Origin of the sequence: Mangrovibacter sp. MFB070 (assembly GCF_000705335.1) — a bacterium.
Classification (GTDB): domain Bacteria; phylum Pseudomonadota; class Gammaproteobacteria; order Enterobacterales; family Enterobacteriaceae; genus Mangrovibacter; species Mangrovibacter plantisponsor.
Map to the genome: position 1 here is coordinate 115,344 of NZ_JJMI01000019.1, position 57,671 is coordinate 173,014.

The 57,671-nt window shown below is 51.3% G+C and carries 47 protein-coding genes, 1 pseudogene and 1 riboswitch (2 of these 49 cut by a window edge); of the genes and pseudogenes, 21 read left to right on the forward strand and 27 right to left on the reverse strand.

What is annotated here, in order from left to right; all coding sequences use genetic code 11:
* The 11 genes from mraY to leuO form a co-directional block, all read right to left on the reverse strand.
* Nucleotides 1–359, reverse strand: the start of a protein-coding gene (gene mraY / locus DT73_RS07135) for a phospho-N-acetylmuramoyl-pentapeptide-transferase (RefSeq protein WP_036106193.1). 724 nt of this gene lie to the left of the window's left edge; only the first 359 of its 1,083 coding nucleotides appear in the window; the start codon lies at nucleotides 357–359; its stop codon lies off the left edge, out of view.
* Nucleotides 353–1,711: a UDP-N-acetylmuramoyl-tripeptide--D-alanyl-D-alanine ligase gene (gene murF, locus DT73_RS07140; RefSeq protein ID WP_036106196.1), complete on the reverse strand. Its 1,359-nt coding sequence runs from the start codon at nucleotides 1,709–1,711 to the stop codon at nucleotides 353–355. The genes mraY and murF overlap by 7 nt, the downstream gene beginning before the upstream one ends.
* Nucleotides 1,708–3,195 (reverse strand): UDP-N-acetylmuramoyl-L-alanyl-D-glutamate--2,6-diaminopimelate ligase, encoded by a 1,488-nt coding sequence (gene murE, locus DT73_RS07145; protein WP_036106198.1) that lies wholly within the window; start codon nucleotides 3,193–3,195, stop codon nucleotides 1,708–1,710. Before murE ends, murF begins: the two co-directional genes overlap by 4 nt.
* The gene (locus DT73_RS07150; protein ID WP_036106201.1) at nucleotides 3,182–4,948 is read right to left on the reverse strand and encodes a peptidoglycan glycosyltransferase FtsI; all 1,767 of its coding nucleotides are present in this window, start codon (nucleotides 4,946–4,948) and stop codon (nucleotides 3,182–3,184) included. The genes murE and DT73_RS07150 overlap by 14 nt, the downstream gene beginning before the upstream one ends.
* 13 nt (nucleotides 4,949–4,961) lie before the next feature.
* Nucleotides 4,962–5,324 carry a cell division protein FtsL gene (gene ftsL, locus DT73_RS07155; RefSeq protein WP_036106204.1) on the reverse strand — a complete coding sequence of 121 codons (363 nt, stop codon included), beginning with the start codon at nucleotides 5,322–5,324 and terminating at the stop codon, nucleotides 4,962–4,964.
* Nucleotides 5,317–6,261, reverse strand: coding sequence for a 16S rRNA (cytosine(1402)-N(4))-methyltransferase RsmH (gene rsmH, locus DT73_RS07160; protein ID WP_036106207.1), 945 nt, complete (start codon nucleotides 6,259–6,261; stop codon nucleotides 5,317–5,319). Before rsmH ends, ftsL begins: the two co-directional genes overlap by 8 nt.
* Nucleotides 6,262–6,720, reverse strand: a complete 459-nt coding sequence (gene mraZ / locus DT73_RS07165; RefSeq protein ID WP_036106212.1) for a division/cell wall cluster transcriptional repressor MraZ — start codon at nucleotides 6,718–6,720, stop codon at nucleotides 6,262–6,264.
* A 544-nt stretch (nucleotides 6,721–7,264) separates the two neighbouring features.
* Nucleotides 7,265–8,269, reverse strand: a complete 1,005-nt coding sequence (gene cra / locus DT73_RS07170; RefSeq protein ID WP_036106213.1) for a catabolite repressor/activator — start codon at nucleotides 8,267–8,269, stop codon at nucleotides 7,265–7,267.
* A 288-nt stretch (nucleotides 8,270–8,557) separates the two neighbouring features.
* Nucleotides 8,558–9,049 (reverse strand): acetolactate synthase small subunit, encoded by a 492-nt coding sequence (gene ilvN / locus DT73_RS07175; RefSeq protein ID WP_036106216.1) that lies wholly within the window; start codon nucleotides 9,047–9,049, stop codon nucleotides 8,558–8,560.
* Between the two features lie 2 nt (nucleotides 9,050–9,051).
* Nucleotides 9,052–10,776 (reverse strand): acetolactate synthase 3 large subunit, encoded by a 1,725-nt coding sequence (ilvI, locus tag DT73_RS07180; protein ID WP_036106219.1) that lies wholly within the window; start codon nucleotides 10,774–10,776, stop codon nucleotides 9,052–9,054.
* 327 nt (nucleotides 10,777–11,103) lie between these two features.
* A complete protein-coding gene (leuO, locus tag DT73_RS07185) occupies nucleotides 11,104–12,045 on the reverse strand; it encodes a transcriptional regulator LeuO (protein ID WP_036106222.1) in 942 nt (313 codons plus the stop codon).
* A 562-nt stretch (nucleotides 12,046–12,607) separates the two neighbouring features.
* Here leuO and leuA point away from each other — a divergent pair.
* From leuA to leuD, 4 genes are read left to right on the forward strand one after another with little or no spacing between them, the layout of a single operon-like run.
* Nucleotides 12,608–14,179, forward strand: a complete 1,572-nt coding sequence (gene leuA, locus DT73_RS07190; protein WP_036106225.1) for a 2-isopropylmalate synthase — start codon at nucleotides 12,608–12,610, stop codon at nucleotides 14,177–14,179.
* A gap of 1 nt (nucleotide 14,180) precedes the next feature.
* Nucleotides 14,181–15,272 (forward strand): 3-isopropylmalate dehydrogenase, encoded by a 1,092-nt coding sequence (gene leuB / locus DT73_RS07195; RefSeq protein ID WP_036106228.1) that lies wholly within the window; start codon nucleotides 14,181–14,183, stop codon nucleotides 15,270–15,272.
* A gap of 2 nt (nucleotides 15,273–15,274) precedes the next feature.
* Complete coding sequence (gene leuC / locus DT73_RS07200; RefSeq protein ID WP_036106232.1) at nucleotides 15,275–16,675, forward strand: 3-isopropylmalate dehydratase large subunit; 1,401 nt, start codon at nucleotides 15,275–15,277, stop codon at nucleotides 16,673–16,675.
* A 10-nt stretch (nucleotides 16,676–16,685) separates the two neighbouring features.
* Complete coding sequence (leuD, locus tag DT73_RS07205) at nucleotides 16,686–17,291, forward strand: 3-isopropylmalate dehydratase small subunit (RefSeq protein ID WP_036106236.1); 606 nt, start codon at nucleotides 16,686–16,688, stop codon at nucleotides 17,289–17,291.
* Nucleotides 17,292–17,376: 85 nt separating this feature from the next.
* On the opposite strand, the gene DT73_RS07210 is transcribed toward leuD, so the two are convergent.
* Together DT73_RS07210 and sgrT are read right to left on the reverse strand one after the other, a co-directional pair.
* Nucleotides 17,377–18,555, reverse strand: coding sequence for an MFS transporter (locus DT73_RS07210; protein WP_036106239.1), 1,179 nt, complete (start codon nucleotides 18,553–18,555; stop codon nucleotides 17,377–17,379).
* 114 nt (nucleotides 18,556–18,669) lie between these two features.
* The gene (gene sgrT / locus DT73_RS25420) at nucleotides 18,670–18,852 is read right to left on the reverse strand and encodes a glucose uptake inhibitor SgrT (protein ID WP_072006912.1); all 183 of its coding nucleotides are present in this window, start codon (nucleotides 18,850–18,852) and stop codon (nucleotides 18,670–18,672) included.
* A gap of 87 nt (nucleotides 18,853–18,939) precedes the next feature.
* Between sgrT and sgrR the strand changes: the two genes are divergently transcribed.
* From sgrR to thiQ, 4 genes are all read left to right on the forward strand, one after another.
* The gene (sgrR, locus tag DT73_RS07215; protein ID WP_036106243.1) at nucleotides 18,940–20,598 is read left to right on the forward strand and encodes an HTH-type transcriptional regulator SgrR; all 1,659 of its coding nucleotides are present in this window, start codon (nucleotides 18,940–18,942) and stop codon (nucleotides 20,596–20,598) included.
* 44 nt (nucleotides 20,599–20,642) lie between these two features.
* A riboswitch (TPP riboswitch) is annotated at nucleotides 20,643–20,741 on the forward strand.
* A gap of 31 nt (nucleotides 20,742–20,772) precedes the next feature.
* The gene (thiB, locus tag DT73_RS07220) at nucleotides 20,773–21,756 is read left to right on the forward strand and encodes a thiamine ABC transporter substrate binding subunit (protein ID WP_036106247.1); all 984 of its coding nucleotides are present in this window, start codon (nucleotides 20,773–20,775) and stop codon (nucleotides 21,754–21,756) included.
* Complete coding sequence (gene thiP / locus DT73_RS07225; protein ID WP_036106250.1) at nucleotides 21,732–23,342, forward strand: thiamine/thiamine pyrophosphate ABC transporter permease ThiP; 1,611 nt, start codon at nucleotides 21,732–21,734, stop codon at nucleotides 23,340–23,342. The genes thiB and thiP overlap by 25 nt, the downstream gene beginning before the upstream one ends.
* Entirely contained in the window at nucleotides 23,326–24,027 is a 702-nt protein-coding gene (thiQ, locus tag DT73_RS07230; RefSeq protein WP_036106253.1) for a thiamine ABC transporter ATP-binding protein ThiQ, read from the forward strand. Before thiP ends, thiQ begins: the two co-directional genes overlap by 17 nt.
* Here the strand turns inward: thiQ and DT73_RS07235 are convergent.
* Both DT73_RS07235 and araC read right to left on the reverse strand, forming a co-directional pair.
* Nucleotides 24,024–24,794: a DedA family protein gene (locus DT73_RS07235; protein ID WP_036106256.1), complete on the reverse strand. Its 771-nt coding sequence runs from the start codon at nucleotides 24,792–24,794 to the stop codon at nucleotides 24,024–24,026. The two genes, thiQ and DT73_RS07235, sit on opposite strands and share 4 nt — an antisense overlap.
* A 113-nt stretch (nucleotides 24,795–24,907) precedes the next feature.
* Nucleotides 24,908–25,756, reverse strand: coding sequence for an arabinose operon transcriptional regulator AraC (gene araC / locus DT73_RS07240; protein ID WP_036106883.1), 849 nt, complete (start codon nucleotides 25,754–25,756; stop codon nucleotides 24,908–24,910).
* A gap of 343 nt (nucleotides 25,757–26,099) precedes the next feature.
* Between araC and araB the strand changes: the two genes are divergently transcribed.
* The 6 genes from araB to rluA all read left to right on the forward strand — a co-directional run bounded on the left by araB (nucleotide 26,100) and on the right by rluA (nucleotide 36,265).
* Nucleotides 26,100–27,812 (forward strand): ribulokinase, encoded by a 1,713-nt coding sequence (araB, locus tag DT73_RS07245; RefSeq protein WP_036106259.1) that lies wholly within the window; start codon nucleotides 26,100–26,102, stop codon nucleotides 27,810–27,812.
* A gap of 10 nt (nucleotides 27,813–27,822) precedes the next feature.
* On the forward strand, nucleotides 27,823–29,325 hold the full coding sequence (araA, locus tag DT73_RS07250) for an L-arabinose isomerase (protein WP_036106264.1): 1,503 nt from the start codon (nucleotides 27,823–27,825) through the stop codon (nucleotides 29,323–29,325).
* A gap of 59 nt (nucleotides 29,326–29,384) precedes the next feature.
* A complete protein-coding gene (araD, locus tag DT73_RS07255; RefSeq protein WP_036106268.1) occupies nucleotides 29,385–30,080 on the forward strand; it encodes an L-ribulose-5-phosphate 4-epimerase in 696 nt (231 codons plus the stop codon).
* A 92-nt stretch (nucleotides 30,081–30,172) separates the two neighbouring features.
* On the forward strand, nucleotides 30,173–32,533 hold the full coding sequence (gene polB, locus DT73_RS07260; RefSeq protein WP_036106272.1) for a DNA polymerase II: 2,361 nt from the start codon (nucleotides 30,173–30,175) through the stop codon (nucleotides 32,531–32,533).
* A 155-nt stretch (nucleotides 32,534–32,688) separates the two neighbouring features.
* A complete protein-coding gene (rapA, locus tag DT73_RS07265; protein ID WP_036106275.1) occupies nucleotides 32,689–35,595 on the forward strand; it encodes an RNA polymerase-associated protein RapA in 2,907 nt (968 codons plus the stop codon).
* 13 nt (nucleotides 35,596–35,608) lie between these two features.
* Nucleotides 35,609–36,265, forward strand: coding sequence for a bifunctional tRNA pseudouridine(32) synthase/23S rRNA pseudouridine(746) synthase RluA (rluA, locus tag DT73_RS07270; protein ID WP_036106278.1), 657 nt, complete (start codon nucleotides 35,609–35,611; stop codon nucleotides 36,263–36,265).
* Between the two features lie 222 nt (nucleotides 36,266–36,487).
* Here the strand turns inward: rluA and djlA are convergent, their stop codons facing one another.
* Nucleotides 36,488–37,306, reverse strand: coding sequence for a co-chaperone DjlA (djlA, locus tag DT73_RS07275; RefSeq protein ID WP_036106280.1), 819 nt, complete (start codon nucleotides 37,304–37,306; stop codon nucleotides 36,488–36,490).
* Between the two features lie 183 nt (nucleotides 37,307–37,489).
* Between djlA and lptD the strand changes: the two genes are divergently transcribed.
* The 6 genes from lptD to apaH are packed head-to-tail and all read left to right on the forward strand — an operon-like array spanning nucleotide 37,490 to nucleotide 44,237.
* Entirely contained in the window at nucleotides 37,490–39,850 is a 2,361-nt protein-coding gene (gene lptD / locus DT73_RS07280) for an LPS assembly protein LptD (protein ID WP_036106282.1), read from the forward strand.
* A gap of 55 nt (nucleotides 39,851–39,905) precedes the next feature.
* Complete coding sequence (gene surA, locus DT73_RS07285) at nucleotides 39,906–41,198, forward strand: peptidylprolyl isomerase SurA (RefSeq protein WP_036106284.1); 1,293 nt, start codon at nucleotides 39,906–39,908, stop codon at nucleotides 41,196–41,198.
* A gap of 13 nt (nucleotides 41,199–41,211) precedes the next feature.
* The gene (pdxA, locus tag DT73_RS07290; RefSeq protein WP_036106292.1) at nucleotides 41,212–42,198 is read left to right on the forward strand and encodes a 4-hydroxythreonine-4-phosphate dehydrogenase PdxA; all 987 of its coding nucleotides are present in this window, start codon (nucleotides 41,212–41,214) and stop codon (nucleotides 42,196–42,198) included.
* Complete coding sequence (rsmA, locus tag DT73_RS07295) at nucleotides 42,195–43,016, forward strand: 16S rRNA (adenine(1518)-N(6)/adenine(1519)-N(6))-dimethyltransferase RsmA (protein WP_036106295.1); 822 nt, start codon at nucleotides 42,195–42,197, stop codon at nucleotides 43,014–43,016. Before pdxA ends, rsmA begins: the two co-directional genes overlap by 4 nt.
* 3 nt (nucleotides 43,017–43,019) lie before the next feature.
* Nucleotides 43,020–43,397: a Co2+/Mg2+ efflux protein ApaG gene (gene apaG / locus DT73_RS07300; RefSeq protein WP_036106296.1), complete on the forward strand. Its 378-nt coding sequence runs from the start codon at nucleotides 43,020–43,022 to the stop codon at nucleotides 43,395–43,397.
* A gap of 6 nt (nucleotides 43,398–43,403) precedes the next feature.
* Nucleotides 43,404–44,237, forward strand: a complete 834-nt coding sequence (gene apaH, locus DT73_RS07305) for a bis(5'-nucleosyl)-tetraphosphatase (symmetrical) ApaH (RefSeq protein WP_036106298.1) — start codon at nucleotides 43,404–43,406, stop codon at nucleotides 44,235–44,237.
* Between the two features lie 70 nt (nucleotides 44,238–44,307).
* Here apaH and folA read toward each other — a convergent pair whose 3' ends face one another.
* On the reverse strand, nucleotides 44,308–44,787 hold the full coding sequence (gene folA, locus DT73_RS07310) for a type 3 dihydrofolate reductase (protein ID WP_036106301.1): 480 nt from the start codon (nucleotides 44,785–44,787) through the stop codon (nucleotides 44,308–44,310).
* A gap of 228 nt (nucleotides 44,788–45,015) precedes the next feature.
* On the opposite strand from folA, the gene DT73_RS07315 reads away from it, so the two are divergent.
* On the forward strand, nucleotides 45,016–45,630 hold the full coding sequence (locus DT73_RS07315) for a LysE family translocator (RefSeq protein WP_036106302.1): 615 nt from the start codon (nucleotides 45,016–45,018) through the stop codon (nucleotides 45,628–45,630).
* Between the two features lie 44 nt (nucleotides 45,631–45,674).
* Here the strand turns inward: DT73_RS07315 and kefC are convergent, their stop codons facing one another.
* The 10 genes and pseudogenes from kefC to ileS form a co-directional block, all read right to left on the reverse strand.
* Nucleotides 45,675–47,534, reverse strand: coding sequence for a glutathione-regulated potassium-efflux system protein KefC (gene kefC, locus DT73_RS07320; protein ID WP_036106305.1), 1,860 nt, complete (start codon nucleotides 47,532–47,534; stop codon nucleotides 45,675–45,677).
* The gene (kefF, locus tag DT73_RS07325; RefSeq protein ID WP_036106307.1) at nucleotides 47,527–48,057 is read right to left on the reverse strand and encodes a glutathione-regulated potassium-efflux system oxidoreductase KefF; all 531 of its coding nucleotides are present in this window, start codon (nucleotides 48,055–48,057) and stop codon (nucleotides 47,527–47,529) included. Before kefF ends, kefC begins: the two co-directional genes overlap by 8 nt.
* A 160-nt stretch (nucleotides 48,058–48,217) precedes the next feature.
* Entirely contained in the window at nucleotides 48,218–51,442 is a 3,225-nt protein-coding gene (carB, locus tag DT73_RS07330; protein WP_036106311.1) for a carbamoyl-phosphate synthase large subunit, read from the reverse strand.
* A 16-nt stretch (nucleotides 51,443–51,458) separates the two neighbouring features.
* Entirely contained in the window at nucleotides 51,459–52,607 is a 1,149-nt protein-coding gene (carA, locus tag DT73_RS07335) for a glutamine-hydrolyzing carbamoyl-phosphate synthase small subunit (RefSeq protein WP_036106314.1), read from the reverse strand.
* A gap of 464 nt (nucleotides 52,608–53,071) precedes the next feature.
* Nucleotides 53,072–53,893 carry a 4-hydroxy-tetrahydrodipicolinate reductase gene (dapB, locus tag DT73_RS07340; protein ID WP_036106884.1) on the reverse strand — a complete coding sequence of 274 codons (822 nt, stop codon included), beginning with the start codon at nucleotides 53,891–53,893 and terminating at the stop codon, nucleotides 53,072–53,074.
* A 178-nt stretch (nucleotides 53,894–54,071) separates the two neighbouring features.
* Nucleotides 54,072–54,991, reverse strand: a pseudogene (gene rihC, locus DT73_RS07345) (ribonucleoside hydrolase RihC).
* A gap of 81 nt (nucleotides 54,992–55,072) precedes the next feature.
* Nucleotides 55,073–56,023: a 4-hydroxy-3-methylbut-2-enyl diphosphate reductase gene (ispH, locus tag DT73_RS07350; RefSeq protein WP_036106318.1), complete on the reverse strand. Its 951-nt coding sequence runs from the start codon at nucleotides 56,021–56,023 to the stop codon at nucleotides 55,073–55,075.
* Nucleotides 56,004–56,474: an FKBP-type peptidyl-prolyl cis-trans isomerase gene (gene fkpB, locus DT73_RS07355; protein WP_036106322.1), complete on the reverse strand. Its 471-nt coding sequence runs from the start codon at nucleotides 56,472–56,474 to the stop codon at nucleotides 56,004–56,006. Before fkpB ends, ispH begins: the two co-directional genes overlap by 20 nt.
* Entirely contained in the window at nucleotides 56,471–56,980 is a 510-nt protein-coding gene (lspA, locus tag DT73_RS07360) for a signal peptidase II (RefSeq protein ID WP_036106325.1), read from the reverse strand. Before lspA ends, fkpB begins: the two co-directional genes overlap by 4 nt.
* A protein-coding gene (ileS, locus tag DT73_RS07365) for an isoleucine--tRNA ligase (protein ID WP_036106328.1) crosses the window boundary here: on the reverse strand, nucleotides 56,980–57,671 show its final stretch. Its footprint extends 2,158 nt past the window's final position; only the last 692 of its 2,850 coding nucleotides appear in the window; the start codon falls outside the window, past its right edge; the stop codon is at nucleotides 56,980–56,982. Before ileS ends, lspA begins: the two co-directional genes overlap by 1 nt.

The window sequence follows — 57,671 nt, forward strand, 5'->3', positions numbered from 1 at the left end:
ACTTTGCGGTAATCATCGACAAACCCGACAATGCCAAAACCCACCAGTACGGTTAACACGCACCAGACATACGGGTTTGACGGGTATGCCCATAATAAAACTGAAACCACAATGGCAGTCAGAATCATGATGCCGCCCATGGTGGGGGTACCACGTTTGCTGAAATGGCTTTCCGGGCCATCGTTACGCACTACCTGGCCAAACGACAACTGTTGCAGACGGGCAATCATACGTGGTCCCATCCACAAAGAGATAAACAACGCGGTCAACAGGCTCACGATGGCGCGGAACGTCAAATATGAGAAGACGTTAAAACCGGAATAATATTTGACCAAATGCTCGGCCAGCCAGACTAGCATGTCCTGTTCTCCTGTAATGCATGTACCACCTCTTCCATGGCAGAACTTCGTGACCCTTTCACTAGCATTGTTATTGTTGAGTTTTGCGCCACTAATTCACGTAACCGTTCAATTAATAACGTTTTATTGCTGTAATGTTCACCCACACCGCTGGCTGAACTGATTAAATGACTCAGGCTTCCCACACTCAGGACTTTATCAAGCCCAGCAGCCTTCGCCGCCTCACCGATTTGGCGATGGCACGCTTGTGCTTCATCACCCAGTTCAGCCATATCACCTACAACCAGTACCCGGTAACCCGGCATTTCAGACAATACGCTCACCGCAGCGGTCATCGACCCCACATTGGCGTTATAGCTATCGTCCAACAATAACTGGGTTGCTGATAAAGCAATGGGGAATAAACGCCCCGGAACAGCCTGTAATTCTGCAAGACCAGCTTTCACCGCGCTCAACGGTGCACCGACTGCCATAGACAACGCCGTTGCAGCCAGAGCATTAGCAATGTTATGACGCCCAGGGAAGGGCAACACCACTTCACATTCACCTTCAGGGGTACACAGTGTGAAAACTGTACCCTGCGTGGTTATCCGTACATCACGCGCCAGAAAATCACTGCCGGGTTGTTCCGGTGAAAAACGCCAAATTTTGCGTTCACCAATCACTGCCTGCCAGCGAGGTAAGTCATTGTTATCTGCATTCACAATGGCAATACCGTTGGGTAACAGCCCGCCAAAAATCTCACCTTTGGCTTTTGCCACCCCTGCCAGCGAGCCAAAACCTTCCAGGTGCGCAGCTGCCAGGTTATTAACCAGCGCAGCTTCTGGTTGAGTCAGGCTAACGGTCCAGGCGATTTCACCCTGGTGATTGGCACCCAGCTCAATCACGGCATACTGATACTCTGGTGTCAGACGCAGTAGCGTCATGGGAACACCAATATCATTATTAAGATTGCCTGCGGTGTAGAGCGTGTTTCCACAACGCCCAAGAATGGCCGCTGTCATCTCTTTAACCGAGGTTTTGCCCGAAGAACCCGTCAGCGCAACAACTCTCGCTGGCACCTGCTGGCGCACCCATGCACCCAGTTGCCCAAACGCAATACGAGTGTCTTCCACTACCAGTTGAGGAATATCCAGAGGTAACTGGCGGCTGACCAGTAATGCACTGGCACCACCATCAATGGCTTTCTGCGCGAAGTCATGAGCGTCAAAGCGTTCACCCTTCAGGGCGACAAACAGACAGCCGGAAGTTAATTTTCGTGTATCTGTGGTGACATCATTAATTTGGCAGTTGGCACCAATATGTTGCCCGTTGAGGACTAATGCCAGTTGCTCAAGCGTTACCGGGATCATGCGACCACCCCCAGTAAACGAGCTGCTGTTACACGGTCAGAGTAATCCAGGCGGCGCGTACCAACGATTTGGTAATCTTCATGGCCTTTGCCGGCCAGTAACACCACATCACCGGGTTGAGCCTGCATAATGACACTGGTCACAGCCTCAGCACGCCCCGGCATAACACGGGCACGCCCGGCATCCAGCATCCCGGCAAGAATATCGTCAATAATGGCGCCTGGCTCTTCAGTACGGGGATTGTCGTCAGTCACAACAGCCACATCCGCAAACTCTTCAGCAATAGCGCCCATCAGTGGGCGCTTACCTTTATCACGGTCGCCACCACATCCGAAAACACACCACAGCTTACCCGGGCAGTGCAAACGCGCTGCCATCAGGGCTTTTTCCAGAGCGTCAGGGGTATGTGCGTAGTCAACCACAACGGTTGGTTTACCGGGGGCGCTGAAAACTTCCATACGGCCGCACACTGGTTGTAACTGAGAGGCCGTCGCCATAAGTGATTCAAAGGCATAGCCTTGTGACAGCAACGTAGCCAAAGCGAGTAATAAATTACTCACGTTGAAGGCGCCCATCAGCCCGCTTTCTATCTCGCCATTTCCCCAGGAAGAAGCGAACTGAATTGTCGCGCCACGGTCGTGATAAGACACATGGGTCGCTTTCAGCCAGCGATTATGGTTGTCTGGATTGAGCGGAGTATCAACGGCAACAGCCACGGCATCAGGGAGTTTTTCCAGCCAGCGGCGGCCTACTTCGTCGTCCGCATTAATGATGGCGACACCACACTGGTGTTCAGAAAACAGCAACCATTTTGCCGCTTCGTAATGTGCCATATCACCATGGTAATCAAGGTGATCACGGCTAAGATTAGTGAACACAGAGGCTGCAAATTTAACCGCTGCGACCCGGTGCTGAACCAGTCCATGGGAAGAGACCTCCATGGCAGCAAAGTTGGCGCCCTGCTCAACAAAGCCAGATAACATATGCTGAACATCAACCGCGGAGCCAGTGGTATTCGCCGTTGGAGCCACGCTCCCCAGCAAACCGTTACCGACAGTGCCCATCACGGCACTGACGTCACCCAAAATCTGTGCCCACTGAGCAAGCAACTGCGTAGTGGTGGTTTTACCGTTAGTTCCGGTTACGCCCACCAGACGTAATGAATGAGAGGGTTCATGGTAAAAACGCCCCGCTAGTGCGGATAAACGCTGGTCCAGCTGGCTAAGATAAACCACCGGAACACCATGCATTTCACGGATTTCACCGTCTGCAGCTTCACCATCTGCTTCCGCTATTACGGCAGCAACACCTTGCGCTATCGCCTGCGGGATATACCGACGCCCGTCCGCCTGATGACCGACCACCGCCACAAAAAGATCCCCTGCGGCAGCCCCACGGCTGTCGAGTGTCATCTCTCGCAGTGCTCGCGCCGGTGCCTCTGGCACCCACGGCACGAGAAGGTCGCGCAAATTACGATCTGCCACCTGTACCCTCTTTCTGATTAATTACAAAATCGTTTTTATCTCCCGTAGGGAGCGCATCCGGTTCAACATTCATGGTGCGCAGAACGCCACCCATAATTGCTCCGAAAACTGGCGCTGACACGGCACCACCATAATACTTACCTGCCTGCGGGTCGTTTATCACCACTACCAGAGCGAAACGCGGGTTACTGGCGGGTGCGACACCGGCGGTGTAAGCAATATATTTGTTGATATAACGGCCATCAGGGCCGACTTTTTTCGCCGTCCCCGTTTTAATGGCAATACGATAGCCTTTGATTGCGGCCTTCACGCCACCCCCGCCTGGGAGGGCGACACTTTCCATCATGTGGACCACTGTGCGCACAGTTGCCTCAGAGAACACGCGCTCTCCAGGTACCGGAGGGTCAACTTTCGTGATAGAAAGCGGCCGATAAATGCCAAAGCTGCCAATGGTTGCGTAGACTCGCGCTAACTGTAACGGTGTTACCATTAGCCCGTAGCCGAAAGAAAAGGTGGCCCTCTCTATGTCAGACCACCGTTGTTTTGTTGGAAATAAGCCACTGCGTTCTCCGACCAACCCCAAATTGGTCGATTTCCCCAGCCCAAAACGTGAGTAAGTATCTACTAACGCTGAGGACGGCATCGCTAACGCCAGCCGGGATACGCCAACGTTACTCGACTTCTGCAAAATCCCCGTTACGGTCAGTTCGCTGTAACGGCCTACATCTTTAATTTCATGGCCATTGATGAAGTAAGGAACCGTATTAAGCACACTGTTTTCCTGAACCACACCCCGTTGTAAAGCGGTCATGACCACCATAGGTTTTACAGTTGAACCAGGCTCAAAAACGTCAGTAATCGTGCGGTTACGCATGACATCTTTGGGTGTGCCTGTCAGGTTGTTCGGGTTATAGGACGGGCTGTTCGCCATTGCCAGAACTTCACCAGTGTTAACATCCACCAGTACTGCACTACCAGACTCAGCTTTGTTGAACGCAACAGCGTTATTCAGTTCGCGATACACCAGTGCCTGCAGGCGCTCATCAATGCTTAAAGCCAGGTTATGAGCGGCCTGGCTGTCTGTAGAGGAAATGTCTTCAATCACGCGGCCGTAGCGGTCTTTACGCACCACCCGCTCACCGGGCTGCCCGGTAAGCCATTTATCGAAGCTTTTTTCGATCCCTTCAATGCCCTGGCTGTCAATATTAGTGAAACCAATTAAGTGAGCAGTCACTTCGCCTGAGGGATAATAACGGCGGGATTCTTCCCGCAAGTGAATGCCTGGAAGTTTCAACTTTTTGATGTAGTCGGCAATATCAGGGTTGACCTGACGAGCCAGATAAATAAAACGGCCTCGTGGGTTTGCATTAACCCGCGAAGCCATTTGGTCGAGCGGCATTTTTAATGCGTCAGCCAGCGCTTTCCAGCGTGAATCCAGAGTAACGCCACCCGCTTCATGTAGTTCTTTCGGGTCTGCCCAAATTGCTTTTACCGGCACACTGACTGCCAGCGGGCGGCCTTCGCGGTCGGTAATCATGCCGCGCGACGTGGAGACTTCCTGTACACGCAGGGAACGCATGTCCCCCTGGCGTACCAGCATATCGGGATTGACCACCTGTAACCAGGCAACACGGCCTAACAGAAAAGCGAGCGCCATCAGAATGCAGCCGCAAAGCAACGCAAAACGCCAACTTACGAAGTTGGCTTGTTCTTCCTGACGTTTCGATTTAAGCGATTTATTCGCTGCTTTCATCGTTGCCGGTCCCTTATTGCTGCACTACGATATTTTCTTGTGAAGGATCAACATGCTGCATCTTGAGCTTATCAGTTGCGATACGCTCAACACGGCTGTGATCACCGAGTGCGTTCTCTTCCAGGATGAGATTTCGCCATTCTATATCCAGCGCATCGCGTTCAACCACCAGTTGCTCGCGCTGCGCAGTCAGTAAACGGGTGTAATGCACAGTAGTGACGACCATCACCGCAGACACCACAATCGCGACAAACAAAATCAGCGGCAGTTTCCCAAAGCGCAGAATATCTCCGCCGATGATTCCCGGCAGAGAGTGGCGCTCATTACTGCCAAGCGCCGTCATTTTGCTTAAGGTTTCTGTCACGCGATTAATCATTCGCGCTCCTTTGGGCAATACGCAGTACAGAGCTACGTGCCCGCGGGTTGTCAGCCACTTCGTCCTCGCCAGGCATTAGTTTTCCTAACGCTTTGAGCTGCCTGCCACCTAAAGCACGCAGTTGTGCCTCAGTCATTGGCAACCCTGCAGGTACTTGTGGCCCACGGCTTTGCTCACGCATAAACCGTTTAACCAGCCGGTCTTCAAGGGAGTGGAAGCTAATCACAGATAAGCGCCCATCTGGCGCTAAAACCGTGACAGCGCCTTTCAGCGCCTGCTCTATTTCTTCGAGTTCACTGTTAACCCAAATGCGCACGGCCTGAAACGTCCGGGTAGCCGGATGTTTAAATTTGTCTTTCACCGGTGTTGCGGCTGCAACAACCTCAGCCAGTTCTTTAGTGCGCGTCATCGGCGCTTCTTTATTGCGCTCAACAATTGCTCTGGCAATACGCTTTGCAAAGCGCTCTTCGCCATAGGTTTTCAGTACCCAGGCAATATCCTGTTCTTCAGCGCTTAGCAGCCACTCCGCCGCAGACTGACCACGCGTTGGGTCCATCCGCATATCCAGCGGCCCGTCACGCATAAACGAGAAGCCCCGTTCAGGGTCATCGAGCTGTGGAGAGGAAACACCAAGATCAAGCAGGATCCCGTCAATTTTACCGGTAAGCCCCAGCTCTTCGACATAATCCGCAAGGTGAGAAAACGGTCCATGAACAATGGAAAAGCGCGCATCATTGATCTGGCTGGCGGCTTCGATCGCCTGCGGATCACGGTCGATAGCCAGCAGTCGCCCCTCTGCCCCTAACTTAGACAGAATCAGACGAGAATGCCCCCCGCGGCCGAAGGTGCCATCAATGTAGATGCCATCCTGACGAATGTTTAACCCATTTACCGCTTCGTCAAGCAGCACTGTTGTATGTTTATAACTTTCCATCATTTAGAGAGACAAATCCTGCAGTCTTTCGGACAATGTGCCTGACGAAGACCGCTCAGCGTCAATGTCCTCCTTAACTTGTTGATACCAGGTTGCTTCATCCCACAGCTCAAACTTATTGAACTGCCCAACCAGCATCACTTCTTTTGTTAGCCCGGCATGCTGACGCAGCACCGGCGCTAACAGTAATCTTCCTGCGTTGTCCATCTGGCATTCACTGGCATGCCCCAACAGTAAGCGTTGCACCCGACGTTCGTCAGGGTTCATCCCGGATAAACGCGCCAGTTTCTGCTCAATGACTTCCCACTCAGGCAAGGTATAAAGCAGCAAACATGGGTTGTGGATATCAATGGTGCAAACCATCTGCCCTGCAGCCAGTTCGAGCAGTTTTTCGCGATAGCGGGTCGGGACGGATAATCGCCCTTTGCTATCGAGATTAACTACCGTCGCACCACGGAACATATCGAGTCGCCCCTTAAATTACCTTTTTCACCACTTTGTTCCACAAATTCCCACTATAAGGAGTTTACGGAGCAGAGGAAAAGCTTGTCAAGCCAGCGCCAGTGCCGACCAGACGAAACATTTCGCCAAAAACAGTGAATAAAGAGGATATGGAGTAAAAGGCTGTGACGGTGACACGAAATAACGTTATGAATATTTGTAAGAAAAGTGACAAATATACATGCAGAACGTTAACACCAACAAATACAACCAAATTGCAAAATAAACTATTCAGTTTGCGACTCGGGCGGCATTTTACGGCAAATAGCGGGAGGTTAACAGCAGGAGTTAAGTGCCACGGAGTAAAAAAAACGCCCCCAAAACGGCATAAAAACGCTGATGGAATAATCCTATACATTCAGCAAGCGAAACAGCTGTAACAAATTAATACAATATCAATATTCGGATTGTTCCAAAACGGCATGAGGAAAAAATGAATAACAAAAAGCAGGACTAAGAGTTTTCTTATAATAAGAGCAACCTGCACGGCTGCTCTTTTTTTTGATTAGTAACGGCTAAGGCTGCCACGGCGATAGAGATTACGGCGAATACGTGTTAAACCGGGCTTCGGTTTACGCGGTTCATCCAGGCTCGCCAGCACCAATTCAAGCACACGCTCTGCCACATCACGATGGCGCTGTGCAACAGCCAGTACCGGGCATTGCAGGAAATCCAGCAGTTCGTTATCGCCAAATGTGGCAATAGCGAGGTCTGAAGGGAGTTTTCCTTCCCGGCGTAACGTCACATCCATGACTCCCTGCAGAAGCGCAAATGAAGTCGTGAACAAAGCTTCCGGCATATCATGGGTTTCCAGCCATTTCTCAAAGAGTTGCGCGGCATTATCCCGTTCATAGCTATCGGCATACAGAAAATCGACCTGGCGGGGGTCATCCGCCCAGGCAGTACGAAACCCCTGCTCGCGCAAGAAGCTGACGGATAACTCCGGCAGAGCGCCGAGATAAAGCACTTTGTTAGCCGGAAACTTACGTAATTCACGCGCCAGCATTTCGGCATCATCCTGGTCGGCACCAACAACGCTGGTGAAGTGTTCACGATCAAGAGCCCGGTCCAGTGCCACAATAGGGAAATCACTGTTTACCCAACGCTGGTAAAAAGGGTGTTCTGGCGGTAAAGAGGTAGAGACGATAATGGCGTCAACTTGCCGTTGCAGTAAGTGTTCAATACAACGCATTTCGTTGTCAGGCTGGTCTTCTGAGCAAGCGATAAGCAATTGATAACCACGCTGGCGCGCCTGGCGCTCAAGATAGTTGGCAATGCGCGTGTAACTGGTGTTTTCCAGGTCAGGAATCACCAGGCCAATAGAACGGGTTCGCCCCGCCCGCAAACCTGCAGCAACCGCATTAGGGTGGTAATTATATTCCCTGACCACTGCCATCACTTTCTCAACAGTTTTTTCACTCACCCGATACTGGCGAGCCTTACCATTGATGACATAGCTTGCAGTGGTACGTGACACACCCGCAAGGCGTGCAATTTCGTCCAGTTTCACTCTTGCCCCTTAACGATTTAGATACTTCAACACCCTGAAACCTGAATAACATGGGTGAGATCTCACCACCAGCAATCCGCACAGAACAACCGAACCTGCAACAGTGATTGTACCTGCCAGACGGCCTGATACGGCAATATCACACCGAATTCAGGGTTATAGATTAATCCTGTTAAGGTTGCACGCACAATAATAACACCTTTAATTGTTTTTCTGGCTCACATTCCTGTGTTAAAAAAATGAAAAACCCGGCACTCAGGCCGGGTTACAGTGACGATATCAGCCACATTAGCGCATGATTTTATCACCGCGCGATAAGCCTACTACCCCCGAGCGCACAACCTCGACGATTTTTGCCACATCACGGATAGTGGCGAGAAATGCGTCCAGCTTATCACTGGTACCGGCAAGCTGGACGGTGTACAACGACGGCGTGACATCAATAATTTGACCACGGAAGATTTCTGCACTGCGCTTCACCTCTTCACGCCCATAGCCTGTCGCCTGCACTTTCACCAGCATAATTTCGCGTTCAACACAGGGACCCTGGCTCAATTCGTTAACCCGCAAAACATCAATAAGCTTGTGCAATTGCTTTTCAATTTGCTCAAGGACTTTTTCATCACCCACCGTTTGAATGGTCATGCGGGACAATGTCGGGTCTTCAGTTGGCGCGACGGTCAGGCTTTCGATGTTATAGCCACGTTGGGAAAATAGCCCAATAACTCGTGACAGTGCACCGGATTCATTTTCAAGTAATACAGATATGATGCGGCGCATAATCAGGTTCTCTCCGTTTTGCTCAACCACATTTCATCCATGCCACCACCGCGGATCTGCATTGGGTAAACGTGTTCTGTTCCATCGACGGTAACATCGACAAAGACCAGCCGGCCTTGTTGTACATGCTCCAGCGCCACCTGAAGTTGACTGGTCAGTTCTTCGGGTTTGGTTATCTGAATACCAATATGCCCATAAGCCTCCGCCAGGCGAACAAAGTCAGGCAAAGATGCCATATAAGACTGGGAATGGCGCCCGGAATAAATCATATCCTGCCACTGTTTAACCATACCCAAAAAGCGGTTGTTCAGGTTAACGACTAACACCGGCAAATTGTATTGCAGCGCAGTAGACAGCTCCTGGATGTTCATCTGGATACTGCCGTCACCCGTGATACACACCACGGTTTCATCGGGCAAAGCCATCTTCACTCCCAGGGCCGCGGGTAAACCAAACCCCATGGTCCCCAACCCACCAGAGTTAATCCAGCGCCGTGGTTTATCGAAGGTGTAATACAGAGCGGCAAACATCTGGTGCTGACCAACATCAGAGGTAACATACGCCTCTCCCCGAGTCAGTTGGTAAACAGCTTCAACCACCGCCTGTGGTTTGATGGCATCACTGGTTTTGTCATATTCCAGGCAATGCCTTGCCCGCCAGAGTTCAATCTGCTGCCACCAGTCACGGATATCGTCCAGTGGCTGGCCTTGTTTTTCCCCAACGCTCAATTCAATCATTTGTTGCAGAACGACTTTCGCATCACCAACAATGGGGATATCTGCCGGTACTGTTTTTGAAATAGAAGCCGGGTCAATATCAATATGCAACACCGTGGCATTGGGGCAATACTTTTCCAGGTTGTTGGTGGTTCGGTCATCAAACCGCACCCCAACAGCGAAAATCACATCGGCATTATGCATGGTCATATTGGCTTCATAGGTACCATGCATACCCAACATCCCCAACGCCTGGCGATGCGTACCCGGAAATGCGCCCAGCCCCATCAAAGAAGAAACGACAGGCACATTTAAACTTTCGGCCAGAGTTTTAAGTTCCTCAGAACACCCCGATGTAACCACGCCACCACCGATATAAAAAACCGGTTTTTTCGCCGCTAACAGCGTATGCAGAGCACGTTTGATCTGCCCTTTGTGCCCCTGGGTCGTTGGGTTATATGAACGCATACTGACACTGTCCGGCCACACATAAGGCAACTTTTTAGCCGGATTAAGAATATCTTTCGGTAAATCAACAACCACTGGCCCGGGGCGACCGGATGCTGCCAGCCAGAATGCTTTTTTCAGAATACCGGGAATATCTTCTGTTTGTTTGACCAGAAAGCTGTGTTTCACCACAGGGCGAGAGATCCCCACCATATCGCATTCCTGAAAGGCATCGTAACCTATCAGAGAGCTCGCAACCTGACCCGAAAGCACCACTAACGGAATGGAATCCATATACGCGGTGGCAATACCCGTAATTGCATTCGTCGCACCGGGTCCTGAAGTGACCAGAACGACGCCCACCTCGCCTGTTGCTCTCGCCAGACCATCAGCCATGTGTACCGCAGCCTGCTCATGGCGGACCAGTACATGCTCAATTCCACCAACGGTATGCAGTGCATCATAGATATCCAACACTGCTCCACCGGGGTAGCCAAATACTTGCTTTACGCCCTGATCGATAAGCGATCGAACAAGCATCTCGGCTCCAGACAACATCTCCATGGTTTGCCTCCAGGCTGTGGTTAACGCCACGACGCCAGAATTCATTTCTGTTCGTCATTGGGTGCAGCACACTGCACCTACAAAAATTATTATCGGACTTTCTAAAATAACTGGAGAAAATTGAGCAGGCAAATACCCATTTACCTTTGAACCCACAGCCCAACATTCATAATTCACCATAAAATAACGTACTGATAGTTTATTACTCTATCCATAAGCTGGCGTTATGAATAATTATGTTATCAATATAATGATAAAAAAAATGTTAACGAAGCTGGTGATTTAGCACGATAAAAGAAGGGCTCTGGGTCTCCCTTCTTTCTTATTTCAGGGTTTTTGGCAAATTCTGGTTAATGTATCCAGCATCCAGCGAAACCCGGGGTCATCCGGATTTGTTGTGTAACCCGTTAAATAACAAGCGCGTTTTTTTACTGCTAAAGGAAGCGTTAACTGAATTATCTCTGGCCCATTATGCCAGCGCCGGGTGACCCAGGTTGGCATAATAGCAATCAAATTCGTTCGGGAAACCACCTCCAGCAGGCTAAACAGGCACTGCCCCTGGTAAGCAATTGCGCTGCGTTTGAGTGGCGTGTCATACCAAATCGCGCTGAACGAATCGCTATTTTTTAGCGAAACCACAGCATGCCTTGCGCGATAAAAAGCTGATTCCGTCATCAAAGGTACATTCTGCCCCCATGTCTTCTTTGCCACGCCAACCATTTCATCCTCAAACAGCAGCCGGTTAACAATGTTTTCTCCCATGGTGGATTCGTAACCAAGCATAAAATCAACATGTTCACCGTCCGGGGTATAGCGGCTTTGGCCGGAACACACATTCAGCCGAATACCGGGTGCATGGTGATGAATATATTGATAAATCCGCGGAAGAAACAAGGTATCAAGCGGGTTCAGAACCGCCAGGGTGAATACACGTGAACTTTTATGAGGCTCAAAATGAGCTGGGGGAAATACGTTATGAATCAAAAAAAGAGCCTGCTGAAACTCCGCTTCCAACTGGAACGCCCGAGGGGTTGGCTCAATTCCCCTTCCCTGGCGCACAAACAATGGGTCGCCAAAGGTCTTTTTTAGCCGCGAGATGGCATTACTCACCGCAGGTTGCGACATCCCTAAAACCTGCGCCGCTTTAGTAATATTGCGGCGTTGCATAACAGTTGAAAAAACAGGTATTAAATTCAAGTCGAGTTTATCTTTTAGCCGAAGATTAATATCTTCTTCGGGGCGTCGCTTAGCGATAATTTTTTCTGACATTGTTCACTCCATGAATTAACGTTCACGCGTTATGACAAAAGCCGGGCCAGAATCTGTTTCCCCAGACTGTGTTAGCCACCCGGTTTCTTGATCTATTAACATTGCTCAACAGTACAGGCATGTTGTTCACCCGGTAGCTGGTCATTTATTACCGAAGAAATGGCACGAAATTACCGAGCATTACCCCGCCGGGGGTAAAAAATATAAACTATCATGCGTAACGTCATTTTTAGCACAACCACACACAACGCCAGATAAAAAGCAGAATTATTACCCAGGAAATTCCTTAATACTTTCCATCAATGAAGCGTTCCACTGAGACAAAAAGTTGACATGGCGTTTTATATCGGTTACCACTAAATGCATTCGATTACGGAGGTTTGATTACATGACTCGTTTTGCTCGTCTACTAGTTCTACTACTTCTCGCAGATACTGTGCGCGGTAGACTGGTGGGCGCTGCTTAAGGTTAATCAAGCCCCATAAGAAACTAAACCCGCGCCAATGCGCGGGTTTTTTTATATCCGGCGTAATGGCGAAATAAATCAGACAGGATGGAATCAATGAACCAGCAAGTCGTTATTTTCGATACAACTTTACGTGACGGTGAACAGGCGTTACAGGCCAGTCTGAGTGTAAAAGAAAAGCTGCAAATCGCCTTCGCACTGGAGCGTATGGGCATCGATGTGATGGAGGTTGGTTTTCCGGTTTCTTCACCGGGCGATTTTGAGTCAGTCCAGACCATTGCCCGTAACATCAAGAACAGCAGAGTATGTGGCCTGGCGCGCTGCGTTGAAAAAGATATTGATGTTGCTGCAGAAGCACTGAAAGTAGCAGAGGCCTTCCGTATCCACACGTTCATCGCCACATCGCCAATGCATATCGCTACCAAGCTGCGCAGTACTCTGGATGAAGTGATTGAACGCGCCGTCTATATGGTCAAACGGGCACGTAATTATACTGATGACGTAGAGTTTTCCTGTGAAGATGCAGGCCGTACCCCAATTGAAGACCTGGCGCGGGTTGTAGAAGCCGCTATCAACGCCGGGGCCCGCACAATTAATATTCCAGACACCGTGGGTTACACGCTGCCCCATGAATTCGGCAACATCATCAGTTCACTGTACCAGCGGGTGCCAAATATCGACAAAGCGATTATTTCCGTACATACCCATGATGACCTGGGGCTGGCTGTAGGGAATGCAATGGCAGCCGTGCACGCGGGTGCCCGTCAGGTTGAAGGCACCATTAACGGTATTGGTGAACGTGCCGGTAACTGTGCGCTGGAAGAAGTCATTATGGCTATCAAAGTACGCCAAAAAATGCTCGGCCTGCATACCAACATTAACCACCAGGAAATCTGGCGTACCAGCCAGACAGTCAGCCAGCTGTGCAACATGCCGGTTCCGGCAAATAAAGCAGTGGTTGGCGCAAATGCTTTCGCACACTCTTCCGGCATCCACCAGGATGGCGTACTGAAAAACCGCGAAAACTACGAAATCATGACGCCGGAATCTATCGGGCTGAACCAAATCCAGTTAAACCTGACTTCACGCTCTGGCCGTGCGGCCGTAAAACACCGCATGGAAGAAATGGGCTACAAAGAAACAGATTACAACCTGGATAACCTGTACTCCGCCTTCCTGAAACTGGCAGATAAAAAAGGCCAGGTGTTTGATTACGACCTGGAAGCGCTGGCATTTATTAATAAACAACAAGAAGAGCCCGAACACTTCCGCCTGGATTACTTCAGCGTCCAGTCTGGCTCCAGTGTGATGGCTACGGCCTCGGTCAAATTATTTTGTGGTGAAGAAGAAAAAGCAGAAGCTGCGACAGGTAACGGTCCTGTGGATGCCGTTTACCAGGCAATCAACCGCATTTCCGAATACGACATTGAACTGGTGAAATATCAGTTAAGTGCCAAAGGCCAGGGTAAAGACGCGCTGGGGCAGGTAGATATTGTCGTTAACCATAACGGCCGCCGTTTCCACGGTGTCGGCCTGGCGACAGATATTGTCGAATCTTCTGCCAAGGCGATGGTTCACGTGCTGAACAGCATCTGGCGCGCCGGTGAAGTCGAAAAAGAATTGCAACGCAAAGCACAAAATAAAGAACACAACCAGGAAACCATGTGACATGTCAAAGAATCATCATATTGCAGTTTTACCCGGAGACGGTATTGGCCCTGAGGTCATGGCTCAGGCAATGAAGGTACTGGACGCTGTCCGCCATCGTTTTGATTTACAGATTACCACCAGTGAATATGATGTCGGTGGCGCGGCGATTGACCGCCACGGTACCCCGCTTCCTGCAGCAACAATTGAGGGTTGCGAACAGGCAGATGCCGTTTTATTTGGTTCAGTTGGTGGCCCGAAATGGGAACACCTGCCCCCGGCGGAACAACCTGAACGTGGCGCATTATTGCCTTTACGTAAACACTTCAAATTATTCAGCAACCTGCGCCCGGCAAAATTATACGCAGGGCTGGAAAGTTTTTGCCCGCTGCGCGAAGACATTGCGCAAAAAGGCTTCGATATCCTGTGTGTGCGTGAATTAACTGGCGGGATCTACTTTGGTCAGCCAAAAGGCCGCGAAGGTAGCGGTGTTCATGAAAAAGCGTTTGATACCGAAGTGTATTATCGCTTTGAAATTGAGCGCATTGCCCGCATTGCTTTTGAATCTGCCCGCAAACGCCGCGGTATCGTTACCTCGATTGATAAAGCTAACGTGCTGCAAACCTCAGTAATGTGGCGTGAAATCGTGACAGAAATTGCACAGTCTTACCCGGATGTGAAGCTGTCGCATATGTATATCGATAACGCCACCATGCAGTTAATCAAAGACCCGGCGCAATTCGACGTACTGCTGTGCTCAAACCTGTTTGGCGACATTCTGTCTGATGAATGCGCCATGATAACCGGGTCTATGGGTATGCTGCCTTCTGCCAGCCTGAACGAAGAAGGGTTTGGTTTATACGAACCAGCCGGGGGCTCTGCGCCGGACATCGCTGGCAAAAATATCGCCAATCCGGTTGCCCAGATCCTCTCGTTGTCATTACTGCTCCGCTACAGCCTGGATGCGAATGATGCCGCGACAGCAATTGAAAATGCAGTCAATCGCGTTCTGGAAGAAGGCTTCCGCACAGCAGACCTGGCACGGGATACTATTGCGCTGGGTACCGATGAAATGGGCGATAAAATTGCCCACTACGTGGCTCAGGGGGTGTAATCATGGCAAAGACGTTATATCAAAAGTTATTCGATGCACACATCGTTTACGAAGCCCAGGGTGAAACTCCATTACTGTATATTGACCGTCACCTGGTGCATGAAGTTACGTCACCGCAAGCTTTCGATGGCCTGCGTGCCCATGGGCGCCCGGTGCGCCAGCCGGGTAAAACGTTTGCCACGATGGATCACAACGTTTCCACACAAACTAAAGACATCAACGCCAGTGGCGAAATGGCCCGCATTCAGATGCAGGAGTTGATGAAAAACTGTAAAGAGTTTGGTGTGGAACTGTACGACCTGAATCATGCATTCCAGGGGATTGTCCATGTAATGGGCCCTGAGCAGGGGATTACTCTGCCCGGGATGACCATTGTTTGTGGTGACTCCCATACAGCCACTCACGGCGCATTTGGTGCACTGGCATTTGGTATTGGTACCTCAGAAGTTGAGCATGTTCTGGCGACACAAACGCTGAAACAGGGCCGTGCCAAAACCATGAAAATTGAAGTAACCGGCCAGGCGGCGCCAGGAATTACCGCAAAAGATATTGTGTTGGCGATTATTGGCAAAACCGGCAGCGCCGGTGGCACCGGTCACGTAGTTGAATTTTGTGGCTCAGCCATCGAAGCGTTAAGCATGGAAGGCCGCATGACGCTGTGTAATATGGCAATTGAACTGGGCGCCAAAGCCGGGCTGGTTGCGCCGGATGAAACCACGTTCAACTATGTCAAAGGCCGCCAGTTTGCGCCTAAAGAACAAGACTGGGATGCCGCAGTAGCCTGGTGGAGTACCCTGAAAACCGACGACGGCGCGCAATTTGACACCGTCGTAACCCTGGATGCTGCAGAAATTGCACCTCAGGTTACCTGGGGCACTAACCCGGGCCAGGTTATTTCTATTACCGATAACATCCCGGCACCAGAAAGCTTTTCTGACCCGGTCGAGCGTGCGTCAGCGGAAAAAGCGCTGGCCTATATGGGTCTGAAGTCTGGTATACCTCTGACTGAAGTCGCTATTGATAAAGTCTTTATCGGCTCCTGCACTAACTCACGCATTGAAGACCTGCGCGCTGCAGCAGCAGTTGCACAAGGCCATAAAGTGGCTCCAGGTGTGGTTGCCATGGTGGTGCCTGGCTCCGGCCCGGTTAAAGCGCAGGCTGAAGCCGAAGGCCTGGACAAAATTTTCCTTGAAGCCGGTTTTGAATGGCGCTTACCTGGCTGCTCAATGTGCCTGGCGATGAACAATGACCGTCTGAACCCTGGCGAACGTTGTGCATCCACCAGTAACCGTAATTTTGAAGGTCGCCAGGGGCGCGGTGGGCGTACTCACCTGGTTAGCCCGGCAATGGCTGCTGCCGCTGCCATCGCTGGTCACTTTGCTGATATCCGCACACTGAAATAAGGGAAAAACCATGGCTGAGAAATTTGTTTGTCACACAGGCATTGTTGTCCCGTTAGACGCGGCAAATGTCGATACCGACGCAATTATTCCCAAACAATTTTTGCAGAAGGTAACCCGCACCGGCTTTGGTGCACACCTGTTTAATGACTGGCGTTTTCTGGATGATAAAGGCCAGGAACCCAACCCGGACTTTGTGCTGAATAAACCCGTCTATAAAGGCGCGTCTATTCTGCTGGCGCGTGAGAACTTTGGTTGCGGCTCTTCCCGTGAACACGCGCCCTGGGCACTGACCGATTACGGCTTCAAAGTTGTTATTGCCCCGAGCTTTGCCGATATTTTTTATGGCAACTCGTTTAATAACCAGCTGTTGCCCGTTGCCTTGAGTGACCAGGATGTCGATACCCTGTTCACCATGGTGCAGGAAAACCCTGGCATGGAATTCACTGTGGATTTGGAAGCGCAAACTGTTCAGGCGGGTGAAAAAACCTGGTCATTCAGCATTGATGGTTTCCGCCGTCACTGCATGCTGAACGGGCTGGACAGCATAGGCCTGACATTACAGCATGAAGACGCTATCGCGGCTTACGAAACTAACCAGCCTGCGTTTATGCGTTAAGCCTTACTGGTTATAAACGCCAATACAGGCAATGGCACCTGATAGTTGATGGTGCCATTGCCTGGCTGTAACGCAACACAACCGCTCACACATCTTTTACCCGGCAGGTCAGCCCCAGCGCCAAAATACTCAACACCAGAATACCCCAGTAGACACTCCCATGGCCAAACTGCTGCGCCAGCGAACCCTGTAATACCCCTGCAAGGATCACACCGGTAGAAATACTGTTAGTGAACAGAGTGGTGGCAGACCCCGCCTTCCCGGGCATCAGGTCCTGAAACCAGAGCATACCGATACCAGCCACAATCCCAATAAAAATCGCGTTAAACAATTGTAATACAATCAATGCATTACGTGTAGGGAATAGCAATAACCCACCATAAAACACAACCCCGGCAGCAACAGCAAACACCATCATCCGGCGTTTACCCATACGCTTTACAACCATGCCAGCAAGGATCATTGCCGGTATTTCAAGACCCGCCGCCGTCCCCATCAATGCACCCGCCAGCGCTTCGGGCAACCCAAGGACGCTGGTTATCCATAACGGCATATCAATGATATACATCGTGTTGCAGGTCCACATCAGCATAGAGGCGATGAATAACCGCCGCACATTGGGGTTTTTCCAGCCACTGACAGCCGCTACGGCCTGGTTCTCCGGGCCAAATACCCGGGGCACAGAAGGCAGGCAAAATGCCACCAGTAATGCCCCAACCACAAAAATACCTGCGGCACATAAAAACATGGTGGTAAAACCAAATTTCAGCGCCAGCATAAAGGACAACGGAGGGCCAATTACCCAGGCCAGTGAAAGCTGGGCACGCATAATAGAGCTGAACATCACCACTTCTCTGGCTGAGTTATCTGCGTATTCACGTGCCAGAGCAAAAATTTGTGGCATGGTGGTGTTGGCCAGCGCCGCCAGAAAAACACCAAGGGTTATCAGAGTGAGGTAATGGCGATTGAATGCAAACACCAGGCTGTTGGCGACGGCCATCAGGCAGCAGAAAATAATCAGTTTACGCCGATCGCCCTTTCGGTCTGAACGTTTAGCCAGAATCATGCTGACAGCAATACCTGCCACAGCATTTACCGTGTAAAACAGGCCAACCCAGAATGAAGTCACCCCCACTTCTTTGCTCAGGAACAAACTCAGTGTGGGAGCCTGCAGTGCGCCCGCCACGCCCAGCATGAACGCAACAGCCATAAACGCCAGTAATACCGAGTTTAAATGCCTTCCCTGCGTAATCAGCCAATGCATCTCATAGGTCCTTTTATTATGTCCTGTGAAAAAACGCCCATCGCCGGGTAGATTTTAAACGAAAAAAACCAGCAGCACGATTGCCGCTGGTTGGTTAAAAGCACCAATACTCAGTCACACTTGATGAGAACGATGATGTCTGTGCAAAGCACAAGGATATGAACAGTGCCACTGCATGAGTTCATCAAGCATCTGCACACGTTGTTGAGGGCCAGGGCAGGCCAGCCATGAACCAGAAACACGCCGTGTTGCAGTAAAAAAAGCCAAATAAAACTGCTCTGCAAAGGAACGCTTCATAAGTTAACCTCGCTTTCATCACGAAACAGTATTGGCGTAATATAGGGAAAGATAAATTGATGAGTTTTCGCCCGGAGTTCCTCTTTTATGGCATCAACACGCTTGCAGCAGCAGTTCATCCGGTTATGGCAATGTTGTGACGGCCGGCCTCAATCCACAACGCTGCATGATCTGTCCACCCTGCTCAATTGCTCGCGGCGCCATATGCGTACTCTGCTCAATGCCATGCAGGCAAAAGGTTGGCTGACATGGGAAGCAGAGGCCGGGCGCGGCAAACGTTCACAACTGACATTTATCTATACAGGTTTATCTCTTCAGCAACAGCGGGCGGAAGACTTACTGGAGCAGGACCGGGTTGACCAACTGGTACAAATCGTTGGCGATAAAGATGAAGTCAAAAAAATGCTGCTCTCACACCTGGGGCGCAGCTTCCGCCAGGGGCGCCATATTCTGCGGGTACTTTATTACCGCCCACTGCTGAATTTATTACCCGGCACGCCACTGCGCCGTTCCGAAACTCACATTGTGCGGCAAATATTCAATGGGCTGACGCGAATAAATGAGGAAAATGGGGAACTGGAAGCAGACATTGCTCACCACTGGCAGCAATTATCACCTTGCCACTGGCGCTTTTTTTTACGTCCCGGAGTACATTTTCACCACGGGCGTGAACTCGAAATGGCCGATGTACTGTATTCACTGAACCGGGTTAACCAGCAACCTTTGTATGAGCATATTGCCAGTATATCGTCGCCGACCAACTGGACGCTGGATATCATACTTCACGAGCCTGATAACTGGCTGCCCTGGTTGATGGCGGGGGTTTCCGCCATGATTTTGCCTCGGGAATGGGAGTCATTGCCGCATTTCGCCACCCATCCAACCGGAACCGGCCCTTATTCTGTTACACGCAATAATACCAGCCAGCTCAGTATTCAGGCATTTGATGACTACTTTGGCTTCCGCGCGCTGATTGATGAAGTCAATATTTGGGTATTGCCCGAAATCGGCGAAGACATGAGCTGCGGTGTCTTTCTCGAAGATGGCAGCCAGAGTGAAAAAGCAGAAGAAAGCCGCCTGGAAGAGGGCTGCTATTACCTGTTGTTTGACCAGCGTTCTAAACATGGTGCCAACCCGCATGTAAGGGCATGGCTGAGCCAGGTACTTTCACCCGTAAATATTCTGGCTGACAGCGACCCTCAATATCATCGCCTGTGGTTTCCAGCCTGGGGGTTACTGCCCCGCTGGCACCACACTCCGGCCAGTACGGAGTATGGCAAACCAGAAGGACTGACCAGCCTTACGCTCACATTTTATGCTGACCACATAGAACACCGCACTCTGAGCGACATTATCAGTAAACGTCTGGCACAACACGGCATCCACCTGGTGATACAGGAAATCAGCTATAACGCCTGGTTTAATGGCGATGTGCACAGCGATATTTGGCTTAACAGCGCCAATTTCACACTGCCGCTGGATTACTCGGTCTTTGCTCATCTGTACGAAATTCCCCTGCTGAGCAAAGGGCTGGGTATTGCCATGAAAGAGGCCCACCAACAATGGCGCGCAGGTGAGCTAAATGCGGCGCAATGGGCACGCCAGTGTGTCGAACAGCAACATGTACTGCCACTGATTCACCACTGGCTCACTATCCAGGGGCAGCGCAGCATGCGGGGGTTGCGGATGAATACACTGGGGTGGTTCGACTTCAAATCCGCCTGGTTTGCTCCGCCAGAAAACTAACCCAACATGTTCTTTAATAATGCCAGGCAAATCATTACAATGAGCCGTTCTCAACGGGGTGCCCTGGATACCAGGCGCTGAGATAATACCCGTCGAACCTGATCCGGATAACGCCGGCGAAGGGATTTGAGGCCGTTCTCAAAATCCTTTGCCACCCTTTTTCAGGAGTGCAAAGTGTTAAAAAAATTACTGGCTTTACTGGTACTGGCCGCTGCGCCCGTCCTCGCCAAACCTACTCTCACCGTCTATACCTACGACTCATTTTCTGCTGACTGGGGCCCTGGCCCGGCTATCAAGAAAGCCTTTGAAGCACAATGCGGTTGTGAGCTGAAATATGTTGCGCTGGAAGACGGCGTATCACTGCTCAACCGCGTGCGCATGGAAGGGAAAAAAAGCAAAGCAGATATTGTCCTGGGGCTCGATAATAACCTGATAACTGCCGCCCGTCGCACCGGGCTGTTTACCGAAGCTGATATTACCCTGCCACCGTTGGCACTACCTGGCGGCTGGTCAGACGATACATTTATCCCGTTCGATTATGGCTACTTCGCGTTCGTCTACGACAAGAACAAACTGCACAACCCACCACACAGTCTGAAAGAACTGGTTGAAAGCCCACAGCAGTGGAAAGTGATTTATGAAGACCCGCGGACCAGTACCCCGGGCCTGGGGTTGTTACTGTGGGTGCAAAAGGTCTACGGCGACAAAGCACCGGAAGCCTGGCAAAAACTGGCTAAAAAGACAGTGACGGTAACAAAGGGCTGGAGTGAAGCTTATGGTTTATTCCTCAAAGGCGAGAGCGACCTGGTCCTGAGTTACACCACATCTCCGGCGTATCACATTATTGAAGAGAAAAAAGATAATTATGCCGCCGCGGATTTCAGCGAAGGGCATTATATGCAGGTGGAAGTTGCTGCCCGCCTTGCTAACAGCCCGCACCCGGAACTGGCGAAACAGTTTATGCAGTTTATGGTTTCTGATGCGTTCCAAAAAACGATCCCCACTGGCAACTGGATGTATCCGGTAAGCCATGTCGCGGTTCCGGAAGCCTTCAACCAACTGGTTAAGCCCGCCACCAGCCTGGTGTTTACGCCTGAACAGGTAGAACAAAACCGGGCAGCATGGATTAGCCAATGGCAGCAAGCCGTCAGCCATTAATTCCGGGCTGGTTATGGCCCGGGCTGATAGCCGCCGGAGCGATTTGCATTGTCGCTCTGGCGGCTTTTAGCGCTTTATGGCTACATGCTCCACAAACAGACTACAGCGCACTGCTTCACGACCCATGGTTGTGGCATGTGGTAAGGTTTTCGTTCTTCCAGGCTTCTTTGTCTGCCTTGTTGTCTGTTCTCCCTGCAATATTACTGGCGCGAGCACTCTACCGCCGTCGTTTCCCAGGCCGGCAACTCTTACTGCGTTTATGTGCCATGACCCTGGTTTTGCCCGTTCTGGTAGCCGTCTTTGGGATTCTGAGTGTGTATGGCCGCGAAGGCTGGTTAAGCACTGTTTTTGAACTGTCAGGTTTGAAGTGGTCATTCACGCCTTATGGGTTGCAGGGTATTTTGCTCGCGCATGTTTTTTTTAATCTGCCCTTAGCCACGCGTTTACTGCTGCAGTCTTTGGAAAATATCCCTGTAGAACAGCGGCTACTTGCCGCACAACTGAATATGCGCGGCTGGTACTTTTTCCGCCTGGTAGAGTGGCCCTGGATGCAACGCCAGATATTCCCGGCAGCCGCACTCATCTTTATGCTGTGTTTCGCCAGTTTTGCTACGGTACTGGCTCTGGGTGGCGGCCCGAAGGCGACAACTATTGAGCTGGCTGTTTACCAGGCACTGAGTTTTGACTTCGATCCAGCCAAAGCCGCCTGCCTGGCACTGATCCAGATGTTGTGCTGCTTTGGTCTTGTCTTATTGAGCCAAAAACTGACTCAGGCTTTTTCCCCCGGAGAGAGCCAGAATGCAACCTGGCGGGATCCACAAGACAACCTGGCAGCCCGGGTACTGGATAGCGCGGTGATCATTCTGGCATTACTGCTATTGTTGCCACCGCTTATGGCAGTTATTGCCGACGGGCTGGTCAACAACCCGATGGTTATTTTTCACCAGCCAGCGTTATGGTCTGCGCTAATCACCTCCGTTCGCATTGCCTGTGCGGCAGGTGTGGTGTGTTTATGCCTGACTACAATGCTGCTGTGGAGCAGCCGGGAACTCCGTTTGCGCCAGCGCCAACGCCCGGCACAGGCCATAGAGCTGAGCGGCTTACTGATTCTCGCCATGCCCGGAATCGTGCTGGCTACAGGTTTTTTCTTACTGCTGAACAGCACCACCGGGTTGCCTGAACGGGCTGATGGTATTGTTATTTTTACTAATGCGTTGATGGCAATCCCCTATGCGATGAAAGTACTGGAAAGCCCGTTTTATGATATTGCCAGCCGCTATAGCCGCTTATGCCAGCACCTGGATATCAGTGGCATTAACCGTCTGCGTTGGGTAGAACTACGGGCACTAAAACGCCCCTGTGCCCAGGCACTGGCTTTTGCCTGCGTATTATCATTGGGGGATTTTGGCGTTGTCGCTTTGTTCGGCAGTGACGATTTCCGCACCCTGCCGTTTTACCTCTACCAACAAATAGGGGCCTACCGGAGTAATGATGGTGCGGTTACCGCGATGCTGATGCTGTTACTCTGCTTCTTGCTGTTCACTTTGATAGAGAATACCGCTAAACGCCATGCTAACACTCACTGACGTCACCTGGCTTTACCAGCACCTGCCCATGCGTTTTAACGTGACACTGGCTCCCGGTGAGCGCGTTGCCGTACTGGGCCCCAGCGGAGCCGGGAAAAGTACGTTACTGAATCTGATTGCCGGTTTTCTCAGACCAGACAGTGGCACTATCACCCTTAACCAGCAAAACCATACTCTGACCCCGCCTGCACATCGCCCGGTCTCTATGCTGTTTCAGGACAACAATTTATTCAGCCACCTCACCATCCGGCAAAATATTGGCCTGGGGCTGCACCCGGGAATGAAGCTCACGGCAACACAAAAAACAGCGCTGGAAGAGATTGCCCACAAAATGGCGATTAGTGATTTACTGGACCGCCTGCCAGCGCAATTATCTGGCGGGCAACGCCAGCGCGCCGCCCTGGCCCGTTGCCTGTTGCGCGCTCAGCCGGTTCTGCTGCTGGATGAACCTTTCTCTGCCCTGGATCCGGCATTGCGCCAGGAAATGCTGGCGCTGGTGGAATCAGTCTGTGAGAGCCAGAAAATCACGCTGATGATGGTTTCACATAACCTGGATGATGCCGCACGTATTACACCGCGCAGCCTGGTAGTGGCTGACGGGCGAATTGTCTGGGATGGCTCCACTCAGTCACTGAGCGACGGTTCGTCTCCTGCCGCCGGGTTACTGGGGATTTCCCAAAGCTAGCCGAAAATGACCTGGTGCAAGATGCGGGCATAAACCGGCATCAACGGGTGGCGAAGCAACAGAAATACCAGTGCAAGGCAGCAAACCGCGGCCAGGGGCGCCAGCCACATTAACCGCGCGCGGGGTAACCGGCCTTCAGGGAGCTCGCCTGCTGGCTTACGCTCGCTGCGCCATAAACGCCAGTTCAGCCATAATGCAAGCCAGGTTACAGCCGCTGCAGCCAGTAATAACCACTGAAAATGCCCGGCATTTTCACCCGCGGGGATGTCGATTGCCGCCCCGGCCAGAATGCCCGGCAGAAAATAAACCGGCGGCCAGAACAGGCAGCCGGGAATATTGGCTCTGGCAAACCGGGCAACCGACAAATCCAGCATACCGGCCAGCATTGGAACCAGAGGGCGTGTCGGGCCCACAAAACGGCCAACTAAAATAGTCACAGTGCTGTGGCGGTGTAATGCCATCTCTGTTTTATCCACCAGCGTTTTATATTTTTTCAGAAATGACCAGTTGCGCAGGGGCCGTTTAAAGCGCCAGCCAATCCAGAAAGAGACCCAGTCGCCCGCGAGGCAACCAATAATGCCCACGCCCCAGGCCCACCAGAACGGCAAGTTACCACTACCGATCAGCGCACCAAGCGCCGCCATAAAGACCGTACCAGGCAGCAACAATCCAACCAGAGCAAGAGATTCAAAAAAAGCGACCATCAGCACAATTATCAGTGCGAAGGTGAGTGAATGGGCTATCAGTTGTTCAACAAAGGCGTACATAAAACGTCCGTCAGACTTACGAACGGCGATTTTGCGGGGCAGGCAGCATAAGGTCAAGATTCCAGCCCCGCGAAAGATTAAGCGGTTGTAACAAAACCGGCTTACCAGGCCACTTACTGCTCGTAACCGGCACGAAACTCACTGGGGCTGGCGCCAGTGCATTTTTTGAAAACCCGCGAAAAATAAAGCTGGTCCTCAAACCCGACATTACGCCCTACACTGGCGATAGGCATACGCGTGGTACTGAGCAACAATTTCGCCTGGCTGATACGCTGATCTTCCCGCCAGCTCAGCACACTCACCCCCAATTGCTGGCGGAACAAATGAGACAACCGAGAGGGAGAAAGGCACACATGCTGCGCCACACCGGCGATATCAAACTGGCTGTCGGACAAGTGGTCGCTAATATACTGGCAGGCTTCACGCACCCGGTTATCCAGAGGGGGATTCATTGATTCACTGATAGCTGCCATGCGCTTCAACAACAATTGTTCCAGCAAATTTATCGCCAGCAGTTCGGCATAGCGCCCCTGAGACTGCCCCGCATCAATTACCTGCTGAATCAGAGAAGAGAACGCTTCAATATGCTGTTCATCTGGCCGGTAAAAACCGGTATGCGCGAAAATGGTCGGCCAGTTCAGCCACTCAAGCCAGTATGCCCGGGGGCGGAAGTAGACCCATTGATGGTACCAGGCGCTGCAATCAGGGTGGCGGCCATAGTGGTGAATTTCTCCCGGCGGAAACAACAACATATCCCCCGGTTTGCAAATAAACTGCTGGTGATTGTTATTGATAACGCCTTCGCCTTTGACTGTCAGGTTCAGAATAAAACCCTTCATGCCTAATGGACGGTCAATAAAGAAATCCAGCGGTCCCCCCGACTCGATAGGGGTTAACCCGGCAACCAGATGCGCGTTAAATGAATACCCCGGCAGCAGGGGATCATTTTGTGTTTCAGCCATACCGAATTTGACTCCTGCATAAGAGTTGAGAAACCATTTGTCCATATTCACTGTTCCAGTGCGGAACAGTAAACCTATGAAACCATAAAGAAAGCGCTGAACAGCCAAAAACCGCTTCGGATCAACTATTACCCTAATAAACCTGAATTAACAACCCATTTAGCAGATAACCAAAGTGTCTATAAGCATGGCAGAAATATCCACATCAAATTTTTGCGTGCGGTCACAATTTGGCGACTGACAGCATTTTTATCCATAAGATCAGCGAATACACCCTGACTGTTTTTAGCTATGAAAACTAATGTTCTGGATATGTTTTTTACAGATCGATGGAGTATTAAAAATGGCTATAGCGCTGGGACTCGATTTTGGTAGCGACTCGGTTCGTGCACTGGCAGTCGATACCATCACTGGCAGCGAGCTGGCAACCAGCGTGGAGTGGTATCCACGCTGGCAAGAAGGGCGCTACTGCAATGCCCCGAAAAACCAGTTCCGCCACCATCCCCTCGATTACATCGAATCAATGGAGAAAGCGTTAAAAACCGTGCTGGCTGATCTGTCTGCTGAACAACGTGACGCCGTTGTCGGGATTGGCGTTGACAGCACCGGCTCAACGCCCGCGCCAATTGATAAAGACGGTAACGTACTGGCGTTGACCCCTGAATTCGCAGAAAACCCCAACGCCATGTTTGTGCTCTGGAAAGATCACACGGCCGTTGAAGAAGCGGAAGCCATCACACGGTTGTGCCATGCGCCGGGCCACAAGGATTACTCGCGCTACATTGGTGGCATTTATTCCAGTGAATGGTTCTGGGCCAAAATACTGCATGTAACCCGCGCGGATCAGAGCGTTGCCAAAGCGGCGGCCTCATGGATTGAGTTGTGCGACTGGATCCCTGCTTTACTTTCCGATACCACCAGGCCTGAAGCTATTCGCCGTGGTCGCTGCAGTGCCGGGCACAAATCTCTGTGGCATGAAAGTTGGGGCGGGTTGCCACCGGCCAGTTTCTTCGACGAACTGGATCCCATCATTAATAAACACCTGCCTCACCCGTTATTTACTGATACCTGGACTGCAGACATTCCTGTTGGCACGCTGTCCGCTCAATGGGCAGAACGCCTTGGGCTACCACAAACCGTGGTGATTTCCGGTGGCGCGTTTGACTGCCATATGGGTGCAGTAGGCGCTGGCGCGCAGGCCAATACACTGGTGAAAGTTATCGGGACCTCTACCTGCGACATTCTGATTGCCGACAAACCCACGGTAGGTGACCGGGCAGTCAAAGGCATTTGTGGCCAGGTGGACGGCAGTGTGGTGCCACACTTTATTGGCCTGGAAGCCGGGCAGTCAGCTTTTGGTGATATTTATGCCTGGTTTGGCCGGGTTCTGGGCTGGCCGCTGGACCAATTAGCCGCACAACAACCTGAGTTAAAAGAAACGTTACAGGCCAGTAAAAAACAGCTGCTCCCGGCGCTAACTGAAGCCTGGGCAAAAGATCCGGCACTTGATCACCTGCCAGTGGTACTCGACTGGTTTAACGGCCGCCGTACTCCCAATGCCAACCAGCGCCTGAAAGGTGTAATTACTGATCTGAATCTGGGAACCGATGCGCCAGCGCTGTTTGGTGGCCTTATTGCAGCCACGGCATTTGGTGCCCGCGCAATTATGGAGTGTTTCACAGAACAAGGTATTCCGGTTAATGGCGTAATGGCTCTGGGCGGTATTGCCCGTAAAAACCCCGTCATTATGCAAGTTTGCTGCGATGTGCTTAATCGCCCACTGCAAATCGTTGCCTCCGACCAGTGTTGTGCCCTGGGCGCTGCCATCTTCGCGGCCGTCGCCGCTGGTGTGCACAGCGATATCCCGGCCGCGCAACAAGCCATGGCCAGCAACGTTGAAAAAACCCTGCAACCAAAACCAGTCAGCGCTGAGCGCTTTGAACAGTTATATCAACGCTACCTGGCCTGGGCCTCCAGCGCAGAACAGCACTATCTCCCCTCTGTAACGGCGTCATCGTCTGCCAAGAAGACAGATGAAACCGCCCTGACACATTAAGGACAGAATAATGAATATTTTTGAACAATATGAAGTGTGGTTTGTTATTGGTAGCCAGCATTTATATGGCCCGGAAACCTTACGTCAGGTCACTCAGCATGCAGAGCATGTTGTCAACTCGCTGAATGCAGAGGCAAAGCTCCCTTGCAAACTGGTACTGAAACCGCTTGGCACCACGCCAGATGAAATCACTTCAATTTGCCGTGAAGCGAATCACGACGAAAAATGCGCCGGGATGGTGGTTTGGCTGCATACCTTCTCTCCAGCCAAAATGTGGATCAATGGTCTGGCAATCCTGACCAAGCCTTTACTGCAATTCCACACCCAATTTAATGCGCAAATTCCGTGGGACACCATGGATATGGACTTCATGAACCTGAACCAGACAGCACACGGCGGCCGCGAGTTTGGGTTCATCGGCGCGAGAATGCGCCAGCAACACAGCGTAGTAACAGGCCACTGGCAGGATGGTGAAGCCCATAAACGCATTGGCTCCTGGATGCGCCAGGCGGTATCTAAATTGAATACCCGCCATATCAAAGTTGCCCGTTTCGGCGACAACATGCGTGAAGTTGCCGTGACCGACGGTGACAAAGTCGCTGCACAAATCAAATTCGGCTTTTCCGTGAACTACTATGCGGTTGGCGACCTGGTTAGTGTGGTCAATGCTGTCAGCCAGGGTGATATCAACGCACTGGTTGATGAATATGAAAGCAGCTACCGCCTGAGTGCTGCAGCTCAGGTAAATGGTGATAAACGCCAAAACGTTATTGACGCGGCACGTATTGAACTGGGTATGAAGCGCTTCCTGGAACAAGGCGGCTTCCACGCATTTACCACAACATTTGAAGACCTCTACGGCCTGAAACAACTGCCAGGTCTGGCAGTTCAACGCCTGATGCAGCAAGGCTACGGCTTTGCTGGTGAAGGCGACTGGAAAACCGCCGCCCTGCTTCGCATTATGAAAGTGATGTCAACCGGTCTGCAGGGCGGCACCTCATTTATGGAAGATTACACTTACAACTTTGAGTCCGGTAACGACATGGTACTTGGCTCACACATGTTGGAAGTTTGCCCTTCCATTGCTACCGCAGAAAAACCGCTTCTGGATGTCCAGCACCTGGGGATTGGCGGTAAAGAAGACCCGGCACGCCTGATTTTCTCAACCAAAACTGGCCCGGCCATTAACGCCAGCCTGATAGACATGGGTGACCGTTTCCGCCTGCTGGTCAACTGTGTTGATGCGGTTGAAGCACCACATGCACTACCGAAACTGCCAGTTGCCAATGCACTCTGGAAAGCACAGCCAGACCTGAACACAGCCTCTGAAGCCTGGATTCTGGCTGGTGGCGCACACCATACCGTATTCAGCCAGGCACTCAACCTGGACGATATGCGTCAGTTTGCAGAAATGCACGACATTGAGCTTGCAGTAATTGATAACGATACACGCCTTCCTGCCTTTAAAGATGCACTGCGCTGGAACGAAATGTATTACAGCTTTAAACGGTAGTAACAGGGGAACTTTGGCCAGCCTTATCGGCTGGCCCTTCTTTTCTCTGGAGGATAACGATGCTTGAAGACTTGAAACGTCAGGTTCTCGAAGCCAACCTGGCTTTACCTGAACACAACCTGGTCACCCTGACATGGGGTAATGTCAGTGCGGTAGACCGCGAAGCCGGTGTTTTTATCATTAAACCCTCTGGGGTGGATTACACCGTGATGACCGCTGAAGATATGGTGGTCGTGAGCCTGGAGACCGGCGAGGTAGTTGAAGGAAACAAGAAACCTTCTTCAGATACCCCAACTCACCGCATCCTGTATCAGCAGTTTCCTGATATTGGCGGTATTGTGCATACCCACTCGCGGCATGCCACTATTTGGGCACAAGCTGGCCAAAGCATTCCGGCGACTGGCACCACCCATGCGGACTATTTTTACGGTTCCATTCCCTGCACCCGTAAAATGACCGATGCCGAAATCAATGGAGACTATGAGTGGCAAACCGGCGAAGTTATTGTGGAGACCTTCCGTCAACGCGATACCGACCCGAACCAGATGCCCGGTGTACTGGTGCATTCCCATGGGCCTTTCGCATGGGGTAAAAATGCGCTGGATGCCGTACACAATGCCATAGTGATGGAAGAAGTTGCGTATATGGGCATTTTCTGCCGCCAGTTAGCGCCACAATTACCCGATATGCAGCAAACCCTGCTCGATAAACACTACCTGCGCAAACATGGCGCCAAAGCATATTACGGCCAGTAATCGCGCCGCCGGCCAGGAATACTGTACATAAATGCAGTGACGCAACGGCTTTCAGGGTATACTGAAAGCCGTTTATTTTGAGGGAAACCTGAGTGTCACAGGCAAGAGCCGGTTTTGTTCTGACCCGGCACTGGCGGGATACCCCGCAAGGTACAGAGATTGAATTCTGGCTGGCAACAGATGCCGGGCCGGTCTGTGCCCGGCTTCCTCCCCAGCAATCAACCGCTTTCATTCCAGAATCACAGATGGCGCGCGCTCAGGCACTGCTGAGCAGTGAACCACACCTGCGCTGGGTATCACTACCGTTAAACGATTTCCACCACCAGCCGGTGTGTGCGCTTTATTGCCAGCAATACCGGCAGTTGTTACGCATTGAAAAAGTACTGCGCGAAGCCGGTATTACCGTCTACGAAGCGGATATTCGCCCCCCAGAGCGTTACCTGATGGAACGTTTCATTACCGCGCCAGTCTGGGTCGATGGTGAACACCAGCCACTGCGAATTCACCAGGCAAAAATGAAGCCGCACCCGGATTACCGCCCAAATTTACGCTGGGTTTCTCTGGATATCGAAACTAACCGGCATGGCGAGCTCTACTGCATTGGTCTGGAAGGCTGCGGGCAACGCCAGGTGTTTATGTTGGGTAACCCACCAGAAGCCCTTGCCCCAACTGATTTTCAACTGACCTTTATTCCTGACAGAGCCGGTCTTATCCACAGCCTGAACCAGTGGGTAGCCGAACATGATCCGGATGTCATTATTGGCTGGAATGTGATTCAGTTCGATTTACGCATCTTGCAGAAACAGGCAGATAAATTCGGTGTTCGTCTGCTACCAGGCAGGGAACAGCGTGAAATTGAGTGGCGCGAACATGGTTACAACCAGGGGTATTTTTTCGCACAGATCCCAGGGCGCCTGGTGGTTGATGGTATTGAAGCGCTGAAATCTGCTTTTTGGAGTTTTCCGTCGTTTTCCCTCGAGTCAGTTGCTCAGGAATTGCTGGGCGAAGGGAAAGATATTGACGATCCCTGGGATCGCATGGCGGAAATAGACCGGCGCTTCCACCAGGATAAAGTGGCGCTGGCACAATACAATTTAAAAGACTGTGAGCTGGTCACCCGTATTTTCAGGCACACTGACATCATGCCGTTTTTACTGGAGCGAGCGGCGGTTAATGGCCTGCAGGCAGACCGCCATGGTGGGTCTGTTGCCGCTTTTTGTCACCTCTATTTTCCACGTATGCACCGGGCGGGTTATGTTGCGCCAAATCTGGGGGAAATTCCCCCTCAGGCAAGCCCTGGCGGCTACGTGATGAACTCAAGGCCTGGCCTGTATGACTCGGTGCTGGTTCTGGATTTTAAAAGCCTCTACCCGTCGATTATTCGCACATTTCTTATCGACCCGGTTGGGCTGGTGGAAGGCCAGTTGCATGCAGATAAACAGCACGCCGTTGAAGGGTTTCTTGGTGCCTGGTTTTCCCGCGAAAAACATTGCCTGCCTGAAATCGTCAGCCAGATATGGCAAGGCAGGGAACGAGCCAAACAGCAAAAGAATGCTCCGCTATCGCAGGCGCTAAAAATCCTGATGAATGCATTTTATGGTGTACTGGGCACCTCTGCCTGCCGTTTTTTTAACCCGCAACTGGCTTCATCGATTACGATGCGTGGCCATGCCATTATGCGTCAGACCAGAGAACTTATTGAGTCGCAAGGGTTTGATGTCATTTATGGCGATACCGATTCCACCTTCGTGTGGCTGAAACACGCGCACAGCGAAGAAGCTGCCGATGCGGCCGGCAGGCGCCTGGCTCGACTGGTCAATCAGTGGTGGCGCGACCACCTGCATGAAACACAACAACTCGAGAGCGTGCTGGAACTGGAATACGAAACCCATTACAGCCGTTTTCTGATGCCTACAATTCGCGGTGCCGAAACGGGCAGTAAAAAACGTTATGCAGGCCTGGTTATGCGCGAAGGTAAACAGCAACTGGTGTTTAAAGGGCTGGAAACCGTACGCACAGACTGGACTCCCCTTGCACAAACCTTCCAGAAAAATCTCTACCAACGTGTTTTTCTGCACCAACCTTATGAAGATTATATTCGCGAGACTATTGCCAGCCTGATGGCTGGCGAACTGGATGACCAACTGGTATACCGCAAGCGGCTGCGTCGGCCACTGGATGATTACCAGAGAAATATTCCCCCTCACGCCAGAGCTGCACGGCTTGCCAACGAATTTGACCGCCGCGCCGGGCGGCCACCACGCTATAATGGGCGAGGCACAGTGAAGTATGTCTGGACACTGCAAGGCCCGGAGCCTGCGGGGCTTGCGCAATCGCCACTTGACTATGAACACTACCTTACGCGGCAGCTACAACCCATTGCCGAAGGAATTTTACCCTTCCTGGGTAAGGAGTTTGCTACACTAGTAACGGGGCAACTTGGGTTATTTTGACAGGTGACGAATGCGTTGCCATCCATTACCATAGCGCCCTTTCCGGGTCATATCCCAAAACTCATAACAGAATTCTTCAACGTGCCGCCGCCTTGTGCCGACGGCAGTAATGCTATTGCCTGCAACTTTTAGATATACAACAGAGCCGAATATTTATGCCTTTTACACTTGGTCAGCGCTGGATCAGCGATACGGAAAGCGAACTGGGATTGGGAACAGTAGTAGCAATTGATGCCCGCATGGTGACATTACTGTTCCCGGCAACCGGAGAAAATCGTCTGTATGCCAGAAATGACTCCCCTATCACCCGCGTGATGTTTAACCCCGGGGATACCATTACCAGCCATGAGGGCTGGCAGTTAAAAGTGGATGAAGTCAAGGAAGAGAACGGGTTACTCGCCTATCTGGGTACCCGTGAAGACACCCAGGAAAGTGGCGTCATACTGCGTGAGGTACTGCTGGACAGTAAACTGGTGTTCAGTAAACCGCAGGATCGCCTGTTTGCCGGCCAGATTGACCGCATGGACCGTTTTGCACTGCGCTTTCGTGCCCGCAAATACCAGAGCGAGCAATACCGTATGCCGTGGAGTGGCCTGCGCGGTATGCGCACCAGCCTGATCCCACACCAGTTGCATATTGCCAACGACGTTGGCCGCCGTCATGCTCCCCGTGTGTTACTTGCCGATGAAGTCGGGCTGGGTAAAACCATTGAAGCAGGCATGGTAATTCACCAGCAATTGCTCAGTGGTGCCGCTGAGCGTGTTTTGGTTATTGTTCCGGAAACCCTGCAACACCAGTGGCTGGTAGAAATGCTGCGCCGCTTTAACCTGCGGTTTGCGCTGTTTGACGATGAACGATACGCAGAAGCGCAACACGACAGCGAGAACCCGTTTTATACCGAACAACTGATTATTTGCTCACTGGACTTTGTGCGCCGCAACAAGCAGCGCCTGGAAAACCTGTGCGAAGCCGAATGGGATTTAATGGTGGTGGATGAAGCTCACCATTTGGTATGGAGCGAAGAAGCTCCCAGCCGCGAATACCAGGTAATTGAACAACTGGCTGAACGCGTACCAGGCGTGTTGTTGTTAACCGCGACCCCGGAACAGCTTGGCATGCAAAGCCATTTTGCCCGCCTGCGCCTGTTAGACCCAAGCCGTTTTCATGATTACGAAGCATTTGTTGCCGAGCAAAATAACTTCCGCCCGGTTGCCGATGCCGTTTCCCTGTTGCTGGAAGGTAACCATCTGAGTGATGAAACCCTCAATACGCTGAGCGAGCTGATTGGCGAACAGGATATCGAACCGTTACTGAAAGCGGCTAATAGTGGTGGTGAAAGCAGTGAAGCCGCCCGTCAGGAACTGGTTTCCATGCTGACAGACCGCCACGGTACCAGCCGGGTGCTGTTCCGTAACACCCGCAGCAGCGTGAAAGGCTTCCCTCAGCGCGAACTCCATACAATTCGCCTGCCATTACCCACTCAGTACCAAACAGCTATAAAAGTCTCCGGCATTATGAGTGCGCGTAAAACGGCGGAAGAGCGCGCCCGCGACATGCTTTACCCGGAACAGATTTACCAAGAATTTGAAGGCGACAGCGGCACCTGGTGGAACTTTGACCCGCGGGTTGACTGGCTGATGGGCTACCTCACCAGCCACCGCTCACAAAAAGTTCTGGTTATTTGCGCCAAGGCAACGACAGCACTGCAACTGGAGCAGGTATTACGCGAGCGTGAAGGTATCCGCGCGGCCGTTTTCCATGAAGGTATGTCAATTATTGAGCGTGACCGTGCAGCAGCCTGGTTCGCCGAGGAAGATACCGGCGCACAGGTGCTGTTATGCTCGGAAATTGGTTCTGAAGGGCGTAACTTCCAGTTTGCCAGCAACATGGTAATGTTTGACCTGCCATTTAACCCTGACTTGCTTGAACAGCGCATCGGGCGTCTGGACCGTATCGGCCAGGCTCACGACATCCAGATTCACGTACCGTATCTGGAAAATACCGCGCAATCCATCCTGGTTCGCTGGTATCACGAAGGGCTCGATGCCTTTGAACATACCTGCCCAACTGGCCGCGCCATTTACGATGACGTCTATGAATCACTGATTGGCTACCTGGCAGCACCCGAAAACGAAGACGGCTTTGCTGAGCTGATTCACCGCTGCCGCACCCAGCATGACGCACTGAAAACCCAGTTAGAACAGGGCCGTGACCGCCTGCTGGAGATTCACTCCAACGGTGGCGAAAAAGCCCAGGCACTGGCCAATGAAATCGCAGAACAGGATGATGATACTGCACTGGTAAACTTTGCCATGAACCTGTTCGACATTATCGGCATCAACCAGGATGACAAAGGCGATAACATGATTATCCTGACGCCATCCGACCATATGCTGGTACCGGATTTCCCGGGCTTGCCTGAAGATGGCTGCACAATAACCTTCAGCCGCGATGTCGCGCTTTCACGTGAAGATGCCCAGTTCATTACCTGGGAACATCCTTTGATTCGCAATGGCCTTGATCTGATTCTGTCGGGCGATACCGGTAGTTGCGCGCTTTCCTTGCTCAAAAACAAGGCGCTGCCCGTTGGCACATTGCTGGTCGAAATGGTGTATGTCGTTGAAGCCAAAGCGCCCAAACAACTTCAGTTGCAGCGCTTCCTGCCACCAACACCAGTACGTATGCTGCTGGACAAAAATGGCACCAACCTGGCAGCGCAAGTGGAATTCGAAAGCTTTAACCGCCAGTTAAGTGCGGTGAACCGCCATACCAGCAGCAAACTGATCAATGCCGTACAGCAAGATGTGCATGAGATTTTGCAACATGGCGAAGAGCAAGTGGGGAAAGCGGCACAGGCGTTAATCGATGCAGCGAGAAAAGAGGCGGATGAGAAACTGTCTGCCGAATTATCACGCCTTGAAGCGTTGAAAGCCATTAACCCCAATATTCGCGACGACGAACTGAGTGCAATTGAAGATAACCGCCAGCAAGTGCTGGAGAGTTTGTCTGAGGCCTCATGGCGGCTCGATGCGCTGCGCCTGATTGTGGTCACGCACCAGTAAGGAAATGACAACGATGCTGGAGTTTTACTCTCCGCCACAAGACCCGTGGCTGGTCATTCTGTATCAGGATGAGCATATTATGGTGGTGAACAAGCCATCCGGGTTGCTTTCCGTACCCGGTCGGCTGGAAGAGCATAAAGACAGCGTGATGACGCGGATTCAGCGCGATTATCCCACTGCCGAATCTGTTCACCGGCTCGATATGGCAACCAGCGGTGTTATCGCTGTGGCGCTGACCAAAGCAGCGGAACGTGAACTCAAGCGTCAGTTTCGGGAGCGCGAGCCAAAGAAACAGTACGTGGCGCGAATTTGGGGGCACCCGGAGAAAGCGGAAGGTATCGTTGATTTACCACTGATTTGTGACTGGCCCAACCGCCCCAAACAAAAAGTCTGTTTTGAGACGGGTAAACCCGCACAAACTGAGTACGAAGTGGTGGAGTATGCGCCGGATATGACAGCCAGAGTGATTCTGCGCCCCATTACCGGGCGCTCGCACCAATTGCGTGTTCATATGCAGGCGCTGGGCCACCCTATCCTGGGTGATAAGTTCTATGCCACTCCCGAAGCCCGGGCAATGGCAGCACGCTTATTGTTACACGCAGAGTCATTGACCATTACGCACCCGGCTTTTGGCAACAGCATGACATTCCGGGCACTTGCCGACTTCTGACCCACAGCCGGTTAACCACCGGGCTGAGTCTGATGACAAACCTCATGTCCGCACAGAACCAGAGGGTGTCACCCGATAAAAAAACCAGGGAAATCAATTCATTGATTTTCGCCCGCTAACTAAAAAGAAGGAAAAATCACGCTTTTTCCTTCTTTTTCATCAATCTGAGCCCGGCTGACTACCGGGCTATTTTACTTCTGCCAGGGCTGGAAAACCGCCAGGCTAGCGAAACCCTTTCTCTTTTTTGATCAAATCATAAGCCTGCTGAATTTCCTGGGCTTTCTGTTTTGCCATTTGCATCATCTGCTTCGGCAGGCCTTTCGCTACCAGTTTGTCCGGATGGTGTTCGCTCATCAACTTACGGTATGCCCGCTTGATTGTCGTCGCATCATCAGATGACTTCACTCCGAGGACATTGCAGGCATCCTGCAAAGTTGGCCCACGTTGCGTTTGCTGGTAACCGCCCTGCTGGCCAGAAGAAGAGTGCTGATACCCGCCACCAAATTGTGCCCCGCCCTGCATCATGCGCAAAAACTGGTCAAACTGTAGCCGGGAGATCCCCAGTTCTTCAGCTATCACATACAGAACATCGCGCTCTTTCGGGTGCAACGAGCCGTCGGCAAAGGCAGCCTGAATCTGAATTTCCAGAAACATCCGAATCAGGTCGAAACGGCCAAAACATACGCTACGCAGTTGTGTCATTTTATCGCGCAGCGGGTAAGAGGCACCTTTCCCAACACGAAATGCATGCTGAGCAGCCACGCGCGAGTCACCATGCAATTGCATCCGCTCCATTAATTGCGAAGCAACATGGATATCAGCTTCCGTTACGCGCCCTTTTGCCTTGGTCAGATGCCCCATCACCTCAAACGTGGTATTGAAGAACATCGTCTGTCGTTGTTGTTGACTGGTAAACCAGGCAGAGCGCATGCGCATGCGGTCAAATAAGTGACCAATCAGCAAACCGCCAATTGCGCCCCAAAACCCGCCGCCGAAGATAATTCCCAGCGCAATACCAATCACTTTTCCCCAATACTGCATATACTCCCCAAATGGTCATGCTGTCAGACCGAAATTCATTTATCATACCTGTCATTCATAACTGAGCCTAATAACAGGCGTGTAAACAGGCTGGATTAACACTGGCACTATGATAACGACTACGTTAGTCTCTTTCCGTTTGCCTACGCTAAGTCCCTGATGACAGAACAACGAAAAACACGTATGAAAAAACGTATTCCCACCTTGCTGGCAACCCTTATCGGTTCGGCTTTGTACAGCCAACAAGGTTTTACCGCCGATCTCGCATCACAGTGCATGCTGGGTGTGCCCAGCTACAATCGTCCGTTGGTTCAGGGCGATACTAATGATCTGCCCGTAACAATCAATGCCGATCATGCAAAAGGCAATTATCCAGACAACGCTACTTTCACCGGAAATGTAGACATTGCACAGGGTAACAGCCGCCTGCAATCTGACGAAGTACAACTTCACCAGAAACAGGCAGAAGGTCAAACTACACCGGTCAGGACTGTCGATGCACTGGGTAATGTGCACTATGATGACAATCAGATCATCCTGAAAGGTCCGAAAGCGTGGTCTAACCTCAACACAAAAGACACAAATGTGTGGGATGGCGATTATCAAATGGTCGGGCGGCAGGGCCGAGGCACAGCCGACCTGATGAAACAGCGTGACAATAATCGCTACACGATTCTGGAAAATGGCACCTTCACTTCTTGTCTTCCCGGCTCTAATACCTGGAGCATTGAAGGCAGCGAAGTTATCCAGGACCGCCAGGAACAAGTTGCTGAAATTTGGAACGCCCGCTTTAAACTGGGCCCGGTTCCCGTATTTTACAGCCCGTACCTGCAACTTCCTATTGGCGATAAACGCCGTTCGGGTTTCCTTATCCCAAATGCGAAATATAGCTCCACCAACGGGTTTGAGTTTTCACTCCCCTATTACTGGAATATTGCCCCTAACTTTGATGCCACCATTACTCCGCATTACATGGATAAGCGTGGCAACATTCAGTGGCAGAATGAATTCCGTTACTTAACACGCGCTGGTGCAGGGATAGTCGAATTTGACTACCTGCCATCCGACAGTGTTTACCAGGATGAATACCCCAGTGAAGATAACAAGCACCGCTGGTTGTTCTACTGGAAACACTCCGGTGTGCTGGACCAGGTGTGGCGTTTTAACGTCGATTACACGAAAGTGAGCGACCCGCACTACTTTAACAACTTTGATTCAAAATATGGTTCAAGTACCGATGGTTACGCCACGCAAAAATTCAGCGTGGGTTACGCAGTACAGAACTTTGATGCCACATTATCAACCAAACAATTCCAGGTCTTCGACACAGCCAGCAGCAACTCTTACCGCGCTGAGCCGCAGTTAGACCTTAACTTCTACCAAAATGACGTTGGGCCGTTCGATACCCATCTGTATGCCCAGGCCGTGAAGTTCACCAACGTGAACAGCAACTACCCGGAAGCGACACGCCTGCATATTGAGCCGACTATCAACCTGCCGTTGTCCAATAACTGGGGAAGTCTTAATACCGAAGCGAAACTGCTGGCGACTCACTACCAGCAGACCAACCTCGATGAATACCGCTCTTATGCTAATAACAGTGCGACATCTCTGGCACTCAAAGACAGTGTTAACCGGGTGATGCCACAGTTTAAGGTTGACGGTAAAATGGTTTTCGAGCGTGATATGGACTGGAGCCAGGGCTACACCCAGACTCTGGAACCTCGCGTACAGTATCTGTATGTTCCTTATCGCGATCAAAGCCATATCTATAACTACGATTCCGCCTTCCTGCAATCTGACTATACGGGTCTGTTCCGTGACCGGACTTATGGCGGCCTTGACCGTATTGCATCAGCAAACCAGGTGTCTACCGGTGTCACAACCCGTGTTTATGATGAAAATTCAGTGGAACGTTTTAACGCTTCTGTTGGTCAAATCTACTATTTCACCCGGTCCCGTACTGGCGATGACAACATCAACTGGGAAAATAATGACCACCAGACTGGTGCTGTTGTCTGGGCCGGAGACTCCTACTGGCGGATCTCAAACCGTTGGGGATTACGCGGTGGCGTAGAGTATGATACCCGCATGGACAACGTGGCGACCGGTAGCGGTTCACTGGAATACCGCCGGGATGCTGACCGGATGGTGCAGTTAACGTACCGTTATGCCAGCCCGGAATATATTCAGGCCACACTGCCAGCTTACTCAACCAGCGAGCAGTATGAAAACGGGATTTCTCAGGTGGGGATGGCCGCAAGCTGGCCGATTGTGGACCGCTGGTCTGTTGTTGGTGCGTACTACTACGATACCAAAGCAAACCAACCGGCGGACCAAATGCTGGCTTTGCAATATAACTCCTGCTGCTACGCGATTCGTGTTGGCTATGAAAGGAAAATTAATGGTTGGCAGAACGACCAAAGTAAGTATGACAACGTGATTGGCTTCAACATTGAATTGCGTGGGTTGAGTTCTAACTATGGCCTTGGCACGCATCAAATGTTGCGCTCCAACATTCTGCCGTATCAAAGCTCACTGTAGTCTTGATTGATTTGAAACATAATCCGCATTGCGGTTAATCAGAAATGGAAAACCTATGATGAACTGGAGAAAGCTGCTTCCTGGTATCGCGCTGGCCCTGTTGGTGAATACCGGTTTCGCAGCTCCACAAGTTGTTGATAAAGTGGCGGCCGTCGTCAATAACGGCGTAGTACTGGAAAGTGATGTTGATGGGCTGATGCAGTCCGTAAAAATGAATGCAGGTGAAGCCGGGCAACAACTTCCTGACGACAACACCCTTCGCCACCAGATCCTCGAAAGACTCATCATGGATCAGATAGTGCTGCAGATGGGCCAGAAAATGGGCGTTAAAATCAGCGATGATCAGCTGGATCAGGCTATTGCCAATATTGCCCAGCAAAACCACATGACAATGGATCAACTGCGCAGTCGTCTGGCCTATGACGGTATGAACTACAACACATACCGTGCGCAGATCCGCAAAGAAATGCTTATCTCAGAAGTGCGTAATAACGAAGTTCGCCGCCGTGTCACTATTCTGCCTCAGGAAGTGGATGCACTGGCAAAACAGATGGGCAACCAGAATGATGCCAGCACCGAACTTAATTTGAGCCACATTCTGATTCCGTTACCTGAAAACCCAACGGCTGATCAAGTCAGCCAGGCACAAAGCCAGGCTGAAGATATTATCAGCCAGGCGCGTAACGGCACCGACTTCGCCAAACTGGCAATTACCTATTCCGCCGACCAGCAGGCACTGAAAGGTGGGCAAATGGGTTGGGGTCGTATTCAGGAACTGCCGTCTATCTTTGCTCAGGCACTCAGCACCGCGAAGAAAGGCGATATTATTGGCCCGATTCGTTCCGGTGTGGGTTTCCATATCCTGAAAGTGAACGATATCCGCGGGCAGTCACAGAATATTTCTGTTACCGAAGTCCATGCCCGACATATTTTGATTAAGACCTCACCTATCATGAGTGATGCACAGGCGCGTGCGAAACTGGAACAAATCGCTGCGGATATCCGTAGCGGGAAAACCACGTTTGCTGCGGCAGCACGTGCCAATTCTGATGACCCCGGTTCTGCAAACCAGGGCGGTGACCTGGGCTGGTCCTCCCCGGACGTTTACGATCCGGCTTTCCGCGATGCTCTGATGCACCTGCAAAAAGGGCAAATGAGCCAGCCAGTCCACTCTTCCTTTGGCTGGCACCTGATTGAACTGCTGGATACCCGTCGTGTGGATAAAACCGATGAAGCACAAAAAGACAGGGCTTACCGCATGCTGTTCAACCGCAAATTCTCAGAGGAAGCGGCAACCTGGATGCAGGAACAACGTGCCAGCGCGTATGTGAAAATCCTGGATAATTAATCTGGATATTTAAGTGAAAATACCACGTGTAGTGATCACTCCCGGCGAACCTGCCGGGATTGGCCCTGATTTAGTTGCCGAACTGGCACAACGGGCGTGGCCGGTTGAACTGGTTGTTTGCGCAGATCCCGAACTATTACTGTCACGGGCCAGAGCACTGAACCTGCCGCTGGTATTACGCAATTATCAAGCCAGTGAAGCACCACAGCCCCAACAGGCTGGTTCACTGACATGCCTGCCAGTATCCTTGCATACACCGTCTATTCCCGGGCAGTTGGCTAAAGACAATGGCTCTTATGTCACTGAAACACTCGCCCGGGCAGCACAGGGTTGCATTGAGGGTGAGTTTGCAGCACTGGTAACTGGCCCGGTGCATAAAGGCGTTATCAATGACGCAGGCATTCCTTTCACAGGCCATACAGAATTCTTCCAGATGCAGGCTGGCTGTGAAAAAGTAGTAATGATGCTGGCGACAGAGTCATTACGTGTTGCACTGGCAACCACCCATTTACCCATCAAGGCCGTCAGTGACGCCATTACGGTGGAGTCACTGCATCAGGTTATTGCCATTTTACACCATGATCTGCGTACCAAATTCGGTATCGCTCAGCCGCGAATCCTGGTTTGCGGGCTCAACCCTCACGCGGGTGAAGGTGGGCATATGGGCACTGAAGAAATAGAAACCATTACGCCAGTGCTTGATAGCCTGCGTGCACAAGGCATGAAACTGGAAGGCCCACTCCCCGCAGACACACTTTTTCAGCCCAAATACCTCGATAATGCAGATGCTGTCCTGGCTATGTATCACGATCAGGGCTTACCCGTGCTAAAATATCAGGGATTTGGCCGTGCGGTGAATATCACCCTCGGCCTGCCTTTTATTCGCACTTCTGTTGATCACGGCACCGCGCTGGATCTGGCCGGTACCGGGAAAGCAGATGTCGGCAGTTTTATCACGGCGCTTAATCTCGCCATTACCATGATTACAAAGAGTCAATGAATAATCGCGTCCACCAGGGGCATTTAGCCCGTAAACGTTTTGGGCAAAACTTCCTTAATGATCAATTTGTTATTGAAAGTATTGTCTCTGCCATCAATCCACAAAAAGGCCAGTCACTGGTCGAAATCGGCCCGGGTTTGGGTGCGCTGACAGAGCCTGTTGGTGAACGGCTGGATGCACTGACTGTTGTTGAGCTCGACAGGGATCTTGCTGCCCGTCTGCAAACTCACCCTTTCCTTGCGCCAAAACTGACCATTTACCAGCAAGACGCCATGACAATGGACTTTGCGGAACTGGCTAAAAAACAAGGCCAGGCTTTACGTGTATTCGGCAACCTGCCGTATAACATCTCTACGCCGCTTATGTTCCACCTGTTTAGCTATACTGATGCCATTGCTGACATGCACTTTATGTTGCAAAAAGAAGTGGTCAACCGCCTGGTTGCAGGCCCCGGCACTAAAGCGTATGGTCGGTTAAGTGTAATGGCGCAGTATTACTGCAAGGTTATTCCGGTTCTGGAAGTACCACCAAGTGCATTCACACCACCACCTAAGGTTGATTCAGCCGTGGTCAGGCTTGTTCCGCATGCAACATTGCCACACCCTGTCAAAGCGTTGAATATCCTGAACCGGATTACCACTGCAGCCTTCAACCAAAGAAGGAAAACATTGCGTAACAGCTTAGGCAATTTATTCACGCCGGAAACACTGGCTGAACTGGGTGTGGATTCCGCTCTGCGGGCCGAAAATGTCTCCGTTGCCCAATATTGCCAGATGGCTAATTTTTTAGCTGAGAATCCCCCGTCGCAGGAGAGTTAAGCTATGACAGCATCGCCCCGTGTTTGTGTGCAGGTACAGAGTGTTTATGTCGAATCGCAATCATCCCCGGAAGATGAGCGCTTTGTTTTTGCATATACCGTTACCATCCGCAATTTGGGGCGAGAGCCTGTGCAATTACTTGGCCGCTACTGGTTAATCACTAACGGCCATGGGCGCGAAACTGAAGTACAGGGCGAAGGGGTTGTTGGTGAACAGCCGCATATTGACCCTGGCAGTGAATACCAGTACACCAGCGGCGCCGTTATCGAAACGCCTTTAGGCACGATGGAAGGGCATTATGAAATGATTGATGCCAATGGTAATGCTTTCCGCCTGGCCATCCCTGTTTTCCGCCTGGCCGTTCCAACCCTGATTCATTAAGCGCCTATGTCCACATATTTAATTGGTGATGTTCACGGCTGTTATGACGAGCTGGTAGCCTTGCTTGACCAGGTAAACTTCACGCCAGAGGCCGATACGTTGTGGCTGACGGGGGACCTGGTTGCCCGTGGCCCGAAGTCCTTAGAGGTTTTGCGCTACGTCCGTAGTCTGGGCGACAGTGTGCGCATTGTGCTGGGTAATCACGATCTGCATTTATTGGCAGTCTACGCCGGTATTAGCCGCAATAAACCCAAAGACCTGGTCACTCCGCTGCTGGAAGCACCAGATGCAGATACCCTGATTAACTGGCTACGCCGCCAGCCATTGCTTCAGGTGGATGAAGCAAACCGTCTGGTTATGGCACATGCAGGTATTACCCCTCAATGGGATTTAGCTACCGCCATCGCCTGTGCCGGAGAGGTTTCTGCAGTGCTGTCCAGCGACAGTTACCCTTTGTTCCTTGATGCCATGTATGGCGATATGCCTAATAACTGGTCGCCACAGCTTACCGGGTTGGCGCGCCTGCGTTTTTCAACCAATGCGCTGACCAGAATGCGTTATTGTTTTGCCAATGGGCAACTGGATATGTACTGCAAAGATGCACCGGGCAACGCGCCTTCCCTGCTGAAACCCTGGTTTTCATTACCTGGGCCGGTAAAGGAAGAGTACAGTATTGCCTTCGGTCACTGGGCATCACTGGAAGGGCAAGGTACACCAGATGGCGTGTATGCGCTGGATACCGGCTGTTGCTGGGGTGGGGCATTAACCTGCCTGCGCTGGGAAGATAAAGCCTGGTTCCATCAGGCCTCATTACGCCCGGAAATTACCAACGAGATATAACAACAACGCCTGTCTGAGCAAACCGACAGGCGTTGGTGAATCTGCAATAACACCCACTCAGTGAATAGTGTTAGCTACGATCCAGGATCTCAAAGCAGTAGCTGTGGCTGTTTTTGTCGTCAGCATCGTGAAACTCGCTGAACACCGACTGCCATTCGTCCGTTTCATATTCAGGGAAGTGCGTATCGCCTTCTACTTCAGCATCAATATGAGTCAGATACAGGCGATGAGCCATTGGCAGGAACTGCTGGTAAACATGCCCACCACCAATAACCATCACTTCAGGGTCTTCAGCACACAGCGCAAGCGCTTCTTCTACTGAACTCACCCACAGTACGCGGTCATCATTACCCGGAGTACGGCTGAGCACAATGTTCTTGCGCCCGGGCAATGGCCTGCCAATAGACTCCCAGGTTAACCGCCCCATAATAACTGGTTTATTCAATGTATTGCGTTTAAACCAGGCCAGATCAGCAGGCAAGTTCCAGGGCATGGCGTTTTCCATACCAATTACGCGGTCCACAGCCAGCGCAGCAATCAAACTAATCATGCAGTGCATCCTGAATATTCAAAATTGTCGCCACTATACGGAAAGCCGGGTATTTCGTCACCAGGAGACCCGCCCAAAAAAGCAGAAATATTTTACCCCTGAGCGTTACTCCACAATCCTGCCTGAAGTCTTACCTGGGCCGCTTATTGAGGCAGAAAACCACAAGGGACTACCTTTTTTGACCCGGGACGGATATAGTGCAGCCGCAATTTCTAACCAGGATCTCTTATGCTTGAAACAACGCTGTTCGTTATAACAATTGCTGCTCTCGGTATGCTTTCCCCGGGGCCCGATTTTTTCCTGGTTATCAAAAATGCCGCCCGCTACCCGCGTAAAGCAGCGCTAATGACTGCACTCGGTGTGATTTTTGGTGTGGTTACACATATGACTTATTGCGTTGCTGGCCTGGCCGTAGTCATCACTACCACGCCATGGCTGTTTGGTTTACTGAAATACGCTGGTGCAGCATACCTTATTTGGGTTGGCCTTCAGGCGCTGTTTTCTCGTGGTGGCAGCAAAATGGATCTGAACCAGTTAACCCCGCAAAGCACTTCATTGCACAAAGCGTTTATTCAGGGGTATTTGTGTAACCTGCTTAACCCTAAAGCGACATTATTCTTTCTCGCCATGTTTACTCAGGTATTAAATGTGCATTCAGGGTTGGGAGAGAAACTGTGGTATGCCGGTATTATTGTTGGGCTGACGGTTATCTGGTGGCCGTTACTGGTGGTACTAATCCAAAGTGCCCCAGTACGCAGTGGGCTGGCGAAGGCTCAGAAAGTGGTTGATAAACTGCTCGGTGGCATGCTGCTGGTTCTGGGTATAAAAGTTGCGCTGAGCTGACATCATTCCCCTCTGTGCCACTGAGGGGAATGCCTGTTACCCTGTTATTTATCGCTGAGCTTATCCGGGTCGTCCTGCAGGCTGCCGTCATGCTTGCCCTGATCCGTTCCCTGCCAGCCGTGCCGCTGCATCACATCCAGTTGGTTGCGGTCTTGCTCAATACTTTCACTCAGCATGGCACTGGCTCGCCGCAGGGCCGCGGCCCTGGCCTGCATGTCGTCACTCGCTGCCACCATTTCTTCGACCATTCGGGTATTAAAACGCCGGAAATGATCAGCCCGTTCCCGGGCCTCATAACGGCCGACTCCCAATGCTTCAAGCGCATGACGGCCAACCAGAATGGCACTTTCAAATGTCTCACGTTCCGCCTGTACGCCATTCTGGCGTAAATGAATGTAATGCTCTAAGTCACGCGCTCTGGCAATAATATGCAAATCAGGAAAGTGTTCATGGACCATTTCTGTCAATTGCAGGCTGACATCCGGGTCATCAATCGCGTTAATCAGTACTGAGGCCTTTTCTGCGCCTGCAGAACGCAGTAAATCTTCCCGCGTGGCATCGCCATAAAATACCTGAGTGCCAAACTTACGCAGAATCTCAATATGATCCGGGTCGTGGTCGAGAACCACCACGGGAACACCACTTGCCAGCAATAAACGCCCGGCAATTTGGCCGAAACGCCCGAACCCGGCGATAATGACGCTGGGATGCTGGTCGTCAATAACATCGGCTTCCTGCTCACTGGCGGTTTCAGCGCATTCCAGCCGGTTCAGCAGCACCAGCAACAAAGGTGTCGCAGCCATAGACAACGCAACGGCGAGTGTTAATGAACGCGCCCAACTGTCGTCCAGCACCTGGGCATTTTGCGCGGCAGAAAACACAACAAAAGCAAACTCACTCCCCTGCCCCAGTAATACCGCAAACCAGCGCCATTGACGGCGGGGAACCTGGAGTGGGCGGGCAACCAGCCACAATACCAGCGCCTTTATCAGTAAAAATCCCACCAGCAAGAGCAAAATACGCAGGGGGTAATGTGCCAAAGTACCAAAATCTACCGACATCCCGACGCCAATAAAAAACAGCCCCAGTAATAACCCCTTAAAAGGCTCGATATCACTTTCCAGCGCATGGCGGTATTCAGAGCTGGCCAGTAAAACCCCGGCAAGAAATGCGCCCATTGCCATCGAAAGCCCGGCTTCTTCAAGCAACACGCCAAACCCAAAGACCAGAAATAATGCCATGGCACTGAACACTTCCCGCAGGCCTGAGCGGGCAACGAAACGCAGCAATGGCCGTGTCACGTAACGCCCTAACACGACAACCAGTGCAAGGGCGGAAACCACCTTAGCCGCTGAGATCAAAAAGGCAGCCAGTGTGGTGGATGCGCCACTGTTAGCCAGCAATGGGATCATGGCAACCAACGGGATAGCGGCAATATCCTGAAAAAGCAGCACAGCAAAAGCACTACGCCCCATAGGAGAAAGCGCCAGGTTTCGTTCATTCATTGCCTGCATGGCTATAGCGGTAGATGACAATGCCAGTGTCAGACCAATCAGTACCGCCACCTGCCAGCTTAAACCAAGTGTGAAACAAAACGCCGCAAGGCATAGCCCACAAGCCAGCATTTGCAATGCCCCGCCACCGAACACCGAGGCGCGTAAAGTCCATAACCGGCGCGGGTCCAGCTCCAGGCCAATCACAAACAGCATCAGCACCACCCCTATTTCTGCAAAAGCAATAATAGTATGGGCGTCAGTGACCAGGCGTAATCCCCAGGGGCCGATAAGGCAACCGGCAATCAGATAACCCAGCACAGAGCCAAGACCCAGGCGCACAGCGAGAGGCACGATAAACGCCGCCGCCCCGAGAAAAATCAGGACTTGTATCAGGTTATGGCTATCCATTGAATGACTCCTGCCAGGCCAACAAACGCTGCCGGTATAAATCTGCATGCTGAGCCAGCGTTTCATCGTCACAAATAAACGTGCTGTGCATGACATAAGGTTCCAGCCACGACAAACCACAATAGAGTGCAGTTGCCTGCACGGGTTGCGCCAGAACCTCAAACCCCGGGTGGTCTCCCAGGCTAAAGTGGTGCTCTCCACCTCCGGTCGTCACCGCCCAGAGCATATCTTTGCCATGCAGAGCAGACCCGTTATGCCCATAAGCCCAGCCATGAGACAGCACTTTATCTATCCATAGTTTCATCAGAGGAGGCATGCTGTACCACTGCATAGGGTGCTGCCAGATAACCAGGTCTGCCCTGCTTAATGCCTGTTGCTCCGCAGCGACATCAATATTGAAATCCGGGTACAGTTCATAGAGCGAGCGTACCTCCACCCCTTTCAAATCAGACACATGCGCCAGCATGGCTTTATTTGCATGAGAAATATGAGGATAAGGATGTGCATAAATAATCAAAATCATAGGCTTCAGCTTGTGTATTCCTTAACAGCAACAGTAAGCATTGTAGCCTGAATACGGCTGAATAAAGACGGTGATATATTGATGATAAGGTGCAAATAAATTGGTGAGACAAAAAAGCCCGCAGAAGCGGGCTTTTCAACATTACACTGGCAAACCAGGGTTATTTATTGATTTGCGCGTGCATTTCCTGCACAGAGATAACTTTCTCTTTAGCATCGGCGTTGAGGGCCATTGCTGTCGCAAAACCGCCATTCAGAGTGGTGTCATAATGCACTTTATATTGCAGCGCACTGCGGCGAATGAGTTTGGAATCCTCAATAGCCTGACGCCCGGCGGTAGTGTTAATGATGTAGGTATATTCACCATTCTTGATACGGTCCTGAATATGCGGACGGCCTTCATGCACTTTGTTCACCAGGCGCGGGTTAATTCCCGCCTCGCCCAACACAATGGCAGTACCGTGTGTTGCATCCAGTTCAAAGCCCTGCTTCTGCAATTTAGCAGCCAGGTCAACCACACGTTCTTTATCGCCTTCGCGAACAGAAAGCAGCGCACGGCCAGACTTCTGCATATTGGAGTTACTGCCCAATTGTGCTTTCGCAAAGGCTTCAGCAAATGTGCGCCCAACCCCCATCACTTCACCGGTAGAACGCATTTCTGGCCCCAACAGCGGGTCAACACCCGGGAATTTGTTGAATGGCAGAACCACTTCTTTAACGGAGTAGTAAGGTGGAATCACTTCCCTGGTGTAACCCTGCTCAACCAGCGTTTTACCCGTCATCACGCGTGCGGCAACTTTCGCCAGTGAGACACCGGTCGCTTTAGAGACAAATGGTACAGTACGTGCTGCACGAGGGTTCACTTCAATCAGGTAGACTTCGTTATCTTTGACTGCGAACTGGACGTTCATCAGGCCACGAACCTGCAATTCGAAAGCCAGTTTTTGAACCTGCTGGCGCATTACATCCTGAATTTCTTTGCTCAGAGTGTAAGCAGGCAGTGAGCAGGCGGAGTCACCAGAGTGAACACCAGCCTGTTCGATGTGTTCCATAATGCCGCCGATTAATACCGTTTCACCATCACAGATAGCATCAACGTCCACCTCGACTGCATCATCCAGGAAGTGGTCAAGCAGTACCGGCGCATCGTTAGATACGCTCACGGCTGTAGCAAAGTAACGGCGCAAGTCTGTTTCGTCGTAGACGATTTCCATTGCACGGCCACCGAGAACATAAGACGGGCGCACAACCAGCGGGTAGCCAATCTGCACTGCTTTTTCTACAGCCTGCTCAATTGCGGTTACTGTGGCATTTGCCGGCTGTTTCAGTTTCAGGCGCTCAACAGCATGCTGGAAACGCTCACGGTCTTCTGCACGGTCAATCGCATCCGGGCTGGTACCAATCACAGGTACACCTGCTGCTTCAAGGTCACGAGCCAGTTTCAGCGGAGTCTGGCCGCCATACTGAACAATCACACCCTTCGGTTTTTCGATACGCACGATTTCCAGAACATCTTCCAGCGTAACCGGTTCGAAGTAGAGACGGTCTGAGGTGTCGTAATCGGTTGATACTGTTTCCGGGTTACAGTTCACCATAATGGTTTCATAACCATCTTCACGCAGTGCGAGTGATGCATGTACACAGCAGTAGTCGAACTCAATCCCCTGCCCGATACGGTTTGGCCCACCGCCCAGCACCATGATTTTATCGCGGTCCTGATGCGGGTTAGACTCACACTCTTCATCGTAGGTTGAGTACATATACGCCGTATCAGTGGCGAACTCAGCCGCACAGGTATCAACCCGTTTGTACACCGGGTGTAAGCCATATTGCTCGCGCAGCTTACGCACTTCACCTTCGCGCACACCAGCCAGTTTCGCCAGGCGTGCATCGGCAAAGCCTTTACGTTTTAACTGGTACAGGAAATTTGCATCCAGACCATTGATGCCCACATCAGCAACCTGTTCTTCCAGGCGCACCAGCTCTTCAATTTGCACCAGGAACCAGCGGTCGATATTCGTCAGGTTGAAGACACCATCAACGGACAAACCGGCACGGAACGCATCTGCGATATACCAAATACGATCTGACCCGGCATCTTTCAGTTCACGGCGAATCTTAGTCAGTGCTTCCGGATCGTCGAGGCTAACTTTAGGATCAAAGCCTGTTGCGCCCACTTCCAGTCCACGCAGTGCTTTTTGCAGTGATTCCTGTTGTGTGCGGCCAATCGCCATCACTTCACCCACGGATTTCATTTGCGTGGTCAGGCGGTCATTTGCACCCGCGAATTTTTCGAAGTTAAAGCGAGGAATTTTAGTAACGACATAGTCGATGGACGGTTCAAAGGAAGCAGGAGTGCGCCCCCCGGTGATGTCGTTCATCAACTCATCCAGGGTGTAACCCACAGCCAGTTTGGCTGCTACTTTAGCAATCGGGAAACCAGTCGCTTTAGAAGCCAGCGCAGAAGAGCGGGAAACACGCGGGTTCATTTCGATAACAATAAGGCGCCCGTTTTTCGGGTTTACAGAAAACTGTACGTTGGAGCCGCCTGTTTCAACACCAATCTCACGTAGTACCGCCATCGAAGCGTTACGCATGATTTGGTATTCTTTATCTGTCAGCGTTTGTGCCGGAGCAACGGTAATGGAATCCCCGGTATGAATCCCCATGGCATCGAAGTTTTCGATTGAGCAGACAATAATGCAGTTATCATTTTTGTCGCGCACCACTTCCATTTCATACTCTTTCCAGCCAATCAGTGATTCATCAATCAGCAGTTCACGGGTTGGGGAAAGATCCAGACCACGCTGGCAAATCTCTTCAAACTCTTCGCGGTTATAAGCGATACCGCCACCAGTACCGCCCATAGTAAAGGAAGGGCGAATAATGCAGGGGTAACCCACATCCGCAGCAACAGCCAGTGCTTCTTCCATGGTATGAGCAATACCAGAGCGCGCGGTTTCCAGACCAATTTTCTTCATCGCTTTATCAAAGCGCTGGCGGTCTTCCGCTTTATCAATGGCATCGGCGGTTGCACCAATCATGGTGACACCAAACTCTTCCAGGACGCCCTGGCGTTCCAGTTCCAGAGCACAGTTCAGTGCAGTCTGCCCGCCCATGGTAGGTAACACTGCATCCGGGCGCTCTTTTTCAATAATTTTGCGAACCACTTCCCAGTGAATGGGCTCGATGTATGTTGCATCGGCCATATTCGGGTCGGTCATGATAGTGGCCGGGTTGGAGTTCACCAGAACCACCCGGTAGCCTTCTTCGCGCAGCGCTTTACACGCCTGTGCGCCGGAATAATCGAATTCGCAAGCCTGGCCAATCACAATCGGACCAGCGCCAAGAATCAGGATGCTTTTAATATCTGTACGTTTTGGCATGGTTTCAGGCTCCTGATTATTTCGCTTCTGAACGGTATTGCTTAATCAAATCGATAAAGTGGTCAAACAGCGGTGCCGCATCGTGAGGGCCCGGGCTGGCTTCAGGGTGCCCCTGGAAGCTGAAAGCCGGTTTATCTGTGCGGTGGATACCCTGAAGTGTGCCATCGAATAAAGATTTGTGAGTGACACGCAAATGTCCTGGCAGGCTCGCCTCGTCAACTGCGAAGCCATGGTTCTGAGCGGTAATCATCACCCTGTCATGTTCGATATCTTTTACCGGGTGGTTACCGCCATGGTGCCCGAATTTCATTTTTATGGTTTTGGCGCCACTTGCCAGAGCCAGTAACTGGTGCCCCAGGCAGATACCAAAGACCGGAATATCGGTAGTCAGGAATTGCTCAATGGCGCGAATAGCATAATCACATGGTGCCGGGTCGCCAGGGCCATTGGACAGGAAAATGCCATCCGGATTCAGCTTAAGCACGTCATCTGCCGAAGTTTGAGCCGGTACAACTGTAATGCGGCAACCGCGGTCAACCAACATGCGCAGAATATTGCGTTTTACACCGAAGTCGTATGCAACAACATGGAAAGGTAAGTCACTGTCTTGTGCCGCTTCAGGCAGGCCATCAGCCAGCGACCAGGAGCCTTGCGTCCAGCTCCAGGCTTCTTTAGCCGTGACTTCTTTTGCCAGATCCATACCACTCAGGCCCGGGAACGCTTTCGCTTTCTCCAGCGCCAGTGCCGCATCAGGGTTATCACCAGTAATGATGCAGCCGTTCTGTGCGCCTTTCTCACGTAACAAACGCGTCAGTTTACGCGTGTCGATGTCAGCAATTGCGACAATGTTGTGACGTTTCAGATAAGACGACAGGTCTTCTGTATCCCGGAAGTTGCTGGCAATCAATGGCAGGTCGCGAATCACTAACCCTTGCGCATGCACTTGTGATGACTCTTCGTCGGCTTCATTAGTACCAACGTTACCAATATGAGGATAAGTAAGAGTGACAATTTGGCGAGAGTAGGAAGGATCAGTGAGGATTTCTTGATAACCGGTCATTGAAGTATTGAAAACGACTTCCCCAACGGCCTGTCCTGTAGCCCCAATGGCCCGACCGTGGAATTGGGTTCCGTCTTCCAGAACCAACAGCGCTGACTTAATCAAAACGTCCTCCAGGGAATAAAAAATCAGTATATTTGCATATTAATTCATAAATAGCGTATGAATCAACGCAAAAACGCCTGTCTGGCGAATTTTTGGCAAACGGCGGCATTCTAAAGACAACATTGTCAAAAGTCCAGCGAGAGGGGGATTTTTCTTTTCATTTTAGCCCACCTGAACAATAAGACCCGCTTTCAGCCCAAAACAAGTAATAAAACTGACGTAAAAAACCAAAATTATCAGATTTAACTGTGAAAAATGAAAGCACATCATGAAAAAGTGGACCATATGGTCAAATTTATCAACAGAAAGAGAAAAAAATGGAGATAAGCTAGTATTTAGGCACTTACAAAATAAAAAATAAACCAAAAGCCTGAAAGACAAAAAATAAAAAGGGCAACAAAAATATTGCCCTGCCAATCAAAAAGTTAAGATTGCAATAACCACATCACGATTGGGTAATAAAACTATAAATCATTTAAATTCAGCACATCACGCATATCATAAAGGCCATTTTTCTTGCCTTTAAGCCACAATGAAGAGCGAACAGCACCATTAGCAAATGTCATACGGCTGGATGCTTTATGGGTAACCTCAAGGCGCTCGCCAACATCAGCAAACATCGCGGTATGTTCCCCAACGATATCCCCTGCCCGTACTGTGGCAAAGCCAATAGTTCCGGCAACACGTTCACCGGTATAGCCTTCCCGGCTGTACACGGCACAATCCTTCAGGTCTTTCCCCAAAGCACTGGCAATTGATTCCCCCATTGCCAGTGCGGTACCGGAAGGGGCATCGACTTTATGGCGGTGGTGGGCTTCAACAATCTCGATGTCGGTGTAATCACCCATCACTGTTGCGGCCTTTTCCAGCAATTTCAGCATCACATTCACACCAACACTAAAATTGGCTGCGAAAACAATAGGGATAGATGCACTGGCGTCTTTAATGGCCTGTTTCCCTGCATCATCAAAGCCAGTGGTGCCTATCACCATGCCTTTGCCGTGAGCACGGCAAAATGCCAAATGTTCCAGCGTGCCTTCCGGACGGGTAAAATCGATCAGCACGTCAAAGTCATTTGCAATACTGTCCAGTGAGTCCTGAACGGTGATACCGGAATGCCCGACACCCGCCAGTTCCCCCGCATCACTGCCTGCCAGGGAAGACCCACTACGTTCCAGAGCAGCACCCAGCACCACACCGCTAATTTGCTGAACCGCCTGGATTAACTGGCGGCCCATACGGCCACCGGCGCCCACGATTGCGACGCGAATTTGTACTTCTTCCATATTGAGGCTCTTGTTGAAATGCATAAAAACGTTCTCAGGTTAACCAGCCTGCCTGCAGGCCGCCAGCCGAAAACACCTATAATTAGAAATTTATGACAAACGCGCCGGAATATCAGTAAAAGCCATTATTCCCACACTAATAAAATGGTTAACCAGCACTGGTATTCTGGCCCGTGAATTAAGGTGCCCGCGCCAGTGTTTCTTCAACCCAGTGCCGGAACCCCTCCACGTCAATGTCCATTGCAACCCGTACATTGGCTGGCTGGTTAAAACGGTTTTCTAAATCAACCACGGTTGCTCCGGCGGTAAGCGTACCTTGAGTTTCTACGCCAACGTAGCAATCAACCAGTTGAAACAGATCAGGATGAACAAGCCAGGCGATGGCACACAAGTCATGCATCCTCAACCCGGTAGCAAGGCTGCCGCGCTGCGGTAATGGCTGAACAGTGAGTGCAGCATTTCCCCGGTTTTACTTTGTGCTTTCAGCCGTGCCATATAGTCCGGCGTGAGCACCGCCCGGTTGGTGACATCCAGGCCACACATCACAATTTCAATACCGCTTTCCATAACCTGCGCGGCTGCTTCCGGGTCGATAGCAATATTGAACTCAGCATTCGGAGTGAAGTTGCCGCGCCCGGCAGAGCCCCCCATCATGACAATACGTGAAATATTGGTTTTGCAATCCGGATAATGCGCCAGCAATAACGCGACATTGGTCAGTGGCCCAATGGTCACCAGAGTGACTGGACGCGAGCTTTCCTGCAGGCATTCAGCCATCGCCATAAAAGCCGGGCGGATTAAAGGGGACTGGCGGGGAGGAGCAAAAGTATAGCCATCCATACCACTTTCCCCATGGATATGGGCAGCGTCGGCCGGTGGGCGGCACAATGGGCGAATAGCTCCCTGAGCAACAGGAATGTCTTCATCCCAAAACTCCAGGAGTTGCAGGGCATTACGGGTGGTTTGCGCCACACTAACATTGCCTGCCACTGTGGTAATCAGTTTGAGATCAATTTGTGGGCTAAAGATAGCAGCAGCCAGTGCGACCGCGTCGTCAATTCCCGGGTCTGTATCCAGAATAACCGGAATGGTTTGCATACCAGCTCCTTTGCAGGGTGTATAAAAAATGCCAGATGATTGACATCATCTGGCATTCTGCAAATCCTGGCAACCGCAGCGTTATTTCACTTCACGCACATCCAGCCGCAATTCTTTGGGAACTTCAAAGACAATATTTTCCTCACGGCCCGTCAGTTCGACAGCCTCTTCCCCACCCAACGACTTCAGGCGTTGAAGAACATTTTGCACCAGAACATCCGGCGCTGAAGCACCCGCCGTTACCCCAATGCAGGCCATCCCCCTGACCCAGGCTTCCTGGATGTCTCCCGCGTCATCAATCAGATAAGCCTGTTTCCCCATACGCCGGGCCAGTTCAGCAAGGCGGTTAGAATTTGATGAGTTTTTGGAGCCGACAACCAGAACAACATCGGCTTCCAGCGCGAGCGAGCGAACAGCCTCCTGACGGTTGGTCGTTGCGTAACAAATATCGTCTTTACGCGGGCCAACAATTTGCGGAAACCGAATACGCAATGCGTCAATTACATCCGACGTATCGTCAACAGACAACGTCGTTTGCGTCATAAAGGAGAGCCTTTCTGGCGCTTTTACTTCCAGTGCCAGAACGTCTTCGGGAGACTCAACCAAATACATGCCACCTTGCGGGTTGCTGTACTGGCCCATTGTCCCTTCAACTTCAGGATGCCCGGCATGGCCGATAAGAATCGCTTCTTCCCCACGACGGCTGGCCCGGGCAACTTCCATATGCACTTTGGTAACCAGCGGGCAGGTGGCATCAAATACTGTCAGTTCACGGCTTTTGGCTTCATTTCTTACCGCCTGAGAAACACCATGAGCGGAAAATATTAAAATTGAGCCATCGGGCACTTCACTGATTTGCTCGATAAACACAGCACCGCGCTCACGCAGGCTGTCAACAACATAGCGGTTGTGCACCACTTCGTGGCGCACATAGATTGGCGCGCCATAGATTTCCAGCGCGTTTTCAACAATGCTGATCGCACGGTCAACCCCGGCACAAAAACCACGAGGATTAGCCAACAGAATCCGCATTCATAGCCTCCTGTTGAGGATTAATCGCTAATACATCAATCGTAAAATTAACGGTTTGGCCAGCCAGAGGATGATTGAAATCCACCGTCACGGAGTCTCCATTCACTTCACGAATGATGCCCGGCATTTCATTTCCGTCCATACCAGTAAAGGCGATAATCATCCCAACTTCCGGCTCACCGGCATCAACAAACTCCCGCCGGGAAAAATACTGGATCAAGTCAGGATTAGCCGGGCCAAACCCGGCTTCTGGTGCCAGAGAAAAGGCTTTGTTATCCCCAACAGCCAGCCCAAGAAGTTGTTCTTCCAGCGCGGCAGATAAGGAGCCGTCACCCAGGCGGAATAATGCAGGTTTGCCGCCGTCTTTGGTTGACTCAGCCAGGGAGCCATCTTCCAGAGTCAGCGTAAAATGCACCAGAACAGCGCTGTCATGTTGAACAACATCAGTCATGAGCTTTCCTTCTGATTCGCGTTTTTCCCTTGTACGAAGAAACCTTCCAGTACAATGAGCGCAGCACCAATACAAATACCGGCATCCGCAATATTAAAGGTGGCAAAATGCCAGTCGCCAACATAGAAGTCGATCATATCAACCACAAACCCGTGCCAGACACGATCGAACAAATTACCCAGCGCCCCGCCAATAATTAATGCATAGGCAATATTAGTCAGTTTCTGTGAGGCCTTAGCGCGATACATAAGTACCGCCAGAACCACACAAATACCAATAGCAATACCGGCAAAAAACCAACGTTGCCAGCCGCCTTTATCCGCCAGGAAGCTGAATGCCGCCCCAGGATTATGTGCATAATGCAGGTTTAAAAAAGGAATTAACGGGCGAGTTTCAAACAACTGGAAGTTATCCATGATCCACTGTTTAAAGCCCAGATCCACCACTAAAAGCAGGAGCGCCAGCCAAAGCCAGCGCAGACCTGTTGAACATAACTGTTTACTCATCAGGCAAACTTACGTTGCTCGCCGTCACCGGCGACGTTGCTGACACAGCGGCCGCAGAGCTCTGCGTGTTCCGCCACCTTGCCCACATCTGACGTGTAATGCCAGCAACGCGGGCACTTATCACCATCAGCTTTGTGGAGCGCAACTTTCAGCCCTTTAAGCAGTTCACTCTGCTGAGCATCTTCTGTTGCTGCTGCATAATCGGCAACCTGGGCACCTGAGGTCAACAGGACGAATCGTAATTCATCGCCAAGGCTTGTCAGTTTGCCTGCCAGTTCGCTGTCAGAGTACAGCGTTACAGCCGCCTCCAGAGAACCGCCAACACGTTTTTCCGCACGTGCCTGCTCAATAACCTTGTTCACTTCACCACGAACTTTCAGCAGGGTATCCCAGAAGGCATCATTCATCGGTTCGTTTTCGGCAAGCCCAAACAGCCCCTGATACCATTCGCCAGTAAACACATATTTCTCGTGCTCGCCAGGCAAATAACCCCAGACTTCATCCGCGGTGAAAGAGAGGATTGGTGCCATCCAGCAAACCAGAGCCTGAGCAATATGGTAAAGCGCAGTCTGGCAGCTACGGCGCGCCACGCTGTCAGGTTTAGCCGTGTACTGACGGTCCTTAATAATATCCAGGTAGAAAGAACCCATTTCGATGGAGCAGAAACGCATCAGGCGCTGTACCACTTCAT

Coding starts and splice junctions, on each gene's coding strand:
- rsmA (WP_036106295.1), top strand. CDS start 42,195: ATGAATAATCGCGTCCACCAGGGGCATTTAGCCCGTAAACGTTTTGGG.
- thiP (WP_036106250.1), top strand. CDS start 21,732: ATGGCAGCAAGCCGTCAGCCATTAATTCCGGGCTGGTTATGGCCCGGG.
- surA (WP_036106284.1), top strand. CDS start 39,906: ATGATGAACTGGAGAAAGCTGCTTCCTGGTATCGCGCTGGCCCTGTTG.
- araA (WP_036106264.1), top strand. CDS start 27,823: ATGAATATTTTTGAACAATATGAAGTGTGGTTTGTTATTGGTAGCCAG.
- fkpB (WP_036106322.1), bottom strand. CDS start 56,474: ATGACTGATGTTGTTCAACATGACAGCGCTGTTCTGGTGCATTTTACG.
- lspA (WP_036106325.1), bottom strand. CDS start 56,980: ATGAGTAAACAGTTATGTTCAACAGGTCTGCGCTGGCTTTGGCTGGCG.
- leuA (WP_036106225.1), top strand. CDS start 12,608: ATGAACCAGCAAGTCGTTATTTTCGATACAACTTTACGTGACGGTGAA.
- djlA (WP_036106280.1), bottom strand. CDS start 37,306: ATGCAGTATTGGGGAAAAGTGATTGGTATTGCGCTGGGAATTATCTTC.
- rsmH (WP_036106207.1), bottom strand. CDS start 6,261: ATGATGGAAAGTTATAAACATACAACAGTGCTGCTTGACGAAGCGGTA.
- leuB (WP_036106228.1), top strand. CDS start 14,181: ATGTCAAAGAATCATCATATTGCAGTTTTACCCGGAGACGGTATTGGC.
- lptD (WP_036106282.1), top strand. CDS start 37,490: ATGAAAAAACGTATTCCCACCTTGCTGGCAACCCTTATCGGTTCGGCT.
- DT73_RS07210 (WP_036106239.1), bottom strand. CDS start 18,555: ATGCATTGGCTGATTACGCAGGGAAGGCATTTAAACTCGGTATTACTG.
- sgrT (WP_072006912.1), bottom strand. CDS start 18,852: ATGAAGCGTTCCTTTGCAGAGCAGTTTTATTTGGCTTTTTTTACTGCA.
- leuC (WP_036106232.1), top strand. CDS start 15,275: ATGGCAAAGACGTTATATCAAAAGTTATTCGATGCACACATCGTTTAC.
- apaH (WP_036106298.1), top strand. CDS start 43,404: ATGTCCACATATTTAATTGGTGATGTTCACGGCTGTTATGACGAGCTG.
- apaG (WP_036106296.1), top strand. CDS start 43,020: ATGACAGCATCGCCCCGTGTTTGTGTGCAGGTACAGAGTGTTTATGTC.
- folA (WP_036106301.1), bottom strand. CDS start 44,787: ATGATTAGTTTGATTGCTGCGCTGGCTGTGGACCGCGTAATTGGTATG.
- araB (WP_036106259.1), top strand. CDS start 26,100: ATGGCTATAGCGCTGGGACTCGATTTTGGTAGCGACTCGGTTCGTGCA.
- araC (WP_036106883.1), bottom strand. CDS start 25,756: ATGGCTGAAACACAAAATGATCCCCTGCTGCCGGGGTATTCATTTAAC.
- ilvN (WP_036106216.1), bottom strand. CDS start 9,049: ATGCGCCGCATCATATCTGTATTACTTGAAAATGAATCCGGTGCACTG.
- carB (WP_036106311.1), bottom strand. CDS start 51,442: ATGCCAAAACGTACAGATATTAAAAGCATCCTGATTCTTGGCGCTGGT.
- murF (WP_036106196.1), bottom strand. CDS start 1,711: ATGATCCCGGTAACGCTTGAGCAACTGGCATTAGTCCTCAACGGGCAA.
- rluA (WP_036106278.1), top strand. CDS start 35,609: ATGCTGGAGTTTTACTCTCCGCCACAAGACCCGTGGCTGGTCATTCTG.
- sgrR (WP_036106243.1), top strand. CDS start 18,940: ATGGCATCAACACGCTTGCAGCAGCAGTTCATCCGGTTATGGCAATGT.
- ftsL (WP_036106204.1), bottom strand. CDS start 5,324: ATGATTAATCGCGTGACAGAAACCTTAAGCAAAATGACGGCGCTTGGC.
- DT73_RS07315 (WP_036106302.1), top strand. CDS start 45,016: ATGCTTGAAACAACGCTGTTCGTTATAACAATTGCTGCTCTCGGTATG.
- DT73_RS07150 (WP_036106201.1), bottom strand. CDS start 4,948: ATGAAAGCAGCGAATAAATCGCTTAAATCGAAACGTCAGGAAGAACAA.
- dapB (WP_036106884.1), bottom strand. CDS start 53,893: ATGGAAGAAGTACAAATTCGCGTCGCAATCGTGGGCGCCGGTGGCCGT.
- kefC (WP_036106305.1), bottom strand. CDS start 47,534: ATGGATAGCCATAACCTGATACAAGTCCTGATTTTTCTCGGGGCGGCG.
- rapA (WP_036106275.1), top strand. CDS start 32,689: ATGCCTTTTACACTTGGTCAGCGCTGGATCAGCGATACGGAAAGCGAA.
- ilvI (WP_036106219.1), bottom strand. CDS start 10,776: ATGGAGATGTTGTCTGGAGCCGAGATGCTTGTTCGATCGCTTATCGAT.
- araD (WP_036106268.1), top strand. CDS start 29,385: ATGCTTGAAGACTTGAAACGTCAGGTTCTCGAAGCCAACCTGGCTTTA.
- ispH (WP_036106318.1), bottom strand. CDS start 56,023: ATGCGGATTCTGTTGGCTAATCCTCGTGGTTTTTGTGCCGGGGTTGAC.
- thiQ (WP_036106253.1), top strand. CDS start 23,326: ATGCTAACACTCACTGACGTCACCTGGCTTTACCAGCACCTGCCCATG.
- kefF (WP_036106307.1), bottom strand. CDS start 48,057: ATGATTTTGATTATTTATGCACATCCTTATCCTCATATTTCTCATGCA.
- mraZ (WP_036106212.1), bottom strand. CDS start 6,720: ATGTTCCGTGGTGCGACGGTAGTTAATCTCGATAGCAAAGGGCGATTA.
- leuO (WP_036106222.1), bottom strand. CDS start 12,045: ATGTCAGAAAAAATTATCGCTAAGCGACGCCCCGAAGAAGATATTAAT.
- DT73_RS07235 (WP_036106256.1), bottom strand. CDS start 24,794: ATGTACGCCTTTGTTGAACAACTGATAGCCCATTCACTCACCTTCGCA.
- leuD (WP_036106236.1), top strand. CDS start 16,686: ATGGCTGAGAAATTTGTTTGTCACACAGGCATTGTTGTCCCGTTAGAC.